Here is a 56,641-nt window from a genome sequence, read left to right as displayed (position 1 = left end):
CCGGCGCTCACGCCGCCGGCCACGCGGAGGCAAAGGGGGCCTGGAGCCCTCGGGACGTGGTGCCACATGCCCCACTCCGGCGGGGTCGGCGGGAGCGTGAGTCCCGGTGACCGTGCCGTTGACCGGGAGCATGTGATGACCAGACAGAAATCGTTCAAGACCCGGGTCCGCACCCGGATGGAGAAGACCGGCGAGAGCTACACCACGGCCCGCCGGCAGCTGATCGATCGGGCCACCGCCCAGACCGCGACGCCCGCCGCCCCGCCGCCCGCCGCCCCGCCGCCCGCCGGACCTGCCGCCGCGCAGACCGAGCGGATCACCGACGACCTGATCACCGCCCGGACCGGCCGCGGCTGGGACGAGTGGTTCGCCCTGCTCGACGCCGTGGGCGCCACCGAGCGGACGCACACCCAGATCGCCCGTCACCTGGTGGTCGAGCACGAGGTGCCGGGTTGGTGGGCACAGACCATCACCGTCGGGTACGAGCAGGCGCGCGGCCTGCGCGCGCCCGGTCAACGACGCGGGGGCGGCTTCGAGGCCAGCGCCAGCCGGACGGTGGCGGTCCCGGCGACGCGGCTGTTCGCTGCCTTCGCCGACGAGACGGTTCGCGCCCGTTGGCTGCCCGACGTCGAGGTACGCGTCCGCACCGCCACCGCGCCGCGCAGCTTCCGGGCCGACTGGGCCGGTGGTCCCACCCGGATCGTGGTCGGCGTCGACGCGGTCGGGGAGTCGAAGGCCCGGGTCGCCGTCCTGCACGAGAAGCTGACCACAGCCGAGCAGGCCGCCGAGCTGAAGGCGTACTGGCGGGAGCGGCTCACCGCGTTGAAGGCACTGCTCGAGTCGAACGGAGACCACCGATGACCATGACGTTCATCAACCTGCCGGTGCGCGACCTGACCACCGCCGCCGAGTTCTACCGGGCGCTCGGCTTCACCAGCGACCAGGCCGACCTGGACGGGGACTCCATGGTCCTCACCATCTCCGACAGCACCCGGCTGGTGCTGCACCTGCGCTCCGGCTTCGAGTCGTACACCGGGGTCGCCGCCACCGACACGGAGACCAGCCGGGAGGTCGTCGTCGGGCTGTCGGCGCAGAGCCGCGAGCAGGTCGACGAGCTGGTCGACAAGGCGGCGGTCGCCGGCGGGCAGCCGCTCGGGCCGGGGATGGCCAACGGGCCGATGTACATGCGCGGTTTCCGGGACCTCGACGGCCACCAGTGGTCGTTCCTGCACCTGGCCGGCTGACCGTGCGGCCCGGCGGCGGCCTCCTCGGGCCGTCGCCGGGCACCTCGTCGATTCGGGGTGATCAGTCCGGCAGGTCGGCTGGAGCCAGTCGCCCACCTGGGCGAGCGGCTCGGCGACCGGCGGCGGGTCAGCAGCACCAGCGCCACCACGAGGTACGCCCCGGCGATCAGCGTGAACGCCACCGCATTGCCGGCCGCCGTGGCGAGCAGACCGTAGACGGCGTACGTCACGATGATCAGCACGTCGGTGGCCATCCCCGCCAGGGAGGTGACGGTGGCGCGGCTGGCCCCGGTGATCCGAGCCTGGAGCCGCGCGTCGGCCAGCACGGTGGCCAACTGCGCGGCACCGAAGGCCACCGCGAGCAGCACGAACCCCGCCGGGTGCCGGAGCAGGGCACCGCCGGCCAGCGCGACGCCGACCAGCCCCAACAGCGCCGCGTACCCTCGGCTGCCCAGCCGCTCCCCCGCCGGGGCGAGCAGCCCGCCGACTGTCACCCCGGCCCAGAGCAGCAGGAGCAGCAGGGGTACGGCCTGCGCCCCGACGCCGGTGTCCAGTGCCAGCAGCGGTGTGTACTCGTCCAGGGCACCCCAGTCAGCGGCGACCACGGCCACCAGCAGCACCGCGGCCCGTACCGGCGGATCGGTGCGTACCTGCGCCACTCCGGCGCGCAGCGTGTCCCACCATCCCAGGTCACGATCGTCGTCCGGGTTCGCGGGTGGGACGGTGTCCGGCTCGTCCGGTCGGAGTGGTGCGGCACCCGCCGACCGAGCGGCCAGCGCCGACTCGGGGCCTGGGACGGGCACGGCGGCCGGCGCGCGGTGCTCCGGGAGTTGGGTGGCGACGAGCGTGGCGAGTAGGCAGGCCAGCACGCTGGCCGCGCCGACCGCCGGGTACCCGCCAGCGGCGAGCACCGGGCCGGCGAGCACTCCGGAGAGCACCACGCCCAGCACGCCCGCCGTCCGCGCGCGACCGAGCACCCGGGCGTACCGGTCGACCGCGCCGAGCCGGTCCAACTCGGTCCACACCAACGCTTCCAGCGCACCGGAGACCAACGCGCCGCCGGCGCCCCAGAGCAGGAACCCGACCGCGAAAGCCGGGTACGACGGCACCAGCACCCAGAGCGCGAAACCGGCGGCGGCCACCAGCGGCGCGAGGCACAGCAGCAGCCGGCGGGACACCACGTCGGCCCACACGCCGGAGGGCACCTCGAACAGGATGCCGGCCGCCGACCAGACGACGAAGAGCGACGAGATCTGCCCCACCGACAGCCCGGTGTCGGCGAAGAACACCACGTACAGCGGGTAGAGCAGCACGAGGTCACTGAGGAACGCGTACCCGTAGAGGGTGGTCGTCAGCCGGCGGACCGCCGGGTCGGGCACGCGTGCGGCGATGTGGATCATTAGGCCTTCCCGTGGGAGTGGAGACGGACACCGGACGTGCGGTGCCCGTGGCGGCCCACGGTTTCGGCCTACTGTGCGGGATCAATGTCGCCAGGTCATGCCGGCGATGCTAGCCGCGTCCCGCCGCGTCGGCGAGCGCTTTCGGCGTGCCGGGCGAGAGACCGCGGGGTGGGGTCGCTTCCGGACCCCACCCCGCTGGCATCGCGGCGAATCAGCGGCGGTTCGGGTCGACCGGCGGGATGACCGTGGTGGTCTCGCTGTCCTCGCCGGCCCGCTGTCCGGGCACCGAGCCGCCGGCACCGGTGCCGACCACCTGGGTGGTGTCGGCGTCGGCACCACCGCGGCTGACCACCTGGGTGGTGTCGGCGTCGGCCCGCGCGGCCGGCAACCGCTCGGCGTCCAGGTCGGCCGGGCGGGTCACGATCTGCGTGGCCTCCGGGTCGGCCGGGCGGGTCACGATCTGCGTGGCCTCCGGGTCAGCCGGGCGGGCCACCACCTGCGGATCGGCCGGCACGGTCACCACCTGGGTGGCCTCCGGATCGCTGACCGCCTGCGCCGGGCGGACCGGGTCGGCGGCGGGGGTCGACCGCCGGGCCAGCTCGGCCTCGGCGTCGCGGCGACCGGCCCGGTAGGCGCGGGTGTGCGAGGCGATCACCTGCGACTCCTGCTCCGCACGGCTCAGCCACCCCTCCCAGCGGCTCTGCATCGGACGGATCAGGCCACCACCGACACCCACGACGAGGATGCCGCCGACGGTGGCCAGCACGGCGATCAGCACGGGCGTGGTGACCGCGGTGGCCACCCCGATCTGGTTCAGCGCGGCGATGACGCCGAGACCGAGAATGAACACCGAGGCGATGTTGGCCAGCACCCGGCCGTACGACAGCCCGCCGAGCGCGCCGCTGATGATGTCCTTGACGGCGTTGGCGATGGCGGCGGCGACCACGACGATGACGATCGCGACGAAGGCTCGGGGCAGCCACGAGATCACCGCGGCGAGCAGGTCGGAGATCGGGTTCGGCCCCCAGATGCCGAAGGCGAGCTGGAGGGTGAACAGCAGTACCGCGTAGTAGACGAGCTTCGCGACGATGTCGCTGGCGTCGTACCGGGAGCGACTCAGCGCCCGACGGATGCCGCCGCGTTCGACGGCGCGGTCGAAGCCCACCCGCTCCAGGACCTTCTCCACGATCTTCAACACAGCCTTGGCGATCAGCCAACCAGCCACCAGGATCGCCAGGAAGGCGACGGCCTTGGGCAGGAAGAGCATCACCGAGCGGAGGGCGTCGCCCACCGCGTCGCCGACGTTGTCACTCATCTGGTCATTCCTCTACGCGCAGCCGGGGATGGTCAATTCCCGACCTACCCTCGACCCGACGTGCGGAAACGCCCGCCGCTCACGGCCCGACCGACTGGATCATGGGCTCCGCCCTCTAGCGCGCGGGCAAGTCCTGGCAATATTCTCCGGAGTGCGTGCGGCCACTGGAGCTACTTTTCATCCCCCGCCGTCGGCCGCAGGAGGAGATGTCATGCACGTCGACCATTCCGAAGTGGACCGCCGGACACTGCTGCGGGCCGGTCTCGGCGCCGCCACGGTCGCCGTCGTCGGGAGCGAACTCGCCTTCCCCACCACGGCACAGGCCGCGCCCGGCACCGACCTGGACTGGATCATCAGCTGTGACGAGTGGGCCGCCCGCCCGCCGAAGGACCCGCTGTCGGTGAGCGCCATCGCCACCAACAAGATCATCGTGCATCACATGGCGTTCCCGAACGTCACGGACTACTCCCGCGAGCAGGCGGTCAAGCTGGCCCACGACTGCCAGGACCTGCACATGGACGGCAACGGCTGGTCGGACACCGGCCAGCACTTCACGGTGAGCCGCGGTGGCTACGTGCTGGAGGGCCGTCGCGGCAGCCTGGAGCGCCTCGAAGCCGGCGACCGGCAGATGGTCTCGGCGCACTGTCCGGGCGAGAACGGCCGGGCCATCGGCATCGAGAACGAGGGCACGTACGTCACCGAGACGCCGCCGAAGGCGCTGACGGACTCGCTGGTCAAACTCTGCGTCGCCGTCTGCCGGCAGTACGGGTTGCACGCGTACGACATCTTCGGCCACTGGGACTTCCGCACCACCGAGTGCCCGGGGGCGGCGTTCTACCGGCAGTTCCCCGAGCTGCGGCGACGCGTCCACGCCGCCCTGGGCACCAAGCTCGGTGACGTGCCGGCGCGCCGCTGGCCGGACCTGTGGCGCTTTGTCAACTCCCCCTCGGTCAGGGTGGTGCAGCACCTGCTCGCACACCGGGGCTACGCGGTGACGGTCAGCGGCACGTTCGACGCCGCGACCGTGGCGGCCGTGCAGGACTGGCAGGCCCGTAACGGCATTGCGGTGGACGTGGACGCCACCCTCACCACGCCGACCTGGGAGACCCTCGCTCCGGAACTCAACCAGCACGCCACCGGCGCGCCGGTCACTGCGGTGCAGGAAATCCTCGCCACCAAGGGGTACGCGGTCACCGCGACCGGGGCGTACGACCACGCCACCCGAGCAGCCGTGCAGGACCTGCAGGCGCTGCACGGCCTGCCCCGCAACGGCAAGCTCAGCACGAGCACGTGGTGCGCGGTCGTCGGCGGGTCGGTCCGCCAGTCGTTCCAGCACCGCTGAGCGGTGGTGGCGGTGCGGGTACTCCCGCACCGCCACCCGCCTGCCACCAGCGCGTTGGTGCGGCCGGGGCGGTTTGGCGCATGGCGTGGCCGGAAAGACTGCCGGTATGAGATGGGCCCGTCGAGCCGTACCCGCCGTCGCCACCGCCGTCGCGGCGCTCGCCGCGCGGGATCTGATCCAGCGCGACCACGCGCTGCTGCGCAACTTTCCGGTGCTCGGCCGCGCCCGTTACCTGTTGGAGGCGATCGGTCCGGAGCTTCGGCAGTACATCGTGGCCGGCAACGACGAGGAGCGCCCGTTCACCCGTGACCAGCGCCGCTGGGTGTACGCGTCGGCGAAGCAGGAGAACAACTACTTCGGCTTCGGCACGGACAACGACATCGAGCACACCCGCGGTTACCCGATCATCAAGCACCGCACGTTCGGCCGGGCGGTGCCGCCGTCCGCCCCGACCGCCGGGCACGACGTGCGGTTGCCCTGCGCGAAGGTGCTCGGCGCGGCCCGGGGGCGAGCCCGCGCCTTCCGCCCGGAGTCGGTGGTCAACATCTCCGGGATGAGCTTCGGCTCGCTCTCCGGCAATGCCATCACCGCGCTGAACAAGGGGGCCGCGCTCGCCGGTTGTCTGCAGAACACCGGCGAGGGTGGGCTATCGCCGTACCACCGCAACGGTGGGGAGTTGGTCTTCCAACTCGGCACGGCGTACTTCGGTTGCCGGGACGAGCACGGCCGGTTCAGCCTGGACCGGCTGAAGGACCTCGTCGCCGGCGCGCCCGTGCGGGCCTTGGAGATCAAGCTGAGCCAGGGTGCCAAGCCGAGCCTCGGTGGGCTGCTGCCCGGGGCGAAGGTGTCCGTGGAGATCGCCGCCACCCGGGGCATCCCGGCTGGTGAGGACTGCGTCAGCCCCTCCCGGCACGCCGAGTTCTCCGACTGTGACAGCCTGCTCGACTGGGTGGAACTGTTGGCCGCCGAGACGGGCCTGCCGGTCGGCATCAAGTCGGCGGTCGGCGACCTCGGCTTCTGGCAGGAGCTGGCCACCCTGATGCGCGACACCGACCGGGGCGTCGATTTCGTGACGATCGACGGCGGCGAGGGCGGCACCGGTGCCGCGCCGCTGATCTTCAGCGACTCCGTGTCGCTCCCGTTCCAGCAGGGCTTCTCCCGGGTCTACAAGGTCTTCGCCGAACACGATCTGCACGAGCGGGTGGTCTTCGTCGGCGCCGGCAAACTCGGCCTGCCGGACAACGCCGTCGTGGCGTTCGCGCTCGGCTGCGACATGGTCAACGTGGGTCGGGAGGCGATGCTGTCGATCGGCTGCATCCAGGCCCAGAAGTGCCACACCGACACCTGCCCCACCGGCGTGGCCACGCAGAACACCTGGCTGGCCCGAGGCCTGGACCCGGCGTTGAAGTCGGTCCGGGCCGCCAACTACCTGCGGACGTTACGCCGCGACCTCACCAGGGTCGCCGAGGCCTGCGGGGTGGAACACCCCGGCCTGATCGGCACGGACGCCGTGGAGATCCTGGACGGCCGCACCGGCTCCACCCCACTGCACGAGGTGTACGGCTACCAGCCGGACTGGGGGATGCCCTCGCCGACCGACCAGGCGGAGATCATTCGGCTGATGGCGCCGGAGGCGCCGCGGGGCGGCAGCGCCCCGCCCTCGGCCACCGCCGTCGGGTGAGCCGCAGCCCTGCCGCGCTGGTCCGAGTGCGGGCCGGTACATGGCCGGCCTGGTCCGCGAGGTGACCCGACCCTGACGTGGCCTCGACGTGACGTCCGGCGCGCGACGTGGGCGACTTGCTGCCCGGCGCAGCACCCAGCCCGACACCCGACCGGCGCACGTCATGGGCGGATCCCGATGCCATGCCCCGACGAGCGATCCCGACACCCGACCAGCGCACGACATGGGCGGATCCCGATGCCATGCCCCGACGAGCGATCCCGACACCCGACCAGCGCACGACATGGGCGGATCCCGAGGCCATGCCCCGACGAGCGATATACCTGTGAGTCATAACTATGACCCACAGGTATATCCCTTCTCCGCGACATGCCTTCCGGCTGCCGTGCGCGGGTCGACGAGGACCAGGTCACCGGCAACGCCCGGCGTCGGCAGCTCGACGACGGCCCGTCACCGGTGATCGTCGGCGATAAACACGTGGAGCCGCCGTCGACGACACCCGTATCGTGGCGCGGTGCTGATCAGACGCGAGACGCCCGCCGACGCCGATGCCATCCGGGCGGTACACGCCGCCGCCTTCGCCAGGGCCACGGGCGACGGCGCGGCGGTCGAGGGAACGCCCGGCCAGGCCACGCCCGGCCAGGCCACGCCCGTCGAGGTAACGCCCGCCCAGGCCACGCCCACCCAGGCCACGCCCGTCGAGGTAATCCTTGTCGACGCGCTGCGCGCCGACGAGGGCTGGCTGCCCGCGTACTCCCTGGTGGCGACCGATTCGGACGGCCGGGTGGTGGGGCACGTGGTGGCCACCCGCGGCCGGGTGGCCGGTGAGCCGGTCGCGTTGGGCCTGGGGCCGCTCGGGGTGCTGCCGGAATGGCAGCGGCGCGGCGTCGGCAGCGCGTTGATGCACGCGGTGCTCGGCGCGGCCGATGCCCGCGACGAACCGCTCGTCGTGCTGCTCGGACACCCCGACTACTATCCGCGCTTCGGGTTCCGGCCAGCCGTCGAGGTGGGCGTCACCCCGCCACAGCCATGGGGGCCGCAGTACTTCATGGCCCGCCCGATGAACGCCTGGCGCGAGTCGATCCGGGGCGAGTTCCGCTACGCGTCCCCGTTCGACGACCTGTGATCCCACCGCGTATCCGCCGGCGGCGTGCCACCGACCTCGACGGCTGCGTCGCGGCGCTCGCCGAAGTCCACCGGGTCGACAGGTATCCGCTGAACTGGCCCACCGACCCACACCGCTGGCTGCGCGAACCACACCCGGCACGCGCCTGGGTCGCCGCCGACGCCGACGCCGCAATTGTCGGGCACGTCGCGGTACACCGGCTGCCCGGCCCGGCGACCGGGCCGCCGGCCCGACCGACGGCCGAGGTCGCACGTCTCTTCGTGCTGCCGGCCGCCCGAGGGCTGGCGCTGGGCAGCGCACTACTGGCGCGGGCACGGCACTGGGCGAGCGCCCGCGGAACCGATCTGGTGCTCGACGTGACCTGCGGCGACGCCGCGGCCACCGCCCTCTACGAGCGCACCGGCTGGCGGTGCACCGGCGTCAGCGTCGCACCGTGGACCGCCCCGGACGGCAGCCCGGTGTCACTACGCCACTACACGCTGCGCTCCGACACCGTCCCGGCCATCGCCGCGAGGCGGCGGGCGAGCAGGCCGGCGGCCTCGCGCAGTTCCGGAGGCTCCAACACCTCCACCTCGTAGTCCAGGCGTGCGAGGTGCGCGGCCAGCCAGTCCAGGCTCTCGCCGCCCACGACCAGCACACACCACCCGTCGCGGTCGTCCTCGACACGCCCCACCTGGGGCGGCACCAACGCCCGCACCCGGTCGGGCTGGGCGTGCACCCGCGCCCGGGCCACGTACCGGTACGGCGCCCCGGTCACCGACTGTTGCACGAAGGTGACCGGATCCGGGTGTTCACGTGCCCGGAACCGCCAGGTCGTCGGCACCGCGGCGCCCATCCGGTCCAGGCGGAACGTACGCCAGTCGTCGCGGTCGACGTCCCAGGCCATCAGATACCAGCGGCGACCTGTCGTGACCATCCGGACCGGCTCGACCGTCCGCTCCTCCTGCCCGCCGTCGCGGGCGGTGTAGCTGAACCGGACCCGCACGGCGTCGCGACAGGCCCGTGCGAGAGTCACCAGCAACTCCGCGTCGATCTCGGCCACCGGACCGACAAGTGTCTCCGTGGCACCGTGTACGGCCCGCACCTCGGCGCGCAGCCGCGACGGCATCACCTGGTCGAGCTTCGCGAGCGCCCGCAACGCCGCCTCGCCCGCACCGGCGACCGTGCCGCCCGAGGCGAGCCGCAGGGAGACCGCTGTCGCGATCGCCTCCTCGTCGTCGAGGAGCAGCGGCGGCAGCCGGGTGCCCGCGCCGAGTTGGTAGCCGCCCCCGACGCCCGCCGCCGCGTACACGGGGTAGCCCAGCACACGCAGACGCTGCACGTCACGGCGCACACAGCGGCTGGTGACCCCCAGTTCGGCGGCGAGCTCGGCGGCCGTCCAGGATGGCCGCCGTTGCAGCAGCGCCAACAGCCGAAGGACCCGCTCGGTGGTCGCCTCGACGCGCATGCGCCGATCGTTGCACGAATAGCGGAACGATCCTGTCCGCTATCCGCGAGAGGCTGCAGATCATGACCGACCCGACCAGGACACAAGGAGCTGACATGGCCCGCGACATACAGATCACGTTCGACTGCGCCGATCCCGCGGGGCTTGCGACATTCTGGGCCGAGGCGCTCCGCTACCAGGTGCAGGCTCCACCCGGAGACTTCGAAACGTGGGACCAGGCGCTGGACGCGATGGGTGTGCCGCCGGAGCACCGCAACGACGCGTCCGCGGTGGTCGACCCCGACGGCTCGGGGCCTCGGCTGTTCTTCCAGAAGGTGCCGGAGCCCAAGCGGGTCAAGAACCGCGTACACGTCGATGTGCGGGCCGCGCCCGGCCTGGCCGGCGACGAGCGGATGGCGGCCCTGGAGGCGGAGGCGGATCGGCTCGTCGCGTACGGCGCCACCCGGCTCGATCGACACGAGCCCGCTCCCCCGCTGGGCGCCGGTCACCTCATCATGGCCGACCCCGAGGGCAACGAGTTCTGCCTGGACTGACCCGGGCGTTCACCCAGCTCACCGCCGTCGCCGCCGGACGCCATGCGAACATGTGTACGTGTCGTCCGGCGCCCACATCCTGCATGCCGACCTGGACGCGTTCTACGCGTCGGTCGAGCAGCGTGACGACCCGCGCCTGCGCGGGCGGCCGGTCATCGTCGGCGGAGGCGTGGTCCTCGCGGCCAGCTACGAGGCGAAGGCGCGGGGCGTACGCAGCGCGATGGGCGGCCAGCAGGCGCGCCGCCTGTGTCCCGACGCGATCGTGGTGCCGCCCCGGATGTCGGCGTACACGGAGGCGAGCCGCGCGGTCTTCGACATCTTCCGACAGACCAGCCCACTGGTGGAGGGGCTCTCCATCGACGAGGCGTTCCTGGACGTGGGTGGCCTGTGGCGGCTGGTCGGGCCACCGGCCGAGATCGCCGAGCGGCTGCGCCAGGAGGTCCGGGCCCGGGTCCGCCTGCCGATCACGGTGGGGGTGGCCCGCACGAAGTTCCTGGCGAAGGTGGCCAGTGGGGTGGCGAAACCGGACGGGCTGCTGGTGGTCGCACCGGAAGCCGAGTTGGCGTTCCTGCACCCGCTGCCGGTCGAACGGTTGTGGGGCGTCGGCCCGGTCACCTCGGCCAAGTTGCGGGAGCACCGGATCCGTACCGTCGGCGAGGTGGCCCGGCTGGGCGAGGCCGCGTTGGTGTCCCTGCTCGGGTCGGGCGCGGGGCGGCACCTGCACGCGTTGGCGCACAACCGCGACCCCCGGTCGGTGCAGGTCGGACGCCGACGCGGTTCGATGGGCGCGCAGCACGCGTTGAGCCGTAGCCCACATGCCCCGGCGGAGTTGGATGCCATCCTCGCCGGCCTGGTCGATCGGGTCTCCCGGCGGATGCGGGCGGCCGGGCGGGCCGGACGCACGGTGACGCTGCGGCTACGTTTCGGCGACTACACCCGGGCGACCCGCTCGCACACCGTGCGCAAGGCGACCGCCGACACGACGCCGCTGCTCGCCGCCGCGCGGACACTGCTACGGGCCGCACTGACCGAGATCGATCGGCGCGGTGTGACATTGATCGGTGTCTCGGTGGGCAATCTGGACGACAGCCCGGTGCAGCCGGAGCTGCCGTTCCACCGCGACCCGGGTGCCGAGCTGGATGCCGCGGTGGACGCAGTCCGCGACCGGTTCGGATCGGCGGCGCTCACCCGCGCGGTCCTGCTCGGCCGGGACCCGGGCGTGGAGATGCCGCTGCTGCCGGATTGACCGATCTGCGTGCCGCGTCCCGGCAGCCGCTGCGACCGGAGACACATCACAGCAGGTCGGCGGTTTAACCCACGGCTGACGGGTGACCCTTGTGGGGTACAGCCTGACAAGGGGGGACCCACAATGTCCGACGACGACACCAGCAACCGACCGAGTCGCCGCGCCGAGCGCCCGCACGACGTGACCGATCCTCTGCTGTGGCAGCTGGCGATCGACGTGCTGAGCGCCCACGAGCCGGACGACGAGGGTCACTGCCGCAACCTCCAGTGCGCCGGGCAGTCCTGGCCGTGCGCGGCCCGCAACGGCGCCGAGCAGTCGCTGCGACTGGCCCGCAGCACCCCGAACGCGGTCGAGATGACCGACGAGGGCGACACGGGCTGGCCCGGGGAGAGCGCCGCACCGGCCCCCCGATGGGGTTGGAATGCCGGCCCGGCCGCGTCGCACCGCGGGTCGAAGGCGTCCGCCTCCGCTGCGTGACCCCAGCACCCAAGGGGTACGACGCTCGGGCTGAGCACACCACACGCACGAACGCTCGGCCGGTGACCCGGCCGAGCGTTCGGCAGTGACAGCGCAGCCACGCCGATCAGCTCTCGTGGCGCAGCCACGCCGATCAGCTCTCGTGGCGCAGCCACGCCGTGATGCGACGCAGCAGCTCCACGTGCCCCGGCGACTCGTACGACCGGGCGTCGTGACCGAGTGCGTCGTAGACGATCCGGCTGCTCCCGGCCGTGCGCGCCCAGACCAGTGGGTGGGTGGCGCCCCCCTCGTCGTGGACGTAGAGAGTCTCGACGTCGACGCCATCGATCAACTCCAGGTCGGTGTAGCGCTCGTCGTGCACCTCGAAGTCCGCGAGACCGGCCGTGATCGGGTGCGCGACGTCGGTGCGGCGGATGAGGCTCGGCCCGATCGGCGGGTGGAAGGTCCGGCCGTGGTCCCAGGCGGCACCGACCGTGGACCGCCAGGTCGCGAGCTGGGGAAACGCGATCGTCGCGCTGTGCTGGGCGAGCAGGCTGCCGCCACCGGCCAGGAAGTCGTCGAGGACCCGGCCGAACTTCTCGTCCTCCGGGATCGGGGCCGTGCGGTCGGCGCTGGCGTTCACCACCAGCAGGCGGGCGCCGTCGAGTGCGGCTGCGAGGTGGTCGACGGTGGTCACGATCGCCACCTGGCCCGCGTCTCCGACGAGGTTGGCGATCGCCGCGCTGGTCTCCGCCAACGGGTGCCAGGGATCGGCGTGCGGGCCCTCCCCGCTGAAGATCACCGTGTCAACCGACATGATCATGCTCCGCTCATCATTTGGATGATTTTCGAAATCACGAAATCAAAGCTAGCATGGCGTCCATGAGAGCCCTCCACCATCCCGATCTCGCCTCGGTCGACCTCGCCACCGTGCTCGGCGCCCTCGCCGACCCGGTGCGCCTGAGTGTCGTACGACAGTTGGCGCAGGCCGGTGGCGTCGTCTGCGGACAATTCGACGCGTTGTCCGAGGTGAGCATCTCCACGCTGTCGCACCACCTGAAGGTGCTGCGGGCAGCCGGCGTCCTCCGCGTCACGCCGAACGGCAGCTTCCGCCGGCACGAACTACGTGCCGACGAGATCAATGACCGGTTTCCCGGGCTCCTCGCCGCGATCATCGCCAACCTCGACGTACCCGAACGAGTGGGAGTCCCCGCATGAGCGACACCGAACCGGCCGGGCGGAGCGGACCGCCAACCCTGGGCCTGTCCGCCGACGAGGTCCTGAGCACGACCCGCGCCGTCCGCAAGCGTCTCGACCTGGGGCGCCCCGTCCCCCGTGACGTGATCGAGGACTGCCTGCGCATCGCGCTGCAGGCACCCAGCGGCCGCAACAGGCAGCGCTGGGACTTCATCTTCGTCGAGGACCCGCAGACCCGGGCCGCCGTCGCCCGACTGTGGCGACTCGGCCTGATGGCGCCGCCACCGGCGTCGGGCGGCACCGGGCCGGCCTTCAGTCGGATGAACTTCGCCTCCGAGCAGTGGGACCGGATCGCCGGCAGCCTGCAACACCTCGCGGACCACCTGCACGAGGTCCCGTTGCTGCTCATCCCCTGTCTGCGGGTCGAGTCCCGCGCCGAGTTGAGCAGCGTGCGCGGGCAGGCCGGGGCCTGGGGTTCGGTCATCCCGGCGTTCTGGAGTTTCATGCTGGCCGCCCGGGAACGAGGGCTCGGCACCGCGTGGACCACGAGCCATCTCAGCTACGAACGGGAGATGGCCGACCTGCTCGGCATCCCCTACGACACCGTCGTGCAGGTTGCGCTCACGCCGGTGGCGTACACCCTGGGCACGGACTTCAAGCCCGGTCCGCGGGCCGACGCGGACGGGTTCGCCCACTGGAACCGCTGGTAGCGGGCCGCCGCCGCGCGCCACCGACAGCGACGACCAACAGGGCCACGGACAGCAACGGAAACCAGTCTCCGGTACGCGAATAGACCGTGCCCCATCCCCTGGTCGGGGCGTCAGCGACCAGCAACTCCGCGTCACCGGCCCGGTCCTCGCCCCACAGCCTGCCAGCGGCGTCGGAGACCGTCAGCCGGCCGGACACGGCAGCACGGACCACGGTGAGCCCGCTCTCCACACCCCGAACCAGGGCGATACGGCTGTGCAGCCAGCCGTCGGAGGTGAAGTCCAGGGCGGGAACGAGCAGCACCGACGCGCCGGCCGCCCGATACCGCCGGACCAGACCGGGGTAGTCGAGGTCCTTGCAGATCGCGACGCCGAACCGGCCCTGCACGATCACCTCGTCGTCACCAGGCGTCAGCCACTCCTCCAGGCCGGGGATCAGGTGCTGTTTGTCGTACGTGGTGATCGCTCCGGACGGGTCCAGCACCAGCGCGACGTTGCTCGCCGTGCCGGCCCGCCGCAGCACCGCGCCGACGATGACCTGAGCCCCGTTCTGCCGCAGCGCGTCCACGAGCAGGGGCAACGTCGTGTCCGTCACCGCGAACACCTTCTCCGGCAGCACGACGACGCGTGCCCCCCGATCGACCAGGCCCGTGACCCGCGCACCGTAGCGGGCGAGCAGGTCCCGGCCGACCGGCTCGTCGATCGGAAGCCCGTCCTCGGGTTGCCGCAGGGCGACCAGGCCGACGGTCAGCGGCGCGGCTCGCTCCGGGGACCGGTGCAGCGACCAGGCCGACCACGTGCCGACGCCGACCAGGAGGGCGAGCAGGCACGCGAGGGCGGGGCGTGGACCGCCGAGCCGGCCGACGCGGGTCGGTCGTGCGCCGCCGAGCAGGGCGGCGAGGGCGATCGGGACGGCGAACAGCAGGTAGGTGACGCCCCAGACGCCGGTGAGGGCGGTCACCTGGATGACCGCACGGACGTCGGCCTGCGTGTAGGCGAGGCTCCACCACGCGCCGTGCGGGAACAGGTGGGACGCGCCGTACTCGCCCAGCACCCAGAGGGACGGCACGGTGAGGACGGCGGTCACGGTCCGCCCGCGCAGCAGCAACTCCCGGGCGAGCAGGACCGTGCCGCCCGCCAGGCCGAGACCAAGGCCGAGCACACCGGCCACCCCGGGGACCGGTAGGCGCAGGGTGTCGAGGTAGTACCCCACCATGCCGAGCTGGCCGATCGACCAGGCGAGGATCGTCGCGCCGAGCGCGGTCCTCGGGCGTACCCGCAGCGAGGCGAGGAGCAACGGAATCGGGGCGAGCCAGGTCAGCGCGGCGACGGGGTGCAGCCCGGTACCACCGAGCCAGAGCAGGCCGCTGAGCAGCGCGGCGACGATCGTCATCATGCGTCGATCGTGCGGCCGGAGCGGCGGGGGCGGATCGCCGTACGGACCGGGTGCGATCTGGTCCCGTGGAGGGAGGCGCGGGAGCGCCGAGCCGGACGATACTGCCGACGTGAAGCGGTACGTCAATCTCGCCGTCACCGTGGCCGCCGTCGCCGCGACCGTGCTGCCCGCGCTGGCCGGCGGACCACGCGCCTGGTGGGTGCTGCCCCTCGCGGTCCTGTCGTCGGTCCCGGTGCTGTGGCGCGACCGCGCGCTGGTTGCCGTCGCCGTCGTCGTGGGCGTCGCCACGACCGTCTCGGCCGCGCTCGGCGCACCCCCGCTGCTGCCGGTCGGCCCGCTCGTCTGCCTCTACACGTTCGCGGCGCGGTCCCCCCTGCCGATCCGCCTGCTCGGCCTCGTGCTCACCGCGGCCGGGCTGGTGGTGTCGCTGCTCCATCCACACCCGGACGTGGAGGTGCTGCGGTACCTGTCGGTCGCCTACGTCTTCTCGTACGCCCTGGGCACCAGCACCCGCGCCCGCCGTACCCAGGCCACCGCCCTCGCCGAACGCGACCGTCGGGTCGCTGGTGAGCGGACGGCGGCCGTGCTGCGCGAACGCGCCCGTATCGCCCACGACCTGCACGACATCCTCACCCACGCGGTCGGTGTCATGATCGTCCAGGCGGAGGCGGGGCCGCTGCTGGTCCGCCCGCACCCGGACCGCGCCGACGCCACGTTCGCCACGATCGCCGCCACCGGCCGGGACGCGGTCGTCCAACTCCGCCGTGCGGTCGGCGGCCTGCGCGAACCCGCCGACCACCCACTCGACCAGCCGGGCCTGGCGCACCTCACCGCCCTCGTCGCACGCGTGCGCGCCACCGGGCTGGACGCCGTCCTCACCGTCGCGTCCGGACCGGCGGAGTCCGTCGGCGGAGCGCGGCCCGAGCCGCCGGCCGGGCAGGCCGGGCAGGCCAGGCAGGCCGGCGTGGTGCTCGTCGAGCCACCGGCGGACGTCGGGGTGGCCGCCTACCGGATCGTGCAGGAGTCCCTGACCAATGTGGTTCGCCATGCCGGGGCAGGATCGGTCCGCGTCCTGCTGGCCTGGAGCGCGCAGGAGTTGACCGTGTCGATCATCGATGATGGCCACGGCGACCGGGCCTCCGGCGCGGACCGGCCGGGCTACGGGATCCTCGGCATGCGCGAGCGCGCCCAGGCCTGCGGCGGGACCCTGCGCGCCGGTCCCGCCGAGGACGGCCACGGTTTCGCCGTCACCGCCACCCTGCCCCTGCGGGCACCGGCAGTGGCCTGATGGAGACAGTCGCCGCCGCCCGGCACCCGACGTCGGGGTCGTGCTGATGCTGCGTGTCGTGCTCGCCGACGATCAGGACCTGTTCCGGGCCGGGTTCGCGACGATCCTCGGGGCCGAGCCGGACATCGAGGTGGTCGCCGAGGCCGCCGACGGCGCGGACGCCGTGCGTGCCGCCCTCGACCACCGACCCGACGTCGTCCTGATGGACATGCGGATGCCCGTCCTCGACGGCGTTGCCGCGACCCGCCAGGTCTGCGCCCGTACGCCGAGCCGGGTCCTCGCCCTGACCATGTTCGACACCGACGACTACCTGTACGCGGCGCTGCGTGCGGGCGCCAGCGGCTTCCTGCTGAAGGACGCTCCCCGAGCCGAACTGGTGAACGCGGTCCGCGTGGTCGCCGCCGGCGAGGCGTTGCTCGCCCCCGGCGTCACCGCTCGGGTGATCGGCGAACTGCACCGGCGCGGTCACCCGGATCCGGCTCGGGCGGCGGCGGTGACCGCCCTGACCGCTCGCGAGACGGACGTCCTGCGCCTGATCGCGGCCGGCCTGTCCAACGCCGAGATCGCCGCTCACCACCACCTGAGCGAGCACACGGTGAAGACGCACGTCGGCAACCTGTTCGCCAAACTGAACCTGCGTGACCGTGCCCAGGCGGTGATGGTCGCCTACGAGTCCGGTCTGGTGATTCCTGGCCACTGACCGGCGGCGAATCGGTCCACGAGGCGATGCGGTGACGCAGGTGGGCAACCGACGCTCAGCGGAACAGCTCGGCGTTCTCAGCCACCCAGTCGTCGACGTCGCGTAGTGGGCGGCCAATGATCTCGTGCACGGCCGGCCGTTGGTCGAGCGTCCACGCGGTGAGTTCAGCGAGCCGCGCCCCGTACTCCTCGAGCGCGTACAGCGTCACGTCGATGCCGCTGTCGGGCCAGCCGCCACGCCGCCACCTCGCGCGGCTTTCGTCGGGCGTCACCTCGACGGCGGCGATGTCGCGGCCGATGGCTCTGGCGATGCTCGCCACCCGCGAACGGCTGCTGATCGGCAGACCGACGGCCTCCAGTACGGCGCCGACGTGGTCGTCGACGCGCAGCGCCGCCGTCGCGACCGCGGCGAGGTCGTCCTCGTGGATGAAGGGGTAGTGGCCGCCGTCCAGGAATGCCTCCCGTACGACACCATCGCCCCGGATCATCTCCGGCCAGTCCGACCCCGTCGCTGGATAGGTGCCCTCGATCATCGCCCCCAGCACCGCCGACGGGCGGATGTGCGTCCACTCCATCCCCGAGCACTCGGCGGCCCGCTCGATGGCCAACCAGAACCACGTCTCCGGCGGATGGATCTCTTCGTACTCCGGCCCGTGCGAGGACAGCACGACGACGCGTCGTACACCGGCATCCCGGGCAACCTCCAGGGCATCCCGCGCCGTCGCCGGGACGGCTCCGGCGAGAAAGACACCGTCGACGCCGTCGAAGACCTCGGCGTACTCAAGCGGGCGGGTGATGGATCCCTCGACGACCTCGACCCCGTCGGGCCAGTCACCGACCTGACCGGGCTCGGCGAGAACCCGCACCCGGTCGCCGACGCCCAGCAGTTGCCGAGCCAGGCTCCGGCCGACGATCCCGGTGGGGCTGCTGCCCGCATCCTTGCGGGCGTTGACCGCAGTCAACAGGCGCAGACGAGCGTGCGATGGAGTCGTCGGTCGATTGTCTGCGAGCATGGCAAGTCTCCCCAGCACGAAAGCGGAGATCTTGCGCCTCCCGTTGGCCGGGAGGGTGCGGACCTTGAGGTCGCCGACGTTACCAGCCTCGGGCGCCAGCCTCGCCGATCATGAAGTTGAGGTACCTGTTCGGCACTGTGACAGGCGCTCTGTCACCCACCACAACTCCATGATCGACGAGGCGAGCCAACCTGGTAGAAGTCTTACAGCGTGCGCGCCAGCCGGTCGGCGAGCGTCCGGGTGAAGCGGGCCGGGTCGGTCAGCTCACCGCCCTCCGCGAGCACCGCCAGGCCGTAGAGGAGTTCGGCGGTCTCGGCCAGGGCGGTGGGATCGGTGCCCTGCTCGTGGGCCTTGCGCAGCCCGGAGACGAGCGGGTGGCCGGGGTTGATCTCCAGGATCCGCTTGGTCGCGGGGATCTCGTGCCCCATCGCCCGGTACATCTTCTCCAGGGTCGGGGTGAGGTCGTGGGCGTCGCCGACGACGCAGGCCGGTGAGGTGGTCAGCCGGGACGACAGGCGGACCTCCCGGACACTGTCGGTCAGGGTGGTGCCCAGCCAGTCGAGCAGCGCGGCGAACTCCTGTCGCTGCTGCTCGCGCTCGGCCTCGGCCTGCTGCTTCTCCTCGTCGGTGTCCAGGTCGATCTCGCCCTTGGCGATCGAGCGCAGCGTTCGGCCGTCGTACGTGCCGACCCGCTCGACCCACACCTCGTCGACCTGGTCGGTGAGCAGCAGCACCTCGTGGCCCTTGGCCCGGAACGCCTCCAGGTGCGGGGAGTTCTCGATGGCGGCCCGCGACTCGCCGGTGGCGTACCAGATGTCGTTCTGGCCGTCCTTCATCCGCGACACGTAGCCGGCCAGGTCGGTGGGCTCGGCCGGGTCGTGGGTGGAGGCCACCGACAGGATGTCCAGCAGCGTGTCCCGGTTGTCGGTGTCGTCGATCAGTCCTTCCTTGACCACCGCGCCGAACTCGGTCCAGAAGGTGCGGTAGCGCTCGGCGTGGTTGGCCTTCAGGTCCTTGACGGTGGCGAGGATCTTCTTGACCAGGCGGCGACGGACGATCTGGATCTGCCGGTCCTGCTGCAGGATCTCCCGGGAGATGTTCAGCGACAGGTCGTGCGCGTCGACCACACCCTTGACGAAGCGCAGGTAGGTGGGGATCAACGCCTCGCAGTCGTCCATGATGAACACGCGCTTGACGTAGAGCTGGACGCCCCGGCGGCCCTGCGGGGAGAACAGGTCGAGCGGGGCGTGGCTGGGCAGGAACAGCAGCGCCTCGTACTCGAAGGTGCCCTCGCCCTTCATGTGCACGACCTCGAGCGGGTCGGCCCAGTCGTGGCTGACGTGCTTGTAGAACTCGTTGTACTCGGCGGCGTCGACCTCGTCGCGGGGTCGCGCCCAGAGCGCCTTCATCGAGTTGAGCGTCTGCTCCTCGCTGGTCGCGGCCTCACCGTCGGCGCCGGGGCGCTCGACGCGCATCCGGATGGGCCAGGCGATGAAGTCGGAGTAGCGCTTGACGATGTCCCGGATGGTCCACTCGGCGGTGTAGTCGTGCAGGTTGTCCTCGGTGTCGACGGGCTTGAGGTGCAGGGTCACCGTGGTGCCCTGCGGCGCCTCGTCGACTCCCTCGATCGAGTAGGTGCCCTCGCCGGTGGACTCCCACCGGGTGCCGCCGGTCTCGCCGGCCTTGCGGGTCAGCAGGGTGACCCGGTCGGCGACCATGAACGCGGCGTAGAAGCCGACGCCGAACTGGCCGATGAGGTCCTGCTTGGCGTGGGCGTCGGCGGACTCGCGCAGCTGGCGCAGCAGCTCGGCGGTGCCGGACTTGGCGATGGTGCCGATCAGCGCGACCACCTCGTCGCGGGTCATCCCGATGCCGTTGTCCCGCACGGTGAGGGTACGGGCGTCCCGGTCGATCTCCAGGGCGACGTGCAGGTCGTCGGTGTCGGCGACGAGGTCCTTGTCGACGAGCGTGGCCAGCCTCAGCTTGTCCAGCGCGTCGGACGCGTTCGAGATGAGTTCCCGCAGGAAGACGTCCTTGTTCGAGTAGATCGAGTGGACCACCAACTGAAGCAGCTGACGCGCCTCGGCTTGGAACTCCAACGTCTCGGCCTGATTGCTCACACCGTCTCCCTTCTCGGCTCGTGTCCAGGTTCGCGGAAAGGATACGAGCCGTCACCGGTCGGGTGGTGACCGCATCCCGGTCGTATTCCCGATCCGGACGGGCCACCGTCGTGAGATAGCTGACTTTGGTAAACAGAAGTCAGGCGGGATAGCGTCACCACCATGAAGATCGCAGGAAGCACCGCCCTCGTCACCGGCGCCAACCGTGGCTTCGGCCGGCACCTGGCCGCCGAACTGCTCGCCCGGGGCGCCACCGTCTACGCCGGCGCCCGCAACCCGGACACCGTCGACCTCCCCGGCGTGACGCCGGTGCGCCTCGACATCACCGACCCCACCTCGGTCGCCGCCGCCGCCAAGCTGGCCGGCGACGTGCAGCTCCTGATCAACAACGCCGGCATCGAGACCGGCACCGACCTGCTCGACGGCGACCTGGACATCGTCCGGCTGGAGCTTGAGACCCACTACTTCGGCAACCTGTCGATGATCCGGGCGTTCGCTCCGATCATCGCGGGCAACGGCGGTGGGACGATTCTCAACGTGCTCTCCGCGCTGTCCTGGGTGAACTTTCCCGGCGTCGGGGCGTACGGCGCCGCGAAGGCGGCCGAGTGGGCGATGACGAACGCGCTGCGCGTCCAGCTCGCCGAGCGGGGTGTGCGGGTCGCCGGCCTGCACGTCGGCTACATGGACACCGACATGGCCGCCGGGGTTGACGCCCCGAAGTCCGACCCGGCCGTGATCGCCCGGATCGGGGTGGACGGCATCGAGGCCGACGCGTACGAGATCGTCACCGACGAGACGAGCCGCCAGGTGCAGGCCGGGCTGGCCGGCGGCGTCGCCGCGCTCTACCCGCAGCTCCCCTGACCCACGACGCGACGGGCCGCCACCGGAGACAACCGGTGGCGGCCCCTTTTCGGGTACGCGGTCAGCTCGCCTGCAACGTCACGTCGTCGATGACGAAGGTGGTCTGCAACGACGAGTCCTCGGTGCCGGTGAACCGCAGCGTCACCGTCTGCCCGGCGAACCCGGCCACGTTGAGGCTGCGCTGTACGTAACCGGTCGCGGCGTTGAGATTCGAGTACGTCGCCAGCGTGGTCGAACCCACCTGCACGGTGAGCCGGTCGTACGCCGTGGAGCCGGTGGTCTCGGCGGTGTCGATGTGCAGCCAGAACGACAGCGTGTACGTGGCGCAGCCGGCCGGCAGGGTCACCGACTGGTACAGGCTCTCGGTGCGGGTGCTGCCGTACCCGTTGAGCCACGCCTTGTACGACCCGGTCCGGGCCGGCTGACCGCTGGCGTTGGTGATCACGCCGGAGGACGCGGTCCACGGCGAGCTGCCGCTCTCGAAGCCGCCGTTGCCGACCACCTGACCGCCGGTGCAGGTCGGGGTGCCGCCGCTCACGGCGAGCTGCCACAGCGCGTACGCGACGCCGTCGGCCGCCCGGTTCAGCACGGTGGCGCTGACGTTGGCGGTGGTGTCGCAGGACCGGTGGTAGCACGGGTCGTACGCGGAGTTGGCGGTGCCGCCCCACTTGGCCGCCTGCGCGCTGGTCTTGCGCGCGCTGGCGCCGGCGGCATAGCCCGAGGTGGGGATGCCGGCCTGCTGGAAGTAGTAGTCGTCGGAGCGGCCCTGACCCTCGACGTTCTCCTCCGGCTGAAGACCCAACGAGTCCCAGTACGCCTTCAGCGGCGCCGCCGTGGTCGAGCTGACCCGGTTGATGAAGTAGCCGCCGTTGACCGAGCCGACCATGTCGAAGTTGTAGTAGCCCTTGAGGTAGCCGCGCTGGGTGGCGCTGAGCGAGTTGACGTAGAACCGGGAGCCGTTGAGCCCCTGCTCCTCGTCGGTCCACCAGGCGAACCGGACCCGCTTGGTCATGGTCGGGTTCTGCGCGGCCAGGACCAGCGCGTTCTCCAACAGGGTCGCCGAGCCGGTCGCGTTGTCGTTGATGCCCGGACCGGCCGAGACGCCGTCCAGGTGCGCGCCGAACATGACCACCTGGTCGGCCGGGCCGCCGGGCCACTCCGCGATCAGGTTGTTCGAGGGGTACCGGCAGCTGGAGCAGTACTGCTCGGTGACGGTGTAGCCGGCCGACTGGAGCCTGGTCTTGACGTAGGTGAGCGAGGCGGTGTAACCGGCCGAGCCGGCCCGCCGGTTGCCACCGTTGCTGGTGGCGATGGTGTTGAACTGGGTCAGGTGCGCCTGGACGTTGGTGATGGAGATGTCCGGTGCGGCCAACGCGGCGGCGGCCGCGGCGATCGGCCGGGTCACTGTCGCGGTCGAAGGTGACGCGGTCGCCGGCTGGGTGGCCAGCGTCACCGTCATCCCGGCGAACACGGCGAGCGCGACACCCGCGCTCAGCGTTCTGCCTCTCATGGGGGCTCCTCGGGGTTGGAGAGATACCCGAGACACTTACAGATGTCGATGCAACAGGCATCGGTCGTTCGTGCCGAACCGCCACCGCTTCGACGGTAGGTACCGGCGTCGGCACAGGTGAGTAGAGGTGCCAGGATGGGTAGGTAACGCCAGCAGGGGTCGTCGGGCCCGGAACGGGGGCTTGCGATGGGGCCGGATCAAGCGTGACAGGACCCGACACCGACCTGTTCACCGGCGGTGGTGACACCGGCCGGCTGATGGCGGAGCTGAACTGGGCCCGCACCCCACTCGGCCCGGTGACCAGCTGGCCGCAGAGCCTGCGCGCCGCGGTCCGGACGGTGCTCTCGTCCCGGTACCCCATGCTGCTGCTCTGGGGAGAGGACTTCTCCCAGCTCTACAACGACGCGTACTCCGCGCTGATCGGCGACAAACACCCCGCGGCGCTCGGCGACGACGTCCGGGTGACCCTGGCCGAGGGCTGGGACGTCCTCGGCCCGCTCATCGACCAGGCCACGGCCACCGGAGTGGCCAGCTGGGTCCCCGCCCTGCGGCTGCTGCTGGAGCGGGCCGGCTACCGCGAGGAGGCGTACTTCAGCGTCTCGCACGCCCCGGTCCGCGACGACGACGGCCGCACCGTCGGCGTCCTCACCGTGTGCAGCGAAGTCACCGAGCAGGTGGTCGGCGAGCGTCGGCTGCGGCTGCTGCGCGACCTGTCCGTTCTCGGCGACGGACGCACCGTCGACGCGCACGCCACCAGCGCCCGGCTGACCGACGCGATCCAGGGCCACCCGCTGGACGTACCGTTCACCGCCATCTACCTGCGCGACGGCACGATCCTGCGGCGGGTCGCCTGCACCGGCGGCGACCAGGGGTACGCGCGGGCACTCCCGGACACCGTCGAGCTGGCCGACCCCGACCCGGCCGCGAACGCCTGGGGGCTGGCGGACGCCGCGCAGGGCCGACCGACCGCGGTGCCCGACGTCGCCGACCGGCTGCCCCTGCCCGGCGGCCCGTGGGGCGACCCGGTCCGGACCGCGCTGGCACTGCCACTGCCCTCGGGCGGCGAGGATCAACCACTCGGCGTCCTGCTGGCCGGGGTCAGCCCCAGCCGGGGGCTGGACGAGGCGTACCGGTCCTTCTACCAGCTCCTGGCCCAGCAGATCGCCGTGGCGCTGCGCAACGCCCAGGAGTACGAGCAGGAGCGACGCCGGGTCGAGGCGCTCGCCGAACTGGACCGGGTCAAGACCGACTTCTTCGCCAACGTCAGCCACGAGTTCCGCACTCCCCTGACCCTGATCCTCGGCCCGCTCGCCGACGCCCTCACCGACGCCGCCGCGCCGTTGCCCCTGGTGCAGCGGGAGCGGGTGGAAACCTCCTGGCGTAACGCCACCCGACTGTTGACGCTTGTCAACAGCCTGCTCACCTTCTCCAGCCTGGAGGCCGGGCGGGCCCGCAGCGACGCCCGCGTGGTCGACCTGTCGGCGCTCACCGCCGAGCTGGCCGGCGTGTTCCGGGCCGCCGTCGAGCGGGCCGGGCTCACTCTCGAGGTGGTCTGTCCGCCGCTGCCCCGGCCGGTCACCGTCGACCCGGTCAACTGGGAACGCATCGTCACGAACCTGCTGTCCAACGCCCTGAAGTACACGTTCATCGGCCGGATCCGGGTGGCCCTGGAAGCCGACGACGAGGAGGTCCGCCTCACCGTCGCGGACACCGGCATCGGCATCGCCGAAGCGGACCTGCCGAAACTCTTCGAACGCTTCCACCGGGTCCGGGGTGCCCGCGCCCGCAGCCACGAGGGCACCGGCATCGGCCTGGCGCTGGCGTCCGAGCTGGCCCGGCTGGAGGGCGGCGCGGTCCGGGTGACGAGCAGCGTGGGTGTCGGCAGCACGTTCACCGTGGCGCTGCCCTGGTCGACGGCAGGCCGCACGGCGGGGACCGGGCCGTCGCCGGTCGGACGGGGCGACGCGGCCCGGGCCACCGTCGAGGAGGCGATGGGCTGGCTGAGTGGGTCGGGCGGCGATCCGACCGAGCCCGGCAACGTCTCCGGTCCGGCGGTGGACGAGTTGGCCGGCGCACGGATCCTCATCGCCGACGACAACGCCGACATGCGGGCGTACCTCAGCCGGCTGCTCACCGGGCAGGGCTGGCGGGTGCGGGCCGTCACCGACGGCCGGCAGGCCCTCGACGAGGTCCACCGCGAACCGCCGGACCTGGTCCTCACCGACGTGATGATGCCGGTGCTGGACGGCTTCGACCTGGTCCGGCGGCTCCGCGCGGACCCGGCGACCCGGTCCCTGCCGGTGCTGGTGCTCTCCGCCCGGGCCGGCGGGCGGGCCAGCGTGGAGGGCCTCAACCTGGGCGCCGACGACTACCTGGTGAAGCCGTTCGCCGCGGCTGAGCTGATCGCCCGGGTCCGGGCCGGGATCCGGCGGGCCCGCAGCCACCCGACCGGCGACGCCACCGCACCCACCGTCGACGCGGCGCCGGCGCGGCCCGACCCGGTCACCGCCGTCGCGCCACCCCGTACTGTCGCCGCCGGGCCGGACGCGCCAGGGCTGGCGCAGGGCCCGACCGACCCGAGCGGGCTGGGCGACACCCTGGATGTCGGGTGGACCTACCCGTCCGCGCCCACCTCGGCCGCGGCCATGCGTCGCGACGTCCGGCTGGCGCTTGACGACCTCGACGTCGACCCGGACGTGTTGGAGGATCTCCTGCTCGCCGCGTCCGAGGCGATGAACAACGCGGTCGAGCACGCGCAGCGGCCCAGCCGTCCGGAGGTGCGGGTCCGACTCCAGGTGGGCGGCGGGCTGGTCCGGATCTCGGTGCGGGACTTCGGCACCTGGCGGGACCGCCGCCCGGCGATGGACCGGGGACGCGGCGCGTTGCTGATGAACGCCTATGGCGACGTGCGGCTGGTCTCCACCGCCGACGGGACGACGGTGACGATCGAGCGCCGGCTGGGCGACCCGGCCTGAGCAGTCTCGTTTACCGGTCCGGCCGGCCGGCTCGTCAGAGTCGGCGGCCGGTGGCGTCCCGGGCGATGATGCCGTCGAGCCGATCCCCCGGGGTCAGCACGGCCGGCTCGAACCAGAAGATCACCACCTGCTTGTCGAGACTCCAGCGGGCCAGTCGGGCGTGGACCTGCCGGCCGTCCACGGTGCCGGTGATCTGCTGGGCGGGGCCGACGAAGTAACCGAAGGTCGGCACCGGCGCGGTCGACGAGCTCTCGTCGTAGCCGATCTGGTGGAACCCGGCCCTGCGGTCGGCCCCCTCGACGTCGTTGACCAGGAGGTCCGTGGTCAGTGAGCCGTCCGGGGACTGGCGACCGGCGGCCAGCCCGATGGTCACCTTGGGCGCAGCGGGTAGGGACACCGGGACGAAGTAGTAGATCCGCCGGTCGGCGCCGTGCCGTACCCCGCTGTCCACGAACTGGCCGAGGGGCTTCGGTGGCGGCTCGTCGCGGCCCGCCGTCGGCGGTGGCGTGGAGCCCGGCGACTTCTCCGCCCACGGCGAGGCACCGACCGACGGTGGAGCGACAGCGACCGGCGGCGGGTGCTCGGTCGGCGCCAGATCGCGCGGCCCGGACGTACCGACCGCCACCACGACCACGGCGGCCAGGCCGGTCGCGAGCGTCGCCGCCCCGGCTCCGGCGACGCGCCGGCGGGTGCGCAACCGACGTCCCTGGCGCAGCACGGTGTCCAGATCGAGCACGGCGTCGGGACGCTCGGTCGCCCGCATGGCCTGGCGGAGCCGTTCCAGCTCGCTCATCGGCGCGCCCTCTCGTCGGCTGTGCGGGGCGCGGCGGTACGCAGCTTCTCCAGGGCTCGCGAGCTGGTGCTCTTGACCGTGCCCACGGATACGGCGAGTTCCCGAGCCACCTGCGCCTCTGGAAGGTCGAAGTAGTAGCGCAGCACGACGATGGCCCGCTCACGAGGGCTGAGCGCGCCGAGGATGGTGATCAACCAGCGCCGGGTGGCCACGTCGTCGGCCACGTCGTCGCGCCGCTGCTCCGGCACCTCGTCGGTCGGATACTCCCGCATCGGTCGTCGCCACCCGTCGACCAGGTGGTTGACCAGGGTGCGTCGGGCGTACCCGTAGGCGTCGTCGTCGTGGACCCGCGACCAGGACGCATAGGTGCGGACCAGGGCGGTCTGTGCGGCGTCCTCGGCCTGGTGGTGGTCGCCGGTCATGAGGAACGCCGCATGCACCAGTCGTGCGGACGCCGCTTTCGCGAACTCGACGAACTCCGCGTCACCCCGCGCCACCCCGAACCCTCCCCCGTGCCACACCGCTAGGGACGGGCGAGGCCGGAAAAAGGTTGAGTCCACGTCACAGCAACTTTTCCCAGTGGTCGCCCGTCTTCTCCTCCGCGCCGCCGCTCGGCGCGCGAGGGGAGAGACATGTCGACGAAGGTTACCCGCCCATGGCGTACCGCCTCAGCGGCGTTACTGCTGGTGGTGGCGCTGCTCACCGGGTGCGGGCTGCCGGCCGCCGGGCAAGCCGGCACCGGTCCCGTCGCCGCTGAGCCGCGGCCCAGCGGGCCGGCCACGGTCACCGCCTCCGGTCGGCCGACCGGAGTCGCCGGCGTCTCGCCCAGTTCCGCGCCGACCGTCGACGTCACCTACCCCGCCACCGGCGGCAACCGCTGGACGACGGCATCCGCCGAGGCGGCACCCACGGGAGCGACCGGCGGTCGGTTGCTGCGCTACCGGATCGTCGTGGAACGCGACATCCGGGGCCTGCCGGTGGGCGACGTCGCGACGGCCATCTCCACGACGCTGAACGACCCCCGCGGGTGGACGGCCGGCGGGACGTGGCGGCTGCGCCGGGTGGGTGCCGGCGGGACGGCCGACTTCACCATCTACCTGGCGACCCCCGGCACCCGCGACACGCTCTGCCAGGACGTGCCCGACGCCTACACCTCCTGCCGCAACGGTGGTCGGGTGGTGCTCAACGTGGCGCGCTGGGTCAAGGGGGTACCCGGCTACGGTGCGAGTCTGACCACCTACCGGGAGTACATGGTCAACCACGAGGTGGGGCACAAACTCGGGTTCGGTCACGAGCGGTGCCCCCGGCGGGGCCGGCCGGCGCCGGTCATGCAGCAGCAGACGTTGGGCCTGCACGGCTGCACCGCGAACGCCTGGCCGTACCCGACCGGCCCGGACCGCTACCACGGGCCGGTCGGGGCGTACGACGACGACATCCCGCGGCGCGAGGGCGCGTACCCGGCAGCCTGAGACCGACGGTGGGCGCGGGGCGCGCCCTCAGGTTCGCGGGCGGCGCTCCTGTTCGAGTCGCTCATCCTGCCGGCCCATCTCGTAGATGGCGGTGAGGCTGGTCGGCAACCTGCTGACGTTCTCCGGCATCGAGCCGGGATCCGGTGCCGGATCGGCACCCGGTACCGGACCGGGATCAGGTGCGGCGGCGGGGACCGGGGACCGGCGGCGCAGGAACAGCACCGCCAGCACCGCGAGGGCCACCACGACCAGCAGGTACGACATGGGTGGCCAGGCACTCCGGGTGGGGTTGGCGAGGGCCGGCGGGTCGGTCGGTGCGGGGGTGTCGCCGTCACGCCGGGGCACGGCGGCCCCGCGGGTGGCGGTGCCCTCGCCGGCGGTGCGGCGATCGGGGGCGACGGGTGCGGGGCGACCGCCCGCCGAGCGGGTGGGCACCGGGATCGCGCTGGACTCCACCGGGCTGGGCTGACCGGCGACCGGTGTCGGACTCGGCGTGGGCGCCCGGGTGGGGGTGACGCCCGGCGGCGGAGGGGCCGTCGGCGTGTTGCCGCCGAGCAGGTCGTCGACGATCTGGCCGACGCCACCGACGATGTCGCCGAGCGGGTCCGAGGTCGCCGACGGGGACGGCGCGGGCGAGAGGGCGAGGGTCAGCGCGAGGACGACGACGGTAGGCATGACGCCACCTCCGATGTGCCGAATATGCCAGGCACCGTATCGCATCGTGGGATGGCGTGGGTGGCACCGGCACACGGGGGCGGGGGCGCGTCTGGCGCTCGCCCCCGCCCGCGATGTCGCTGATGGTCAGACGGGCAGGCCACCGACCTGGGTGGAGATCCACGAGCGGATCGACGGCAGGTCGACGTAGATGGAGGGGCCGGTGGCGCAGGTGGAGTTGTTGTTGCCGGCCCGACTCGTCGCGCCGATCAGGTTCCACACTCCGCCGACCCGGCGCACCTGCGGCCCACCCGAGTCGCCGTAGCAGGCGCCGGAGTTGCCGTTGGTGTTGTTGGTGCAGATCTCGTACGCGCCGTTGATGCCGGAGCACCGGCTGTCGGCCACGATGGACGTGTCGAGTTCGTTGGCCACGGTCGGAGCCGATCCGCAGCCCCGCGGGGCGCAGGTCTGGCCCCAGCCGATGATCCGGGTGGCGGTGCCGACCGCGCCGGAGGTGCTCGGGATCGGGGCCGGCGCGTACGTGACCGAGCTGGCCAGTTGCAGCAGCTTGACGTCGACGCTCGGGTGGTTCACCGCACGGGTCACCCGCACCACGGTCCCGCCGCTGGTGCGGTTGGTGCTGCCCACCCGCACGGAGGACGGGGTCGAACAGTGCTTGGCGGTGACCGCCCAGTTGCCCTTGATCAGGGTGCCGGTGCAGCCGGAGACGTACACCATGAAGGGGTAGTTCTCGGTGGCCGGTCGGCCGCCGACCACCAACGGCTCGACGTCGGATGCGCCGTTCCAGGTGTATGCCGTACTGGCCGGCGCGGCCAGCGTGCCGGCGAACAGCGAGTTCACCCGGCTCGCCTCGGCCGCGCTGGGGTTGGCGTTGCGGCAGGAGACGGGTGCGCTGCTGCCGGACATCAGGTCGGAGCAGAGGCCGGTGCGCCGGTCCGGCAGGCCCAGGATGTGGCCGACCTCGTGGGTGGCGATGCGGGTGCGGTCGTAGCCTTGGTTGACGGCCGTGCGGCCCATCCAGATCCGGCCCGAGCCGAGGCCGGTCGACTGCGCGCGGGGCCAGCCGTCGTCGACGTAGATGGTGATACTGGCCGGGGTGCCGGCCAGGAGTCGGACGGTACTGACCCGACTGTTCCAGATCTGCGCCGCCTGGTCGAAGTTGGTGCGGAACTCACCGGTCCGGCTCGCGTCGTAGTAGACGGTCCGGACGGCGGCGGCCGGCGTGCCGGTGGCGAGCTGCATCCCGGCCGCCGCCAGGATCGCCACCAGCATGGCCAGCGCCGCGCGTCTCAGTTGTCCTCGGAACATCGGGCACTCCCCTGCGCTCGTCGGCGGCCACCGGCCGCCGGTTCATCGATACACGTAGATGTTAATGTGACGGCGATCGATGATGGGCATAGCGGAAGCGTCATACCGGCGACACGACTGCCACGACCGGGTGGCGTTCGAGTTCGCCGGCCCGGCGAGCCGGTTCGGTCAGACGTGCAGGGTGGGCGGTAGACGAGCTCCTTGGACGAGGTCGACCAGACCGGCGTTCATGATGTGCTCCGTTCAGGGGTGAGCGCGGTACGACGGACCCACAGGTGGGACCGCTCGGTGTCGTTGGTGGCCAGTTCCATGGCCTGGTCGTAGGCGGCTCGGGCCTCCTCATGCCGGCCGAGCCGGACCAGCAGCTCCGCGCGGGTGGCCGGCAGCCGGTGGTAGCCCGGGAGGTCGAGTTCCGCCAGCCCGGCGAGGGCCTGCGCCGGTCCGTGCACCTCGGCGACGGCAACCGCACGGTTGAGCGCGACGACCGGGCTCGGCCGGAGCGCGAGAAGCTGGTCGTACAGTGCCAGGACCTGCGGCCAGTCGGTGGCGGCGCCGTCGGTGTGCACCGCGCCGATCGCGGCCTGGATCTGGTACGGGCCGGGCTGGTTGCGCCGCAGGCAACGCCGGACCAGGTCGTGCCCCTCGGTGATGAGCGCCCGGTTCCACAGTGACCGGTCCTGGTCGGCCAGCAGCACCAGCTCGCCGGACGGGTCGAGCCGGGCCGGACGGCGCGCCTCGGTCAGCAGCAGCAGGGCGAGCAGGCCCAGCACCTCGGGCTCGTCGGGCATCAAGGCGGCAAGCTCGCGGGCGAGCCGGATCGCCTCGGCGCACAGGTCCGTTCTGATCAACGGTCCGGCGGTGGACGCGTAGCCCTCGTTGAACATCAGGTAGAGCACGGTGAGCACGTACGGCAGTCGGTCCGGCAGCTCGTGTTCGGCGGGCACCCGGTAGGGGATGCCGGCGTCCCGGATCTTCTTCTTCGCGCGCACGATGCGCTGCGCGACCGTCGACTCCTGGATCAGGTAGGCGCGGGCGATCTCGGGTACGTCGAGACCGCCGAGCAGGCGCAGCGTGAGGGCGGTCCGCGCGTCCGGACCGAGCGCCGGGTGGCAGCAGGTGAAGATGAGGCGCAGCTGGTCGTCTCTCACCGGTCCCACCTCTCGGGGCTCGTCCTGGTGGTGCAGCAGCAGAGCCTGGGCGTGCCGCGCCTCGCGCGTCGACTCCCGGCGGAGCCGGTCCACCGCCCGGTTGCGGGCGGTGGTCACGATCCAGGCACCCGGGTTCGGCGGCGGGGTCTGCCACTTCTGCAGCGCCGTGGTGAAGGCGTCCTGGACCGCCTCCTCGGCGAGGTTGAGGTCACCGAGGATGCGGGCCAGGGTGGCGACGCAGCGGCCGTACTCCGCGCGGTAGATGCTCCCCAGGTCCATGTCGGGCGGCCGGCTCCCGGTCAGGCCTGGGACAGGTCGTCGAAGGGGCGCACCTCGACCGGGCCGCAGGCCGCCGCGCACTTCTCGGCCCAGGCCAGCGCCTGGTCCAGGTCCGCGCACCTGAGGACCCAGAAGCCGGCGATGTGCTCCTTCGTCTCGACGAACGGCCCGTCGCTCATGGTGGTGGCGCCGTTCTCGATCCGTACGACGGTGGCGCTGTCCGGCGACCGGAGCCCTCCGCCGAAGACCCAGGCGCCCGCGGCCTGCATCTCGTCGTTGATCCGGCCGGTCTCCCGGAACATGGTCTGCGTCTCCTCGTCGGAGGGGTCCGGCTCCCCCTCGACGGCGTGCACGGACAGCAGGTACTGCTTCATGACGATCCTCCAACCGTTCGATGGTGAGATGGCGACAGGTCAGGCGGCGAGGCGGCGCGCGACAGCGGGGATGACGATCGCGGCCGCGACCAGGTGTGTGACCATCAGCAACGCCTTGGTGGCCGCCCCCGCGTCGACGATCACGTCCGGCACCAGCGACAGGACCGTCAACACCACAGTGGTACGGACGAACGCGCGCCGGGGACGCCTGGCGAAACGGGACAGCACCGCGGCGAGGATCACCCCGACCAGCGAGAATACGGCGGTCAGCACACCGAAGCCCGTCACCGGAATCGGCGCGTCGGCCACGTCGAGGCTGATCCCCGCCGCGCGGCCGACGGCGGCGACGGCCATGGTGGCGGCGCTCGCGGCGAGCGTGGCGGCGACACCGGTCCGGATCAGCGCACCCACGGTCGAGGTGGCGGCAGGGGTGGTGGTCGCTGTGGTGGTCATCGTGCCCTCCGGTGGGTGGATGGCCCGCCGCGGTGGCGGGCTCTCACCAGGGCTACGAATCGCACCGGTCCCAATCGACAGGCACGCCCACATTCTTGTCGACGACTTTTGCGGACCTCAGAGCGTGCGCTGGTATTCCTCCCAGGTTCGCTTCGGGCTGACCGCTGGGCCATCATCGACGCCCCGGTTGGCCAGGCCGTTGCGACCAAGGTAGTAGTCGCCGGCCTGGTTCTGCGCGCCCGTCGACTGGTCGGTGTCGGAGAGCGCGATCGCGTGGATGTGGTAGCCCCAGTCCCCCTGGGCCGGGGTCCGTAGCCACGCGGCAAAGCCCACCGCGCGCAGGCGACGCAGCACGTCGGTCCGGACCGACGAGGAGAGACCGCTGACCGAGAGGTCGAGCGCGCCGCCGCCGTCGTGCGTGCCGGCGGAGGCGCCCACACCGCTGCTGTACGAGCCCTGCGTGATGCCGAGCTGGCGGCCGAGTAGGCGTTCGGCCTCGATCAGCATCGACCTGGTGCGCGTGTTGACCTGCACACCGCGCAGGGTCACCACGCTGCCGGGTGAGATCGCCCGGACCACGGTGTACCGTCCCTCGCCGAGCGACCGCAGCGACGACGGGCCGGGCAGACCTGTCGCGTCGAGACACCCCGTTGGGGCCTACGAACCTCCACGGGATTGCCGCCCGCCGGTGGGTGGGGCGATGGGCGCAGCGGGCGGCCGGCGGTGACCGTCAGTCACCGCCGTGGGGGGCGGATGCGGTGGGGAGCGGTATACCTCAGAGTCATATTCATACCTCTGAGGTATACCGCTCAACAGCACATCGACATGGGCGGGCAGCCGCAGCGGATGGCCAATGCCCTTCGCCACGACCCCAGCCCCGGCCTGAAGCGCGGACTTACTCGTCTAGTTGCCAGAGCCCCGCTGGGTGGGGTCGGGTGCCTGCGCGACCGCCTCGTCGGCCAGGTGCCAGATCTCGCGCATCGGCGCCCACCAGTCTCCCGAGCCGGGCTCGGCGATCGACTCCTGGCACGGGTCGGTCAGCTTCCACCACTCCTGCGTCTGCGGGTCCGCGGCGATGAACCGCAGGTCGGCCTCGTAGTCGTCACCGACGTACTCGTAGTAGCCGAAGAGCAGGTCGTCGTGCAGGAAGATGGTGTAGTTGCGGAAGTTCGCCTCGCGCAGCGTCTTCTCGACGCTCGGCCAGACCTCGGCGTGCAACCGCAGGTAGGTTTCCCGCTGCTCGGGGCGGAGTCGGATCACGCAGCCATGACGTTTCACGTCGTGCCCTTTCGTGTGAGCTGGTTCAGGGGTGCCGAAAGCACCTGACCGTAGCGGTTGCGGGGTGCCGGGCAGGGGCCGGCCGCCGGCGATGTCGACCGGTGGTCCTCCCGCAGGGCTACCGACCACCGGGTTCACCTGCCGGACGCCCGCCGGAAACGCAATCGTTTCGTGAACTCGGTGCGACGCAACTCACGAAACCCTGCACCTTCACCGATCCGGAACTAGTGTGAGTACGACATCGTTTCGCAGGAGGTTGGGATGCTGGGTGGTCAGCAGGTGGGCGCGGGCGCCGGGGTGCCGGCCGCCCGGGTTCCCCGGTGCACCGACAGCGACCTGTTCGGTGTGGTCATCGACCTGCTGCGCGAGGTCGGCTTCGACCGGATGACCATCGACGCCGTCGCCGCCCGCGCCCACGTCAGCAAGGCCACCATCTACCGGCGGTGGGACGGCAAGGCCGAGCTGGTCGTCGCCGCCCTGCGCGACCGGCACGTCGGTGTGCACAACCCGCCCGACACCGGCAGCCTGCGCGGTGACCTGATCGAGCTGCTGCGGGCCACGGCAGCGATCTGCGTGGCCGACTGCGACCTGATGCAGGCGCTGACCTTCGCCATGCGGACCAACCCCGAGCTGGAACGCCTGGTGCGCCACCAGGTTCTGCCGGCCGGGCGGGTGGCCAGCACCGCCATCCTGGTCCGGGCCGCCGCCCGGGGGGAGATCCCGCCCGAGGCCGGCGAACGGGAGCTGTTCCACGATCTCGCGCCCGCGCTCACCCTGTCCCGCATCGTCGCGCACGGCCTGCCGGCCGACGACGCGTTCCTCATCCAGGTCGTCGACCAGGTGCTGATCCCGGTCCTCCGCTACCAGCCCGACCGCCCGTCACCGGCCTGACCCACCGACATCCGCAACACGGAAGGCTTCACCATGTCCGGAACCACCTCGACCGCACCTGGCGCACCCGGCGCCGGGGCGTCGACAAGCGCGCCGCACCCGCGGCGCTGGATCGCGCTGGCGGTCATCGCGGTCTCGCAGCTGATGGTCGTCCTGGACGCCACCATCGTGAACATCGCGCTGCCGAAGGCCCAGTCCGACCTGGGGATCACCGACGCGAACCGGCAGTGGGTGGTCACCGCCTACACGCTGGCCTTCGGTGGACTGCTGCTGCTCGGCGGTCGCATCGCCGACTACTGGGGGCGCAAGCGCACCTTCCTGGTCGGCATGACCGGTTTCGCCCTCGCCTCCGCCCTGGGCGGTCTGGCCACCACCGGCGGGATGCTCTTCGCCGCCCGCGCGTTGCAGGGCGCCTTCGGTGCGCTGCTCGCCCCGGCCGCGTTGGCGCTGCTCACCGTGCTGTTCACCGAGGCCACCGAGCGGGCCAAGGCCTTCGCGGTGTACGGCGCGATCGCCGGCGGTGGATCTGCGGTCGGCCTGCTGCTCGGCGGGGTGCTCACCGAGTACGCCAACTGGCGCTGGTGCCTGCTGGTCAACATCCCGGTCGCCGCGATCGCCATCGCCTTCGCGCTCCCGCTGGTGCCGGAGAGCCGGGCCAAGGGCAACACCCGCTACGACGTACCCGGCGCGGTCGTGGTGACCGCCGGCCTGGTCTCCCTGGTGTACGGCTTCACCAAGGCCGCCGAGGACGGCTGGGACGCCACCGCGACGCTCGGCTTCATCGCCGCGGGCGTGGTGCTGCTCGCCGCCTTCGTGGTGATCGAGCTGCGCTCCAGCCACCCGCTGCTGCCGCTGCGGATCGTGCTGGACCGCAACCGGGGCGGGGCGTTCCTCACCTCGACGCTGATCGGCGCCGGCCTGTTCGGGGCGTTCCTCTTCCTGACCTTCTACTTCCAGGTGGTGCTGCAGTACAAGCCCCTGGAGGCGGGTCTCGCATCGCTGCCGGTCACCGCCGGTGTGCTGATCGCCGCGGGTGGCGCCAGCCAGCTGATGCCGCGACTGGGCGCCAAGCCGCTGATGGTCGCCGGTGCCGTGCTCGCCGCACTGGGCATGCTGGTGCTGACCCAGATCGACGCGGACACCTCGTTCCTCACCCACCTGCTGCCCGCGCAGGTCATCCTGGGCCTGGGGCTGGGCTTCACCTTCGTCCCGCTGTCCAGCCTCGCCCTGGTCGGGGTGCCGGAGCACGACGCCGGCGCGGCCAGCGCGACGCTCAACGCCACCCAGCAGATCGGTGGCTCGCTCGGCACCGCCCTGCTGAACACCTTCTACACCAGCGCGGTCGCCGCCTACCTGGTGGGCCGGGCGCCGAACCCGGTCAACCAGGTCGAGGCGCTGGTGCACGGCTACCGGGTGGCCTTCGCCTGGGGCGCGGCGCTGATCGTGCTCGCGGGCCTGGCCACCCTGGTCCTGGTGAAGGTGCGCAAGGAGGACGTGCCCACCGGCACCACCGTTCACATGGGCTGAGCCGACCGACGTGGCCGCCGGCCGGAGCGCCCCGAGCGTGGGGTGGGCCGGCCGGCGGCCACGTCCGGTAACGTCCCGACCATCGTCGAAAATCCGTTTGAGGAGATCCATGTCGACCCCTGCTGACCAGATCATCACAGCTCTGCGCGCGGGCCACGAGGAGCTCGCCACGCTCGTGCGGGACCTCAAGGAGGACGACCTGCTCCGGCCGTCGGGGGCCAGCGAGTGGCAGGTCTCCCAGGTGCTGAGCCACCTGGGCAGCGGCGCCGAGATCAACCTGGCGACACTGGACGCCGCCCGCACCGGCGCACCCGGCCCGGACGGGGACTTCAACCGCGGCGTCTGGGCACGCTGGGACGCGATGGCCCCGGCCGAGCACGCCGCCGGGTTCCTCGCCACCAACGAGCGGCTGGTCGAGGCGTACGAGGCGCTGGACGCCGAGACCCGCTCCTCGATGCGGATCGACCTCGGCTTCCTGCCGGAGCCGGTCGACGTGGCCACCGCGGCCCGGTTCCGGCTCAGCGAGTTCGCCCTGCACCAGTGGGACACCGAGGTGGCGTTCAACCCGTTCGCGGCGGTGACGCCGGGCGCGGTGGCGCTGCTGCTGGACCAGATCGGCGGCATGCTGGCCTGGACCAGCCGACCGCAGGAGCTGGCCGGGCGGGAGGCCACGCTGCTGGTCCGGGTGCACGCGCCCGAGCGGACGTTCGGGCTGCGGCTGGGCGAGAAGGTCGAGGTCGTCGACGCGCCGGAGCGTCCCGACGGCGAGCTGGAGGCCCCGGCCGAGGCGTGGCTGCGGCTGGCCACCGGACGGCTGGGCACCCAGCACACCCCGGACGGGGTGCGGGCGACCGGCTCGGTGACCCTCGACGACCTGCGCCGGGTCTTCGTCGGCTTCTGACCAGCGGCCGTGCGGGCCGGTCAACCCGGCCCGCACGGCACGTCAGCCCTTCACGCAGACCACCTGCTTGAGGTGCGCGACCACCTCGACCAGGTCCTCCTGCTGGGCCATCACCTCGGTGATGTCCTTGTACGCGCCCGGGATCTCGTCGACCACCCCGGCGTCCTTGCGGCACTCCACCCCGGCGGTCTGCGCGGCCAGGTCCTCGGTGCTGAACGTCCGCTTGGCCTGCGCCCGCGACATCCGACGCCCGGCCCCGTGCGACGCCGAGCAGTACGCGTCCGGGTTACCCCGGCCCCGCACGATGTACGACCCGGTGCCCATCGACCCGGGGATGATGCCCAGGTCACCCCGGCCGGCCCGGATGGCGCCCTTGCGGGTCACCAGCACGTCCACCCCGTCGTAGCTCTCCTCGGACACGTAGTTGTGGTGGCAGCTGATCGACTCGTCGTAGGTGACCTGCGGGAACTGCTCCCGCACCACACCGCAGAGCAGGGCCAGCATGACCGCCCGGTTGCGCCGCGCGTACTCCTGCGCCCACCACAGATCCCGCCGGTACGCGTCCATCTCCGGCGTCCCGGTGAGGAACACGGCCAGATCCCGGTCCGGCAGGTCGGCGTTGTGCGGCAGCCCCCGGGCCACCCCGATGTGCCGCTCGGCCAACTCCTTGCCGATGTTGCGGGACCCGGAGTGCAACATCAGCCAGACCCGCCCCTCGTCGGCGCCGCCCTGCTCCAGGCAGACCTCGATGAAGTGGTTGCCCCCGCCGAGGGTGCCGAGCTGCCGCCGTGCCCGCGTCTCCAACTGCGCCACCCGCCGGTCCAGGCCGGCGAACCGGCCCCAGAAGTCGTCCCAGCCGGCCTGCTCCAGACCCCGGATCCGACGCGTGTCGACCGAGTCCTCGCGCTGGGTGAAGCCGACCGGGATGGTGGCCTCGATCGCGGAGCGCAGCCCGGCCAGGTCGTCGGGCAGGTCGGCGGCGGTCAGCGAGGTGCGCACCGCCGACATCCCGCAGCCGATGTCGACGCCGACCGCGGCCGGCGAGACGGCCTGCCGCATCGCGATCACCGAGCCGACCGTGGCGCCCTTGCCGAAGTGCACGTCGGGCATGACGGCGACACCCTGCACCCAGGGCAACGCGCCGATGTTGCGCAGCTGCCTGGCGGCCTGCGGTTCGATCGCGTAGGGGTCGGTCCAGACCCGGACGGGTGCCCGGGTACCGGCGAGAGGGGTGAATCCCATCGTGGTCTCCTCGTGTCGTGCGCTGCCCGTTAACGATCAGGTGTGAGCGCGGCGGCGGTGTGCGGATACGAAACGGCCGCCCGATCCCGGTGGGATGGGCGGCCGGCGGACGCGTCAGCGTCGCGTCAGTCGCGCCACCCCGACTCGTTGCGCCGCAGCGCCGGATACGCACAGGTTCTGGTGGTGCCGAGCAGAGTCAGGTCGGCAGGGAGCAGCAGCCGGGCGGCATCGGTGCGGATGCGTCGTGGCACGGCGTACTCCCTTCGGGGTGTGCTCGGTCGACCTTGCACCGACGAGACTAGGAGGGCTGCCGGGCGTCCGCAATGGATATCGCCGTTACCGGCCGCCGACCCGGCGGGCGACCGCCAGCAGATACCCCTTGCGATCCAGCGGATCGTTGTCCCAGCGGGGCCGGGTGGGGCTGGGACCGGGCACCGGGCGGTAGCTGTCGAACTCGGTCTCCAACACGCCCTCGCCCCGGGTCAGCGCGGGCAGACGACGCTCCAGCGCGTGCACCCGGCCCGCCGGGATCTCGCCCCGCACCAGGTACGACGTGCCCCTCCCGATGGTGTCGGTCGGCACCGCGTCCAGTCGGGTGAGCGCGGGCAGCAGCGTGCCGAGGACGTCACCGGGCACCTCCAACCGGAAACGGTGCACCGGCTCGTGGACCCGCGTACGGGCACGGGTGAGCGCGGCCATCAGCACCAACGGGGTGAGATTGCGGAAGTCCCCGGCGGTGCTGGACATGCTCTTGTCGAAGCTGCCGTGGGAGTGGCTCTGCCGCGCCCAGTAGCCGGCGTGGGTCATCGTCACCTCGCAGTCGGGGACCTCCCAGCCGTGCAGACCCTGGCGCAGGGTCCGGCGCACGGACTCCTCCACGGCGGCGAAGAAGGCCGGTGGCATCGAACCCAGCTCGACGCCGAGGTGGAACCTCACACCGGCCCCGGTCGGCGCCGGGCCGATCCGCAGCCCGACGGTGGCCAGGAAGGGATTGGGCGCCACCGCGATCACCTCGACCGCCTCGCCGACGCCGCACATTCGCTCCACGTGCACCACGCTGGTCTCCCGGAACGTCACCCGCACGCCGAAGTCGTCGGCCAGGGTGGCCTGGATGACCTCCTTCTGCACCTCGCCGTAGAGCGACACACTGATCTCCTGCCGCCGGTCGTCCTGCCGCAGGTTGATCAGCGGGTCCTGTTCGGCGAGTTGGCTCAGCGCCGCGTGGAGCGCGACCCGGTCGGCGGGGCGCTCCGGCACCACCACCGTCTCCAGCGTGGGTGGCGCGAAGTGGCGGTCCGCGCCGGCACGTTCCGGGGGTACGCCGACCGGGTCGCCGATCCGCGCCTCGGTCACGCCCCACAGTCGGGCGATGTGGCCGGCGCCGACCGACGACGCCACCACGTCGGCCCCCTGGCTGGCGATACGTATCGCCGTGACCAGCGCGGCGTCGGCCGTACCGACCCGGAGCCGGTCACGGACCCGGATCGTGCCGGCGAAGAGCCGGACCAGGGCGATCCTCTCCCCCGCCGGTCCCCGCTCGATGGCGAACACGGTGCCGGAGACCGGGGCGTCCAGGTCACCCTGACCGGTCGGCAGCAGTTCGGTGATGCCGGCGATCAGCGCGTCCACGCCGGCGCCGGTGATCGCCGAGCCGGCGTACACGGGGTGCACCAGCGCCCGGCGGGTCCGCGCCGCCAACACTCGGCGCAGTCGTGGGTAGGGCACCGCCGAGGGGTCCGCGACCCAGTCGGCGAGCAGCCTGTCGTCCTGCCCCGCGAGCACGTCGAGCAGCTGGTCGGTGAACGCCAGGTCGGCCGGCCCATACGGCGAGCAGTGCGCGCCACGAGTGCCCGGCGCCGCCACCGAGCCCATCGCCACCACTGTCGGAGTGAGCTTCTCCGCGACGGCCCGCACGACCCGCTCGGGGTCCGCCCCGGCCCGGTCGACCTTGTTGACAAAGATCAGTGTCGGGATGCGCAGCCGGCGCAGGGTCCGCATCAGCACCCGGGTCTGCGGTTGGATCCCCTCCACCGCGGAGATCACCAGCACCGCGCCGTCGAGCACGCCGAGCACCCGCTCGACCTCGGCGATGAAGTCCGGGTGACCGGGCGTGTCGATCAGGTTGACGGTCACGTCGTCCAGCACGAAGGAGACGACGGCCGAGCGGATGGTGATCCCGCGTTGCCGTTCGAGGGCCAGGGAGTCCGTACGGGTGCTGCCCGCGTCGACACTGCCGAGCTGGTCGGTCACGCCAACGTCGTGCAACAGCCGCTCGGTCAGGCTGGTCTTACCGGCATCGACGTGAGCCAGGATGCCGAGGTTCAGGGTTTTCACGCAGCGTCAGGTCCTTCAGGTAGGCGACAGATCCCCTCTGGTCGGACATCGACGCAGCGCGCATGGTGGCTCCCTGGCTGTTGGTGGCGGTTTCGGGTAGTTCAGCAGGCCGTCGCGGCTCGGACAACCGATTTAGCCGGCGCTCCCGTTCACGTACCGTCCGGCTCCGCGACGCCGCGTGCTCACCTGATGCGGCTAGGTTCGCGCGGCACTGTCCGCCCCTGTTCCGGGAGAACCACCATCACCGCCACCTGGCCGTCGCCCCACGGCGGCACTGTCGCCACCGCACCGGACCTGCCGTCGGCGGCTGCGGATCGGGACCCGCGCGGCACACCGTCCGGCTGGACGGTGGCGAGTGGGGTGCCTCCCGCGCTCGTCGCGCTGGTGCTGGGCTGGTGGCGGCTGACCGGTCCGGCCCTCTGGGCCGACGAGTTGGCCACCTGGGGGGCGGTCCGGTTGAGCTGGTCGCAACTGTGGCAACTCGCTGGTTCGGTGGACGCCTGCCGGCCCCACGCCCCCCGGACGTGCTGCGCGTCGCCCCGCAGCGCAGCGACGGCAGGTTCCTGGCGACGGAGTGCCCGGCCGCCACCTGCCTCGGCACACCACCGCGCATCTGGGTCGTCGGGGCCGATCCCTCGGCCGACCCGCTGGGGGACATGGCACCCGGCAAACGGGATCGAATCAGCGCCGGCTACCGGGAGGCACAGCGCTGGCGCTACCCGCTGTTGAGCATCACCCTCCTGGTCCGCACGGCCTGAAGGACCCCGCAGCGGTGGGCGACCGGGGGCGATCGCGGAAGGAGAGCTTCCGCGATGCCTGGCAGACTCGCGGGCATGGTGGAGACCTCGGTGCGGCTGCTGCGGCTGCTGACCCTCCTGCAGGTTCGCCGGGAGTGGTCCGGCCCGGAGCTGGCCGAACGGCTGGCGGTCAGCACCCGCACCGTACGCACCGACGTGGAACGCCTGCGGGTGCTGGGCTACCAGATCGAGTCCCACCCGGGGGTCGCCGGAGGCTACCGGCTCGGCGCCGGCTCGGCCCTGCCGCCGCTGCTGCTCGACGACGACGAGGCCGTGGCGGTGGCCGTCGGGCTGCGGGCGGCCGCCGGCGGTTCGGTGACCGGAATCGAGGAGACGTCGCTGCGGGCGCTGGCGAAGCTGGAGCAGTCGCTGCCGTCGCGGTTGCGGCACCGGGTGGATGCCCTGCGGGCCGCGACGGTCTCCGCCGCGGGCGGCGGCCCGACCGTGGACGCCGACACGCTCACCGCCGTCTCGACGGCGGTGCACCGGGCGGAGCGCCTGCGCTTCGACTACGCCGGGCATGACGGTACGGCCACCGTGCGCGACGTCGAGCCGTACCGACTGGTCTACACCGGTCGGCGCTGGTACCTGCTGGGCTGGGACACCGACCGGGCCGACTGGCGCACCTTCCGCGCCGACCGGATCCGGCCCCGGGTGCCGACCGGTCCGCGCTTCACCCCCCGGGAGCCGCCCGGCGGCGACGCGGTCGCGCACGTGCTGCGCGGCGTCGGCTCCACCGCCTGGCCGCACCCCGCCCGGGTACGCCTGCACGCGTCGGCCGACCAGGTGGCCCAGCGGATCCCCACCACGGCCGGCCTGCTGGAGGCGATTGACGAGCAAACCTGCCTGCTGCACACCGGTGGGGAGTCGCTGAGCAACCTGGCCGCCTTCCTCAGCACCATCGAGGTCGACTTCGACGTGCTCGACCCGCCGGAGTTGCGCGCCGTGGTGCGTGCCGTCGCCGCCCGGTTCGGTCGGGCCGCTCAGGATTCGTAGCGGCCCTGCCGTCGCCGGTAGTAGGCGTAGGCGACCGCGGCGAGCAGTGGTCCCCACAGCAGCAGCGGGAGGTAGCAGGCATAGAAGATCCGGGCTTCCCACACGCCGCCCTGGGTGGGAAAGTCCGGCGGGAGCGGCGTACCTCCCATGGTCACTCCGACGGGTATCCGGATGAAGGCGCTGGTCCACAGGACGGTCAGGACCGTCGCGCCGAGCGTCGCGGGGATGAGGGCGGCCGGCGTCGGCACCCGCCGGCCACCCAGCCAGGGAATCCAGCGCGGGAACCGCTCTCCCCAGGCGGCGATGAGCCCGACGGCGGTGAACGCGATCAACTCCGCCCCGATCGAGAGGCAGATGAGGTACGCCCACCCGCCGAACCCGGTGCCGTCGCGTAACCCGGTCGGAAGCCGCCAGAGGCCCGACGGCAGCACGGTGAACGGGATGAGGTAGGCGGCGACTCGCGCCCAGCGGGGCACTCCCGCCACCGGGGCGTGGGCTTTGCGCCACGCCCCGGCCAGCCGATCACTTGTCGTCATGCCGCTCACGCTAGGAAACGAGCGTGCGCGGCACCTCCCTCCGGCGAGGGAGTGCGTTCCCCCGGGTCAGGGCTGCGGCACCAACCGGAACGACTGCGCGGCGGTGCCGTTGCAGGCGTACTGGATGAGTTGGACGCTGTCCGCCGTGGACGCTCCCGGCACGTCGAGGCACTTGCCGCTGAGCCGGTTGACCAGACGGTAGTAGCCGCCGCCCTCCGATTCGGCACGCCACTGCTGGTTGTTGCCGCCGCTGTAGGACCAGAGCTGGATCGGCGCCGAGTCGGCGGTCGACCGGTCGGTCACGTCGAGCACCTGGGCGGCGTTGGTGCGGTTGTTGACCCGCAGGTAGCCGCCGCTGGTCGGCGCGAACTGGTACTGCTGCGCCGCGCTGCTGTTGCAGGCGTACTGCTGGATGGCCGTGCCGTTCGCGCTGGCGGCGGCGCGCGCGTCCACGCACTTGCCGTTGCCCCGGTTGACCACCGTGTGCCAGGCGGTCGGTGAGATCGCGCCGTCGGTCGGCGCAGGCGTGGTCGGGGTGGTGGTGCCGGCGCCGGCGAGCCAGTGCAGTCCATCGATGAGCAGCTGGTTCTGCTGCGCGCTGTCGAACGTCGACGACAGCCCGGTGTTGGTGCTGTAGTTCATGGCGTTGTGCCCGAAGTTGGCGTAGAGCATCTTGTACTGCCGGTTGCTCCACACCAGCGGGTAGTACCCGCCGTACCAGGACTGGTTGGGGTCGGTGCCGACCGGGAAGCTGGACGCGTCGACCGAGGCGAGGATGTCGATGTTCGGGTTCTGCCGCAGGTCGTTGCTCCAGGAGTACCACTCGCTGATCGACGACGGGAAGGTCGCCGGGAGGTTCCGGGTGGCCGGGTGGGTGCGGTTGTCGGCGCGCATGGTGACCCGGGTGGGTCCCCAGGTGTTCGTCTGGAACGAGCCGGTGCCGAGGAAGGTGTTGTAGTACCAGCTCCAGCTCGACGGGTTGGTGGTGAACGCGCTGACGTGGAAGCCGAACCACGCCCCGCCGTTCTGCATGTACTGCTGGAACGCGGCCCGCTGCGCGGTGGGCGGCGCGTCGTCCAGGAACATGACGACCTTGTACTGGGCCAGGTTCGCGGTGTTCAGCAGGCCCCAGTTGTTGGTGGCCTCCCAGGAGAAGCCGTGCTGGGCGGCGGCCTGCGGGAACCAGGCCCGAGCGTCCCTGACGAAGTCGATGTGCGCCGCGTCCCAGGTGCCGTTGTAGAAGGCCAGGACCTTGAACGTCGGCGCGGCCTGCGCGGACCGCGAGGCGTTGACCGCGAGGCCGGCGCTCAGCGCGACCAGCAGAGCGACGAACAGCGACAAGATTCGTCTGGTACGGGAGGAGAGTTCTGCGATCACCTGATCGTCCCTTCGGTGGGGACGCGCGCCGCCGCGTCGACCTGCATTTGTTCACAAGGTTTACAGATAGACGAAAGGTTATGCGGTGGCACCGGCGGCGTCAATCATGGGTCGGCTGATCGGGTGGGATTCCGTTGCCAGCGGGTACTCCGGCCCGATGACCAGCCCGGACGCCGTCGACGTCGACACGCCCCTCGCCGTCGACGGGCCCGCCGCGCCGCACGACGCCAGCGGCGAGTGGGTGCCGACCCGTGACCTCGCCGGGCTCGCACCCGCGGCCCGGCCGGCCCACCGCTGGACTCCGCGCCGGGTGGTGGCCACCCCGGCCGCGCTGGAGCACCCGCACGGCCAGCGGATCGTCGAGCTGGTGCAGGCACAGGGCATCGAGGTGGAACACCTGCGAGCCAACCGACTCACCGGGGTACGCGGACAGACCGACCGGGAGACGTACGCGCGGGCCAAGGCCACCATGGCGATCGTGGTCAGCCCACCCTCGCGGCGCACCCTGCAACCCATCGCGCCCAGCGCCGACTGGCGGGTCGACCTGGCCGAGGGCTGCCCTGCGCACTGCCAGTACTGCTACCTCGCCGGTTCGCTGTCCGGCCCGCCGGTGACCCGGGTGTACGCGGATCTCGACGACATCCTGGACGGGTTGGCCGCGTACGCCGGGCGGGGAACGGTGACCAGCCGCAACGCGCGACGCGCCGACGAGGGGACCACCTTCGAGGCGTCCTGCTACACCGACCCGCTCGCGTTGGAGCACCTGACCGGCAGTTGGCGGCGGGCGGTGCAGCACTTCGCCGCCTGGGACGCGCCCGTGCAACTGCGCTGGACCACCAAGTACGCCGACGTGGACACCTTCGTCGGGCTGCCGCACGCCGGCCGTACCCGGGTCCGGTTCAGCGTCAACTGCGCGCCGGTGAGCGAACGGTTCGAGGGCGGCACCGCCCGGGTGCCGGAGCGGCTGGCCGCGCTGCGCCGGCTCGCGCTCGACGGCTACCCGGTCGGGCTGACCATCGCCCCGATCATCGCGCTGCCCGACTGGCGGGAGAGCTACGGCGAGTTGCTCGACCAGGTCCGCGCGGCGGTCGACGGGGTGCCGGAGCTGGACCTGACCGCCGAGCTGATCACCCACCGGTTCACGCCGGGCAGCAAGGAGGTGCTGCTGGGCTGGTACCCACGCACCCGGCTGGAGATGGACGAGGAGTCGCGCAGCCGCAAACACGGCAGGTTCGGCGCGATGAAGTACGTCTACCCGCGCGACACCATGGCCGAGCTGCGCGGCTGGTTCACCGCCGAGCTCGCCTCGCGGGTGCCGGCCTGCCGGATCCTCTACTGGACCTGAGCCGGTCCCGGCATGTTTCGGAAAACTTTCGCGAACCTCGCCGTCGTCGCTTGACGGCGACCGCCTCATCCACCAAAGTCGATGCGGGTGTATGTGGCGTGCCGTCGGGAGCCCGGCCGCCAGCGGGGCAGTGAGCGATGAGGTGTCGGGTGCGATGGGCAGCACCTGTTAGCGCTCACACTGTGCCGCACCGCTGTCCTGGCCACGGTGGCGGCGTGGCCCGACAGCGATCTGTCATGCAACGCGGCACTTCGCGTGTTCACGCCCCCGATCATCAGGAGAATGGTCCATGAGAAGACCCAGAGTCATCCGGGCCGCCGCGGTGTCCGCCGGCGCGGTGCTTGTGGCATCGACGGCGATCGCCGCGGCGATGCCGGCCGGGGCAGCGGCCGCTGGCTGTTCGGTGGATTACAGCGTGTCGTCGCAGTGGCAGGGCGGGTTCGGCGCCAACGTCGCCATCACCAATCTCGGTGATCCGGTCAGCAGCTGGACGTTGGCCTGGTCCTACAGCGCCGGTCAGACCGTCACGCAGGCGTGGAACACGACACTGACCCAGAGCGGTGCGGCGGTCACCGCCAGGAACGTCAGTTACAACGGGGCGATCGCCACCAACGGCACCGTCTCGTTCGGCTTCAACGGCGCGTGGACCGGCAGCAATCCCGCTCCGGCCAGCTTCACGCTCAACGGAGTGGCCTGCACCGGCGAACCGGCACCGACCACGCCACCGCCGACCAGCCCACCGCCGACGACTCCGCCACCAACCACCCCACCGCCAACCACTCCGCCCCCGAACGGGCCGGCGGACATCACGGTGAACAGCGCGACCAGATACCAGACGGTCGACGGGTTCGGGGCCGCGCAGTCGATCTGGGGTAGCGCCTGGTCGACGACGGACACCCAGACGCTCGTCGGGCTGGGCGCCAACCAGTTGGGGCTGTCCATCGTGCGGACCGGTCTGTCGCCGGTGTCCAGCGAGTGGGCGACGCACGTGGACTCGCTGAAGACGGCGGAGTCGTACGGGTCGAACGTGAAGATCCTCGCCTCGCCGTGGACCGCGCCGGCGGCCTGGAAGACGAACAACAGCCGGGTCAACGGCGGCAAGCTGAGGACCGACTACTACGACGACTACGCGAACCATCTGAACAGCTACGTGCAGTACATGCGTGGCCAGGGTGTGAACATCGACGTCACCTCGGTGCAGAACGAGCCGGACTGGCACCCCGATTACGACTCGATGGACTGGAGCGGCACCGAGCTGCGCAATTTCGTCCGGGACCAGGGCACGAAGGTGCAGAACACCAAGCTGATGGTCGCCGAGGCGGTCAACCTCAACTACAACTTCACCGATCCCACCCTGAACGACACCACCGCCCGCAACAACATCGGCTACCTCGGCGGGCACCTGTACGGCACCGAGGAGTCCGGTCGACTCAAGCCGTATCCCCTGGCCGCGCAGTACAACAAGCCGGTGTGGATGACCGAGTGGAACCTGCACGCCGCCGACGGTGGCGGCTCCAACATCTGGGGCAACCCCGCCAACGGCACGGTCTGGAACGAGACGCTCGACGACATCATGCGCACCGTGCACCGGTCGATGGAGGCGAACTGGAGCGCCTACATCTGGTGGTACGGCAAGCGCTACTACTCCTTCATCGGCGACGGTGAGTCGGCGTTCGGCACCGTCGCGGGCGCTCCGCTCAAGCGCGGCTACGCGTTCTCGCAGTACGCCAAGTACGTCCGCCCCGGCTACCAGCGGGTCGCCCTGACCAAGAGCTCCAAGGCCTCGCCGCTGGAGGTGACCGCCTACCAGGGCGACGGCAAGGTCACCCTGGTGATCCTCAACCGCTCGAACAGCGCGGTCACCAACGCCGTGGTCCAGGCGCCGCAGAACGTCACCCGGGCCGAGCACTATCTCACCTCGCAGAACGCCAACGCGGCCAGCCAACCGACAAGCGTCAACGGCGGTCAGGCCACCATCAACGTGGCCGCCCGCAGCATCTCCACGCTCGTGTTCACCCTCTGAGGGCCGCGCCGCCCAGGCGGGCGTGTGGGTGTTGGATCGCGCATCCGCACCCACACGCCCCACCGGCCGCCTCCGTCGGGGCGGACGCGGTATCGACCGGCCGGGTCAGCCAACGCGCCTGCTGGAGGGCAGCGCGTCAGCCGACCGACGAACGGGCGACCGGCGCGGCGAAGAAGGTGTCCGGGTACGGCTCGTCGCGCAGGCTGTAGTGCCACCACTCACGGTCGTAGTTGACGAAGCCGGCGTCGGTCATCAGCCGCTGCAACAACCGCCGGTTGTCTCGCGCCGTCCCGGTGACGCGGGGGTCGGCGGTGTGCGCCCGGGAGTCGAAACAGTCGAATCCCGTACCCATGTCGATGCTGTTGTCCGCGAAGCGCCGCCCCGGGGGCGCGGTGCAGGCGACGAGCGGCTGCCCACGCCGGTACGCGGGCTGGCCGGCGGCGGGATCGTCCACGAGCGTCAGGTCCATGGTGCTGCCACGGCTGTGCGCGGTGGGCGCCCCGACGTAGCCCTCGGCGAAGAGCCGGTCCTTGGCCAGGTCCGGGTAGAACTCGGCCTTGGTCTGCTGCTCGCCGGGGCGCTTCGACCAGGCGACGAAGTCGTCCACCGCCGGCTGCGGGCGGTAGCAGTCGTACACCTTGAGGCTGTGCCCGCTGGCCAGGGCGGCGTCCTGCACCTGGCGCAGCGCCTCGGCAGCCTGCCGGGTGAGCAGGCACAGCGGCTCCGGGTAGCCGGTGATCGGGCGGCCCACGAAGTTGTGCGCCGTGGCGTAGCGGATGTCGGCGTGGATGCGCGGGTCGACGTCGCTCAGGTCCACGAATCCGGGCAGCCGGCCCACGGCGGAGCTGGACGTCGCCGGGGTGGGTGTCGCGGGGGTCGGCCGCGGGGTGGGACTCACCGGTGTCGACGGGGGCGCGGCCGGCGTGGGGCGGAACTCCGGCCCCGAGCAACCGGCGAGCAGCGCGGCGAACACGAGCGCGACGGCGATCCGGTGACCCACCTCTCCTGTCTATCAGCCGGACCGGCGGCGCGGGCCGGATGCACCCGTTCCGGGTCGGCCCCGCTCGGCACGTGACCCGGTCAACCCTCGGTCAGGTGTGCGCGCAGGAAGACCAGCGCCGACTCGTCGTCGTCGATCCCGCCGGCCTCGTGGCCGTTGTAGCGCCACACCGCCAACTCGCTCGGCCCGGCGTGGGCGTTGACCGCCGCGTAGACCGTCGACGGCGGGACGATCTCGTCCATCAACGCCACCGAGTACCGCGCCGGGCGGCGGCAGCGGCGGGCGAAGTTGACCCCGTCGACGTACGCGAGGGTGGTCAGCACCTGCTCCTCGGCGTTCCGGTGGATCGCCAGGTAGTCGCGGATCTCCCGGTAGGGGCGGGCGGCGGTGGTCACCACCGCGCGCGGGATGTCGCAGAGGAACGGTACGAACGCGACCACCGCCCGCACCCCGGGTGCCAACGCGCCGGCCGCGAGCGCCAGTCCTCCGCCCTGACTGTGCCCGAGCACCGCCACCCGGGTCGGGTCGACGATCGGCAGGGTCCGGACGGCGTCCACCGCCCGGACGGCGTCGGTGATCAGCCGCCGGTAGTAGTAGGTCTTCGGGTCGGCGATGCCCCGGGTGGCGACGCCGGGCGCCTCCGGCCCGGCCGCGCCGAGGTCCGGGGTGTCGCCTCGGCTCCAGCCCGAGCCCTGCCCCCGGGTGTCCATCTGCAGGTGCGCGAACCCGGCGGCGGCCCAGAGCAGGTTCTCCAGCGGGTGCCCGCGCCCGCCGCCGTAGCCGGCGAACTGGACCACCGTCGGCAACGCCGTGTCGGCGCCGCGCGGCACCCGCAGCCAGGCCCGCACGGACTGGCCGGCGAAACCCGCGAAGGTCACGTCGAACACGTCGATGCTGTCCAACCCGGTCGCGACCGGCTCGGCCCGCACCGGCCAGCCGGCACGCCGGGCCTCGGTCAGGGTGTCGGCCCAGAAATCGTCGAAGTCCGCGGGGTCCTGGACGACGCCGCGGTAGTCGCGCAGCTGTTCCTCAGGTAGATCGGTGTACATGCCGTCCTCGGTCGACGAAGTTCCGGAAAGATTCCGTAACTTCGCCGAACGCTAGAACCGACCTGGCATGTCGTCAACCCCCGTCGGTGAGGCAAGATGGCGCGTGGAACGGGCACACCGTTCCGGGATCCTCGGTTGACGACGTCTCGTGGTCGTTCTTCCGGCTCGGTGAAGGAGACGCGGGTGGGCGCGGACGACGGACGCAGGGTGACCATCACCGCGATCGCACGGGAGGCCGGGGTGTCGGTGCCGACCGTGTCACGGGTGCTCAACGGTCGCTCCGATGTCGCCCCGGACACCCGGGAGCGGGTCGAGGAGTTGCTGCGCCACCACGGTTACCGGCGACGCACCAGCCGCAGCGTTCGCCGCGCCGGCCTCGTCGACCTGGTCTTCAACGACCTGGACAGCCCCTGGGCCGTGGAGATCATCCGGGGCGTGGAGGATGTCGGGCACGGCGCGGGTGTCGGCACGGTGGTCTCCGCGATCCACCGGCAGCCCACCGCGGCCCGGCAGTGGCTGCAGAACCTGCGCACCCGGGCCACCGACGGCGTCATCTTCGTGACCTCGCACCTGAGCCCGCCGCTGCACGCGCAACTGCGCCGCCTCAACGTGCCGGTGGTGGTCGTCGACCCGTCCGGCGTGCCGGCCATGGACGTCCCGACGATCGGCGCCACCAACTGGGCCGGCGGGCTCGCCGCTACCGAACACCTGCTCGCGATCGGGCACCGGCGCATCGGCCTGGTGGCGGGGCCGACGCACCTGCTGTGCAGCCGGGCGCGCCTCGACGGTTACCGGGCCGGGTTGGAGGGCGCCGGGGTGCCGGTGGACGACGCGCTCGTCTATCCGGGCGACTTCTACCACGCCTCCGGGTTCGCCGGCGCGACCGCGCTGCTCGACCTCGCCGACCCGCCGACCGGCATCTTCGCCGCGAGTGACCAGATGGCCTTCGGCGTCTACGAGGCCATCCGGCGCCGTGGGCTGCGGGTGCCGGACGACGTGAGCGTCGTCGGCTTCGACGACCTGCCGGAGGCGCGCTGGGCATCGCCACCGCTGACCACGGTGCGGCAGCCGTTGGTCGAGATGGGACGGTTGGCGGCTCGGACCGTGCTGCGCCTGGCCCAGGGCGAGGGCATCGACTCGCCACGTGTGGAACTCGCCACGGAACTTGTCGTCCGCGACAGCACCGCCCCACCGTCCGGGTCGCCCAGCCCGTCGTGAGGCCCGACCTGGGACGGTAACCGGTTGGACCAGTTCCGATCCGCTCCCGAGAATTTCGGTTGCCGGGCTGACCGGCTGGCGCTTCCGCTGGCGCGGTGAGCGGCCGAGAGCCGCCCACCGCGCCGCGTGCTCAGTGGTGGTGGTGCGCGCGGACGGCCTTGCGAATGGTCACCGGCAGCGCGGGCGCGCCATCGACCGGCGCCGGATCCTCGGCGGTCGGTGCCACTCCCCCGGCGGCGATCCGGTCCAGGGTGGCCAGCCCGGCCGCATCGACCTCACCGAAGATCGTGTAGTTGGGGCGCAGCGCCGAGTTCGCGTAGACCAGGAAGAACTGGCTGCCGTTGGTGTCCGGCCCCGCGTTGGCCATGGCCAGCACGCCCCGGGCGTACACCCGGCGTTCCCCGGTCGGGTCGGTGGGCGCCGGCGGCAGGTCGGTCGGCAGTTCGTCGCGGTACCGGTAGCCCGGGCCGCCCTCGCCGGTGCCCGACGGGTCACCGCACTGCAGCACGCTCAGCGTCGGGTACGCGGTGAGCCGGTGGCACGGGGTGCGGTCGTAGAAACGCTTGCCGACCAGGTGCAGGAAGCTCTGTACGGTGCACGGTGCGGCGGCCCGGTCCAGCGTCAACCCGATCGGTCCGTGGTTGGTCGTCAGGGTCACCCGGACGCTGCCCCGGGCCGGGGTGCGCCGTGGGTCGGGCGGCAGCGGCACCGGCCGGGCCGCGGGTTCGTCGGGTGTCTCGGCGTACGCACACGGGCCGTGGGTGGTGCGCGGCGGTCGGGTGGCGGCGTCAGCAGCGGCGGAAGCACCCTCGGGGGCGGCGGGCGCGGCGACCGCGCTCGGGGACGCCCCGACGACGAGCGCCCCGGCGAGCACGGTCACCCCCGCGAGGCGGGACAGGACGTGCACCGGCCGGCGGGGTGCCGCCACGCCGCGGTGCGGTTCGAGTTCACTCGACACGGTGATCCTCCTGGACTCGTGGTGCCAGAAAGACCGGAGTCTATGGATGCCAGCGCCTGGTGTCGATCCGTCCGGCAAGTCAGCGGCTCAGGGCAGCCGACGGCGACGCCGCCACAGCAGCCCGCCCAACAGCGCCAGCACCCCCGCGCCACTCAGCGCGGTCACCGACCACAACCACCCCGAGCCGGTACGCGCGGGTCCGCTGGCCGCCGCCGGCCGGGGCGCACCGGGCGCGGCCAGCGCGGACGGCGTCGCCGACGCGGTGGCGGTCAACTCCCCCGCTTCGACCAGCCGACCCACGGAGGCGTCCCGGGGCAGCGTGAAGCCCCAGTCCAGCAGTGCCGCGCCCTGCTCCCAGCCGCGCAGCGGCGCCGGTTCGGCACCCAACAGGGTCACCACCAGCCGCCGCCCGCCGCGTTCCGCCGCGCCCACGTAGGTGTGCCGGGCCAGATCGGTGAAGCCGGTCTTGCCGCCGAGCGCGCCCGGATACCGGTAGATGAGCTGGTTCTCGTTCTGGATCTGGAAACCCTTGGTGCGCTGCGCCGGCTGGGTGGGAATCTGCGCCTGCTCGGTCAGCGCGTACCGGCGGAAGGTCGGGTCGGCGAAGCAGGCCCGGGCGATCAGCGCCAGGTCGTACGCGCTGGTGAACTGCCCCTTGCCGTCCAGCCCCGACGGGGTGACCGCGTGTGTCTGCAGCGCGCCCAGGTGGTGGGCCTGCTCGTTCATGGCGCGTACGCCGGCGGCGCTGTCCGTCCCGCTGCCGAGCCGGGCCAGCGCGTTGGCGGCCTCGTTGCCGGAGTTGAGCAGCAGCCCGAGCCAGATGGTCTCGATGGTGTACCGACCGCCCGCGACGAGTCCCACGGCGGAGGAGCCGGGCTCGATGCGCATGTCGTCCTCGGTGACGGTGACCGTCTGCTTCGGGTCCAACCGAGGCAGCATCGTGGCCGCCAACAGGAGCTTCTGCACGCTGGCCGGGGTGCCGTACTCGTGTGGTCCGCACCCGCCGAGCACCTGGCCGCTGTCCAGGTCGGCGACCAGCCACGACGTGGCGGTGATCGCCGGTGGCGCGGGGGCGTCGGCCGGCACGACCAGGCCGGTCGTGTCCAGGGCCGCCCCGCCGACCACCCGCTGCGCGGGAACCGTGGGCGGGGGTGCGGGTCGGGGCGGGCGGGACACCGCCGGGGCCGGCGCCCGCGGGCACCGCACGGTTGCCCCGGCGGACGCTCCCGCGGCGGCGACCGGCGCGGGAGCGAGCAGGATGGCGGACGCCGTGGCCGCCAGCAGCGCAGCTCTCATGTGCCCGACCCTAGCCAACAAGATCGCTCGGCGGGACGGGATGACCCGGTCGGTCAACCGCCTCGCCGCCACCGCGCAGGTAGTCGTGCAGGGCGGCAGTGCCCCGCAGCCGGCGCAGGCTGCGGATGTGCAGGTCCTGCTCGCGGCGGGCCAGCTCGGCGCGGACGCGCTGGGGGCTGCCGGTGGTCCGCAGCTCCTCCAGCACCGCCTCGATGATCTCGAACGGGTACGCGCCCCGGCGCAGCAGCGCGATGACCTGCGCGGCACGTAGTTCCACCTCGTCGTACACCCGGTAGTTGGTGCCCGGGGCGCGGCCCGGCCGCAGCAGCTCACGCTGCTCCCAGAGCCGAAGCTGGGAGGTTCGGACCCCGACCAGGGCGGCGACCTCGCCGATGCGGGCGGCGCGGCGTGGTGCGGGCCGCGCCAACGGTGGGCTGGCCAGCACGGTCACGAAGGCGCCGAGCACCCGGCGGATCTCGGCGCGTTCCCGGTCCAGCTCGGCGTGACCACCGTCGAGCGCGGCCAGGGCAGCCGGCAGGTCACCCCGATGCACCGCCGCCATGATCTCCCGCGCGCGGCTCCAGCCGTGCCCCTCGGCCAGCCGCCGCGCGACGCTCAGCGCCCTGGCGTGCGCGGTCGTGAAGATCCGGTAGCCGCTCGGGGTCCGCCGCGCCGGGGGCAGCACACCCTGCTCGACGTAGTTGCGCACCTGCTGCACCGAGATCCCGACGGTGGCCGCCAGGTCCACGGCCCGGAGCCGATCCTTCGGGGAGACGTCCACGCGAGCCACCGTACCGCTTACGACATGATTTGAGACTTTCCCGGACGTGCTGTTGCCCTCCGCGCTCGGTTGTCGACGAAAGTCTCTACATGATGATGAATGAGACAATGGAATCCGCCAGCATCGGTGGGGCACAGTCCCGCCACGACTCCGTGAAGGGTTCGCATGTCGCAGCCAGCATGGTCCGCCGCCGACAGCCACGACATGATCGAGGTACGCGGGGCGCGGGAGAACAATCTCGCCGACGTCTCGGTCGACATCCCCAAACGCCGGCTGACCGTCTTCACCGGCGTCTCGGGTTCGGGCAAGTCGTCGCTGGTCTTCGGCACCATCGCCGCCGAGTCCCAGCGCATGATCAACGAGACCTACAGCGCGTTCCTCCAGTCGTTCATGCCGAACCTCAACCGGCCGGACGTCGACTCGCTGCGCAACCTCAGCGCGGCCATCGTCGTCGACCAGGAGCGGATGGGCGTCAACTCCCGCTCCACCGTCGGCACCGCCACCGACGCGTACGCCATGCTGCGGATCCTCTTCAGCAGGCTCGGCCAGCCATCCATCGGCGGCGCCGGGGCGTTCAGCTTCAACCTGCCCGAGGGCATGTGCCCCACCTGCGAGGGGCTGGGCCGCGTCTCCGACCTCGACATCAACGAGTTGGTGGACGTCGAGCGCTCCCTCAACGACGGCGCCATCACCGTGCCGAACTTCGCCGTCGACTCCTGGTACTGGCAGACGATGGTCGGCTCCGGCCTGTTCGACCCGGACGTCAAACTCCAGGACTTCACCCCGCAACAGTGGGAGGACTTCCTCCACAAGCCGTCCACGAAGATCAAGATGGGCAGCAACAACTGGACGTACGAGGGCCTGGTGGTCAAGGTCAAGCGGCTCTACCTGGCCAAGGACCGCGAGTCGATGCAACCGCACATCCGCGCCTTCGTCGACCGGGCGGTCACCTTCACCACCTGCGGCGACTGCGGCGGCACCCGACTCAACGCGGCGGCCCTGTCGTCGCGAATCGCCGGACGCACCATCGCCGACTGCTCGGCGATGCAGATCAGCGACCTGGCGACGGTCGTGCGCGGCATCGACGACCCGGGGGTCGCACCACTGATCGCCAACCTGCGCGACCTGCTGGAGTCCCTGGTCGAGATCGGACTGGGCTACCTCAGCCTGGACCGGGAGTCGGCCACCCTCTCCGGCGGTGAGGCGCAGCGGGTCAAGATGGTCCGGCACCTCGGCTCCAGCCTCTCCGACGTCACGTACGTCTTCGACGAACCCACCGTCGGCCTGCACCCGCACGACATCGCCCGGATGAACGACCTGCTGCTACGACTGCGCGACAAGGGCAACACGGTGCTGGTGGTCGAGCACAAGCCGGAGACCATCGCCATCGCCGACCACGTCGTCGACCTCGGGCCCGGGGCCGGCACCGACGGCGGCCGCATCTGCTTCACCGGCGACGTGCCCGCGCTGCGCCGCTCCGACACCCTCACCGGCCGGCACCTGGACCACCGGGTGACCCTGCGCGAGCAGGTACGCCAACCCGCCGGGCAGCTCGCCATCCGCCAGGCCGACCTGCACAACCTGCGCGACGTGGACGTGGACCTCCCGCTCGGCGTGCTCACCGTGGTCACCGGCGTGGCCGGCTCCGGCAAGAGTTCGCTGATCCACGGGTCGCTGCGCGGCCGGTCCGGGGTGGTGATCGTGGACCAGTCCCCCATCCGCGGGTCCCGACGCAGCAACCCGGCCACCTACAGCGGGCTGCTCGACCCGATCCGTACCGCCTTCGCCAAGGCCAACGGCGTCAAGGCGGCCCTGTTCAGCGCCAACTCCGAGGGCGCCTGCCCGGCCTGCAAGGGAATCGGGCTGATCTACACGGACCTGGCGATGATGGCCGGTGTCGCCAGCGTCTGCGAACGGTGCGAGGGTCGACGCTTCACCGACGAGGTGCTCACGTACACGCTGCGCGGCAAGAACATCAGCGAGGTGCTGGCCATGTCGGTCACCGAGGCGTACGGGTTCTTCCCCGGTGGTCCGGCGCACCTCATCCTCGGCCGGCTGGTCGACGTCGGGCTGGGCTACCTCAGCCTCGGCCAACCGTTGACCACCCTGTCCGGCGGGGAACGGCAACGACTCAAGCTCGCCATCCACCTGGCGGAGAAGACCACCACCTACGTGCTGGACGAACCCACCACCGGCCTGCACCTGGCCGACGTGGACCAACTGCTCGCCCTGCTCGATCGGATGGTCGACGCCGGCAACACGGTGATCGTCATCGAGCACCACCAGGCCGTCATGGCCCACGCGGACTGGCTCATCGACCTGGGGCCGGGCGCCGGCCACGACGGCGGTCGGATCGTCTTCACCGGCACGCCTGCCGACCTGGTCGCCCGTGGTGACACGCTGACCGCCACCCACCTGCGCGAGTACGTCAACGAACCGGCGGTGACCCGACAGGGGTAGGCGGCCAGCGGCGGGCGGCGCAGGTCAGGCCACGCGGCGCAGCCAGCGCCGCTGCCAGGGCGTCTCCACCGCCTTGGGGTGGTAACCCTCCCGGACCCACGACACCGCCCGATCGGCCGGCAGGCCGTCGAGAATCGCCAACGCGGCCAACGCGGTACCGGTACGCCCCACCCCACCCCGACAGGCCACCTCGACGCGCGCGCCGTCGTGGGCGCGCCGCAACGCCGCCCGCAGCGCGTCGAGGGCATCCGCCCGATCGGTCGGCACCCAGAAATCGGGCCACCGGATCCGCCGGTACGGCCAGGCCGGGGCCGGGCCGGGCGCCAACAGCAGGGCGAAGTCGGCGGGCGACGTCACCGCGGCGACGCGACGCCCGCGTACCGTCACCCCGCTGGGGAGTACGAGCAAACCAGACTGCTCGGGCCAGGGCTGAGATCCAGTCACCCGAGCGATTATGCCGCTCCCGGACCGACAGGTGGGCACAGACAGCGCCGCCCCCGGCCTTGTGGACCGGGGGCGGCGCTGGTGTCGGTGTGCAGGTCGCCTCTCGGCGAGTGGCGCGACGCGGCTCCAGCCG

The 56,641-nt window shown here is 72.0% G+C and carries 52 protein-coding genes and 1 pseudogene; 25 read left to right on the top strand and 28 right to left on the bottom strand.

From position 1 onward, the window contains the following. Nucleotides 1-135: 135 nt before the first annotated feature. Both AB0C25_RS18505 and AB0C25_RS18500 read left to right on the top strand, forming a co-directional pair. Nucleotides 136-861 carry a hypothetical protein gene (locus AB0C25_RS18505; RefSeq protein WP_357374603.1) on the top strand — a complete coding sequence of 242 codons (726 nt, stop codon included), beginning with the start codon at nt 136-138 and terminating at the stop codon, nt 859-861. Further along, on the top strand, nt 858-1,244 hold the full coding sequence (locus AB0C25_RS18500) for a VOC family protein (RefSeq protein ID WP_357374601.1): 387 nt from the start codon (nt 858-860) through the stop codon (nt 1,242-1,244). Before AB0C25_RS18505 ends, AB0C25_RS18500 begins: the two co-directional genes overlap by 4 nt. A gap of 131 nt (nt 1,245-1,375) precedes the next feature. Here the strand turns inward: AB0C25_RS18500 and AB0C25_RS18495 are convergent. Together AB0C25_RS18495 and AB0C25_RS18490 are read right to left on the bottom strand one after the other, a co-directional pair. Next, a pseudogene (locus AB0C25_RS18495) lies at nt 1,376-2,644 on the bottom strand (MFS transporter); the annotation flags it as partial. Between the two features lie 211 nt (nt 2,645-2,855). Then, on the bottom strand, nt 2,856-3,959 hold the full coding sequence (locus AB0C25_RS18490) for a hypothetical protein (RefSeq protein WP_357374599.1): 1,104 nt from the start codon (nt 3,957-3,959) through the stop codon (nt 2,856-2,858). 211 nt (nt 3,960-4,170) lie between these two features. On the opposite strand from AB0C25_RS18490, the gene AB0C25_RS18485 reads away from it, so the two are divergent. The 4 genes from AB0C25_RS18485 to AB0C25_RS18470 all read left to right on the top strand — a co-directional run bounded on the left by AB0C25_RS18485 (nt 4,171) and on the right by AB0C25_RS18470 (nt 8,686). Further along, nucleotides 4,171-5,301, top strand: a complete 1,131-nt coding sequence (locus AB0C25_RS18485) for an N-acetylmuramoyl-L-alanine amidase (RefSeq protein WP_357374597.1) — start codon at nt 4,171-4,173, stop codon at nt 5,299-5,301. A gap of 106 nt (nt 5,302-5,407) precedes the next feature. After that, entirely contained in the window at nt 5,408-6,982 is a 1,575-nt protein-coding gene (locus AB0C25_RS18480) for an FMN-binding glutamate synthase family protein (protein ID WP_357374595.1), read from the top strand. Between the two features lie 514 nt (nt 6,983-7,496). Continuing rightward, nucleotides 7,497-8,108 (top strand): N-acetyltransferase, encoded by a 612-nt coding sequence (locus AB0C25_RS18475; RefSeq protein WP_357374593.1) that lies wholly within the window; start codon nt 7,497-7,499, stop codon nt 8,106-8,108. Then, complete coding sequence (locus AB0C25_RS18470) at nt 8,105-8,686, top strand: GNAT family N-acetyltransferase (protein WP_357374591.1); 582 nt, start codon at nt 8,105-8,107, stop codon at nt 8,684-8,686. The genes AB0C25_RS18475 and AB0C25_RS18470 overlap by 4 nt, the downstream gene beginning before the upstream one ends. On the opposite strand, the gene AB0C25_RS18465 is transcribed toward AB0C25_RS18470, so the two are convergent. Then, nucleotides 8,581-9,555, bottom strand: a complete 975-nt coding sequence (locus AB0C25_RS18465; protein WP_357374588.1) for a YafY family protein — start codon at nt 9,553-9,555, stop codon at nt 8,581-8,583. The genes AB0C25_RS18470 and AB0C25_RS18465 overlap by 106 nt on opposite strands. A gap of 95 nt (nt 9,556-9,650) precedes the next feature. Here AB0C25_RS18465 and AB0C25_RS18460 point away from each other — a divergent pair, with 95 nt between their 5' ends. From AB0C25_RS18460 to AB0C25_RS18450, 3 genes are all read left to right on the top strand, one after another. Continuing rightward, nucleotides 9,651-10,088, top strand: coding sequence for a VOC family protein (locus AB0C25_RS18460; RefSeq protein WP_357374586.1), 438 nt, complete (start codon nt 9,651-9,653; stop codon nt 10,086-10,088). Nucleotides 10,089-10,146: 58 nt separating this feature from the next. Beyond that, nucleotides 10,147-11,334 (top strand): DNA polymerase IV, encoded by a 1,188-nt coding sequence (dinB, locus tag AB0C25_RS18455; RefSeq protein ID WP_357374583.1) that lies wholly within the window; start codon nt 10,147-10,149, stop codon nt 11,332-11,334. Nucleotides 11,335-11,457: 123 nt separating this feature from the next. Then, nucleotides 11,458-11,811, top strand: coding sequence for a hypothetical protein (locus tag AB0C25_RS18450; protein ID WP_357374581.1), 354 nt, complete (start codon nt 11,458-11,460; stop codon nt 11,809-11,811). A 133-nt stretch (nt 11,812-11,944) separates the two neighbouring features. Here the strand turns inward: AB0C25_RS18450 and AB0C25_RS18445 are convergent, their stop codons facing one another. Beyond that, on the bottom strand, nt 11,945-12,607 hold the full coding sequence (locus AB0C25_RS18445) for a ThuA domain-containing protein (protein WP_357374579.1): 663 nt from the start codon (nt 12,605-12,607) through the stop codon (nt 11,945-11,947). A 65-nt stretch (nt 12,608-12,672) separates the two neighbouring features. Between AB0C25_RS18445 and AB0C25_RS18440 the strand changes: the two genes are divergently transcribed. Beyond that, nucleotides 12,673-13,008 carry a helix-turn-helix domain-containing protein gene (locus AB0C25_RS18440; protein ID WP_357374576.1) on the top strand — a complete coding sequence of 112 codons (336 nt, stop codon included), beginning with the start codon at nt 12,673-12,675 and terminating at the stop codon, nt 13,006-13,008. Beyond that, nucleotides 13,005-13,697, top strand: coding sequence for a nitroreductase family protein (locus tag AB0C25_RS18435; protein ID WP_357374574.1), 693 nt, complete (start codon nt 13,005-13,007; stop codon nt 13,695-13,697). Before AB0C25_RS18440 ends, AB0C25_RS18435 begins: the two co-directional genes overlap by 4 nt. Here AB0C25_RS18435 and AB0C25_RS18430 read toward each other — a convergent pair. Further along, entirely contained in the window at nt 13,642-15,090 is a 1,449-nt protein-coding gene (locus tag AB0C25_RS18430) for a nitrilase-related carbon-nitrogen hydrolase (RefSeq protein ID WP_357374572.1), read from the bottom strand. The genes AB0C25_RS18435 and AB0C25_RS18430 overlap by 56 nt on opposite strands. Before the next feature lie 109 nt (nt 15,091-15,199). Between AB0C25_RS18430 and AB0C25_RS18425 the strand changes: the two genes are divergently transcribed. Continuing rightward, nucleotides 15,200-16,378, top strand: a complete 1,179-nt coding sequence (locus AB0C25_RS18425) for a histidine kinase (protein ID WP_357374569.1) — start codon at nt 15,200-15,202, stop codon at nt 16,376-16,378. Nucleotides 16,379-16,424: 46 nt separating this feature from the next. Then, nucleotides 16,425-17,078 carry a response regulator transcription factor gene (locus AB0C25_RS18420; protein WP_357374567.1) on the top strand — a complete coding sequence of 218 codons (654 nt, stop codon included), beginning with the start codon at nt 16,425-16,427 and terminating at the stop codon, nt 17,076-17,078. Between the two features lie 55 nt (nt 17,079-17,133). On the opposite strand, the gene AB0C25_RS18415 is transcribed toward AB0C25_RS18420, so the two are convergent. Next, on the bottom strand, nt 17,134-18,090 hold the full coding sequence (locus AB0C25_RS18415) for an NAD(P)H-binding protein (protein WP_357374565.1): 957 nt from the start codon (nt 18,088-18,090) through the stop codon (nt 17,134-17,136). A gap of 203 nt (nt 18,091-18,293) precedes the next feature. After that, the gene (htpG, locus tag AB0C25_RS18410; protein WP_357374562.1) at nt 18,294-20,210 is read right to left on the bottom strand and encodes a molecular chaperone HtpG; all 1,917 of its coding nucleotides are present in this window, start codon (nt 20,208-20,210) and stop codon (nt 18,294-18,296) included. A gap of 162 nt (nt 20,211-20,372) precedes the next feature. Here htpG and AB0C25_RS18405 point away from each other — a divergent pair, with 162 nt between their 5' ends. After that, complete coding sequence (locus AB0C25_RS18405) at nt 20,373-21,071, top strand: SDR family oxidoreductase (RefSeq protein WP_357374560.1); 699 nt, start codon at nt 20,373-20,375, stop codon at nt 21,069-21,071. Nucleotides 21,072-21,132: 61 nt separating this feature from the next. On the opposite strand, the gene AB0C25_RS18400 is transcribed toward AB0C25_RS18405, so the two are convergent. Beyond that, nucleotides 21,133-22,581, bottom strand: coding sequence for a M28 family peptidase (locus AB0C25_RS18400; RefSeq protein WP_357374558.1), 1,449 nt, complete (start codon nt 22,579-22,581; stop codon nt 21,133-21,135). 203 nt (nt 22,582-22,784) lie between these two features. Here AB0C25_RS18400 and AB0C25_RS18395 point away from each other — a divergent pair, with 203 nt between their 5' ends. After that, nucleotides 22,785-25,556 (top strand): ATP-binding protein, encoded by a 2,772-nt coding sequence (locus AB0C25_RS18395; protein WP_357374556.1) that lies wholly within the window; start codon nt 22,785-22,787, stop codon nt 25,554-25,556. Nucleotides 25,557-25,590: 34 nt separating this feature from the next. Here AB0C25_RS18395 and AB0C25_RS18390 read toward each other — a convergent pair whose 3' ends face one another. Both AB0C25_RS18390 and AB0C25_RS18385 read right to left on the bottom strand, forming a co-directional pair. Further along, complete coding sequence (locus AB0C25_RS18390; RefSeq protein WP_357374554.1) at nt 25,591-26,349, bottom strand: hypothetical protein; 759 nt, start codon at nt 26,347-26,349, stop codon at nt 25,591-25,593. Beyond that, nucleotides 26,346-26,846: a SigE family RNA polymerase sigma factor gene (locus tag AB0C25_RS18385; protein WP_357374551.1), complete on the bottom strand. Its 501-nt coding sequence runs from the start codon at nt 26,844-26,846 to the stop codon at nt 26,346-26,348. The genes AB0C25_RS18390 and AB0C25_RS18385 overlap by 4 nt, the downstream gene beginning before the upstream one ends. Nucleotides 26,847-26,981: 135 nt before the next feature. Between AB0C25_RS18385 and AB0C25_RS18380 the strand changes: the two genes are divergently transcribed. Further along, complete coding sequence (locus tag AB0C25_RS18380) at nt 26,982-27,818, top strand: DUF3152 domain-containing protein (RefSeq protein WP_357374549.1); 837 nt, start codon at nt 26,982-26,984, stop codon at nt 27,816-27,818. 27 nt (nt 27,819-27,845) lie between these two features. Here AB0C25_RS18380 and AB0C25_RS18375 read toward each other — a convergent pair whose 3' ends face one another. The 7 genes from AB0C25_RS18375 to AB0C25_RS18345 form a co-directional block, all read right to left on the bottom strand. After that, complete coding sequence (locus AB0C25_RS18375; protein WP_357374547.1) at nt 27,846-28,493, bottom strand: hypothetical protein; 648 nt, start codon at nt 28,491-28,493, stop codon at nt 27,846-27,848. Between the two features lie 126 nt (nt 28,494-28,619). Beyond that, the gene (locus AB0C25_RS18370; RefSeq protein ID WP_357374545.1) at nt 28,620-29,801 is read right to left on the bottom strand and encodes a snapalysin family zinc-dependent metalloprotease; all 1,182 of its coding nucleotides are present in this window, start codon (nt 29,799-29,801) and stop codon (nt 28,620-28,622) included. A 227-nt stretch (nt 29,802-30,028) separates the two neighbouring features. After that, nucleotides 30,029-31,228, bottom strand: a complete 1,200-nt coding sequence (locus AB0C25_RS18365) for an RNA polymerase sigma factor (protein ID WP_357374543.1) — start codon at nt 31,226-31,228, stop codon at nt 30,029-30,031. A 20-nt stretch (nt 31,229-31,248) separates the two neighbouring features. Then, complete coding sequence (locus AB0C25_RS18360) at nt 31,249-31,602, bottom strand: YciI family protein (RefSeq protein WP_357374541.1); 354 nt, start codon at nt 31,600-31,602, stop codon at nt 31,249-31,251. 39 nt (nt 31,603-31,641) lie between these two features. Then, on the bottom strand, nt 31,642-32,055 hold the full coding sequence (locus AB0C25_RS18355) for a DUF6069 family protein (RefSeq protein WP_357374539.1): 414 nt from the start codon (nt 32,053-32,055) through the stop codon (nt 31,642-31,644). A 117-nt stretch (nt 32,056-32,172) separates the two neighbouring features. After that, nucleotides 32,173-32,634: a hypothetical protein gene (locus AB0C25_RS18350; protein WP_357374537.1), complete on the bottom strand. Its 462-nt coding sequence runs from the start codon at nt 32,632-32,634 to the stop codon at nt 32,173-32,175. A 324-nt stretch (nt 32,635-32,958) separates the two neighbouring features. Beyond that, a complete protein-coding gene (locus AB0C25_RS18345; RefSeq protein WP_357374535.1) occupies nt 32,959-33,315 on the bottom strand; it encodes an L-rhamnose mutarotase in 357 nt (118 codons plus the stop codon). Nucleotides 33,316-33,594: 279 nt separating this feature from the next. Here AB0C25_RS18345 and AB0C25_RS18340 point away from each other — a divergent pair, with 279 nt between their 5' ends. From AB0C25_RS18340 to AB0C25_RS18330, 3 genes are all read left to right on the top strand, one after another. Further along, complete coding sequence (locus tag AB0C25_RS18340) at nt 33,595-34,224, top strand: TetR/AcrR family transcriptional regulator (RefSeq protein ID WP_357239414.1); 630 nt, start codon at nt 33,595-33,597, stop codon at nt 34,222-34,224. A gap of 33 nt (nt 34,225-34,257) precedes the next feature. Then, nucleotides 34,258-35,751 (top strand): MFS transporter, encoded by a 1,494-nt coding sequence (locus tag AB0C25_RS18335; protein ID WP_357374533.1) that lies wholly within the window; start codon nt 34,258-34,260, stop codon nt 35,749-35,751. 109 nt (nt 35,752-35,860) lie between these two features. Beyond that, nucleotides 35,861-36,652, top strand: coding sequence for a maleylpyruvate isomerase family mycothiol-dependent enzyme (locus AB0C25_RS18330; RefSeq protein WP_357374531.1), 792 nt, complete (start codon nt 35,861-35,863; stop codon nt 36,650-36,652). A gap of 42 nt (nt 36,653-36,694) precedes the next feature. On the opposite strand, the gene AB0C25_RS18325 is transcribed toward AB0C25_RS18330, so the two are convergent. The 3 genes from AB0C25_RS18325 to AB0C25_RS18315 all read right to left on the bottom strand — a co-directional run bounded on the left by AB0C25_RS18325 (nt 36,695) and on the right by AB0C25_RS18315 (nt 40,228). Then, on the bottom strand, nt 36,695-37,894 hold the full coding sequence (locus tag AB0C25_RS18325; protein ID WP_357374529.1) for an RtcB family protein: 1,200 nt from the start codon (nt 37,892-37,894) through the stop codon (nt 36,695-36,697). A gap of 125 nt (nt 37,895-38,019) precedes the next feature. After that, the gene (locus AB0C25_RS18320; RefSeq protein ID WP_357374527.1) at nt 38,020-38,145 is read right to left on the bottom strand and encodes a hypothetical protein; all 126 of its coding nucleotides are present in this window, start codon (nt 38,143-38,145) and stop codon (nt 38,020-38,022) included. An 85-nt stretch (nt 38,146-38,230) separates the two neighbouring features. Then, nucleotides 38,231-40,228 (bottom strand): translation factor GTPase family protein, encoded by a 1,998-nt coding sequence (locus AB0C25_RS18315; protein WP_357374525.1) that lies wholly within the window; start codon nt 40,226-40,228, stop codon nt 38,231-38,233. Between the two features lie 473 nt (nt 40,229-40,701). Between AB0C25_RS18315 and AB0C25_RS18310 the strand changes: the two genes are divergently transcribed. Both AB0C25_RS18310 and AB0C25_RS18305 read left to right on the top strand, forming a co-directional pair. Next, nucleotides 40,702-40,986 (top strand): hypothetical protein, encoded by a 285-nt coding sequence (locus tag AB0C25_RS18310; RefSeq protein ID WP_357374523.1) that lies wholly within the window; start codon nt 40,702-40,704, stop codon nt 40,984-40,986. Nucleotides 40,987-41,061: 75 nt separating this feature from the next. Beyond that, complete coding sequence (locus AB0C25_RS18305; protein ID WP_357375026.1) at nt 41,062-42,021, top strand: YafY family protein; 960 nt, start codon at nt 41,062-41,064, stop codon at nt 42,019-42,021. Here the strand turns inward: AB0C25_RS18305 and AB0C25_RS18300 are convergent. Both AB0C25_RS18300 and AB0C25_RS18295 read right to left on the bottom strand, forming a co-directional pair. Beyond that, the gene (locus tag AB0C25_RS18300; RefSeq protein ID WP_357374521.1) at nt 42,009-42,557 is read right to left on the bottom strand and encodes a hypothetical protein; all 549 of its coding nucleotides are present in this window, start codon (nt 42,555-42,557) and stop codon (nt 42,009-42,011) included. The genes AB0C25_RS18305 and AB0C25_RS18300 overlap by 13 nt on opposite strands. A gap of 66 nt (nt 42,558-42,623) precedes the next feature. Further along, a complete protein-coding gene (locus tag AB0C25_RS18295; RefSeq protein ID WP_357374518.1) occupies nt 42,624-43,934 on the bottom strand; it encodes an RICIN domain-containing protein in 1,311 nt (436 codons plus the stop codon). Between the two features lie 157 nt (nt 43,935-44,091). Here AB0C25_RS18295 and AB0C25_RS18290 point away from each other — a divergent pair, with 157 nt between their 5' ends. Together AB0C25_RS18290 and AB0C25_RS18285 are read left to right on the top strand one after the other, a co-directional pair. Further along, complete coding sequence (locus AB0C25_RS18290) at nt 44,092-45,279, top strand: spore photoproduct lyase family protein (protein ID WP_357374516.1); 1,188 nt, start codon at nt 44,092-44,094, stop codon at nt 45,277-45,279. 289 nt (nt 45,280-45,568) lie between these two features. Then, the gene (locus AB0C25_RS18285) at nt 45,569-47,302 is read left to right on the top strand and encodes a cellulose binding domain-containing protein (protein WP_357374513.1); all 1,734 of its coding nucleotides are present in this window, start codon (nt 45,569-45,571) and stop codon (nt 47,300-47,302) included. Between the two features lie 136 nt (nt 47,303-47,438). Here AB0C25_RS18285 and AB0C25_RS18280 read toward each other — a convergent pair whose 3' ends face one another. Together AB0C25_RS18280 and AB0C25_RS18275 are read right to left on the bottom strand one after the other, a co-directional pair. Further along, nucleotides 47,439-48,302, bottom strand: a complete 864-nt coding sequence (locus tag AB0C25_RS18280; protein ID WP_357374511.1) for a M15 family metallopeptidase — start codon at nt 48,300-48,302, stop codon at nt 47,439-47,441. 80 nt (nt 48,303-48,382) lie between these two features. Beyond that, on the bottom strand, nt 48,383-49,351 hold the full coding sequence (locus tag AB0C25_RS18275) for an acetylxylan esterase (RefSeq protein ID WP_357374509.1): 969 nt from the start codon (nt 49,349-49,351) through the stop codon (nt 48,383-48,385). A gap of 183 nt (nt 49,352-49,534) precedes the next feature. On the opposite strand from AB0C25_RS18275, the gene AB0C25_RS18270 reads away from it, so the two are divergent. Then, entirely contained in the window at nt 49,535-50,569 is a 1,035-nt protein-coding gene (locus AB0C25_RS18270; RefSeq protein WP_357374506.1) for a LacI family DNA-binding transcriptional regulator, read from the top strand. 130 nt (nt 50,570-50,699) lie between these two features. Here the strand turns inward: AB0C25_RS18270 and AB0C25_RS18265 are convergent, their stop codons facing one another. The 3 genes from AB0C25_RS18265 to AB0C25_RS18255 form a co-directional block, all read right to left on the bottom strand. Further along, entirely contained in the window at nt 50,700-51,527 is an 828-nt protein-coding gene (locus AB0C25_RS18265; RefSeq protein WP_357374504.1) for a peptidylprolyl isomerase, read from the bottom strand. Nucleotides 51,528-51,614: 87 nt separating this feature from the next. After that, nucleotides 51,615-52,823, bottom strand: a complete 1,209-nt coding sequence (locus AB0C25_RS18260) for a D-alanyl-D-alanine carboxypeptidase (RefSeq protein WP_357374502.1) — start codon at nt 52,821-52,823, stop codon at nt 51,615-51,617. A 10-nt stretch (nt 52,824-52,833) separates the two neighbouring features. Beyond that, nucleotides 52,834-53,604 (bottom strand): MerR family transcriptional regulator, encoded by a 771-nt coding sequence (locus tag AB0C25_RS18255; protein ID WP_357374500.1) that lies wholly within the window; start codon nt 53,602-53,604, stop codon nt 52,834-52,836. 165 nt (nt 53,605-53,769) lie between these two features. Here AB0C25_RS18255 and AB0C25_RS18250 point away from each other — a divergent pair, with 165 nt between their 5' ends. After that, nucleotides 53,770-56,064 carry an excinuclease ABC subunit UvrA gene (locus tag AB0C25_RS18250; protein ID WP_357374498.1) on the top strand — a complete coding sequence of 765 codons (2,295 nt, stop codon included), beginning with the start codon at nt 53,770-53,772 and terminating at the stop codon, nt 56,062-56,064. A gap of 24 nt (nt 56,065-56,088) precedes the next feature. Here AB0C25_RS18250 and AB0C25_RS18245 read toward each other — a convergent pair whose 3' ends face one another. Then, the gene (locus AB0C25_RS18245) at nt 56,089-56,508 is read right to left on the bottom strand and encodes a protein-tyrosine phosphatase family protein (protein ID WP_357374495.1); all 420 of its coding nucleotides are present in this window, start codon (nt 56,506-56,508) and stop codon (nt 56,089-56,091) included. Between the last annotated feature and the right edge of the window lie 133 nt (nt 56,509-56,641).

This window comes from Micromonospora sp. NPDC048839, from assembly GCF_040649915.1.
Taxonomy (GTDB): Bacteria; Actinomycetota; Actinomycetes; order Mycobacteriales; family Micromonosporaceae; genus Micromonospora.
This window is presented reverse-complemented; position numbering and strand designations above follow the sequence as displayed.

Bases quoted from the DNA above. Each gene is read 5' to 3' on its own strand.
- AB0C25_RS18505 (WP_357374603.1), top strand. From the start codon at position 136: ATGACCAGACAGAAATCGTTCAAGACCCGGGTCCGCACCCGGATGGAG.
- AB0C25_RS18500 (WP_357374601.1), top strand. From the start codon at position 858: ATGACCATGACGTTCATCAACCTGCCGGTGCGCGACCTGACCACCGCC.
- AB0C25_RS18490 (WP_357374599.1), bottom strand. From the start codon at position 3,959: ATGAGTGACAACGTCGGCGACGCGGTGGGCGACGCCCTCCGCTCGGTG.
- AB0C25_RS18485 (WP_357374597.1), top strand. From the start codon at position 4,171: ATGCACGTCGACCATTCCGAAGTGGACCGCCGGACACTGCTGCGGGCC.
- AB0C25_RS18480 (WP_357374595.1), top strand. From the start codon at position 5,408: ATGAGATGGGCCCGTCGAGCCGTACCCGCCGTCGCCACCGCCGTCGCG.
- AB0C25_RS18465 (WP_357374588.1), bottom strand. From the start codon at position 9,555: ATGCGCGTCGAGGCGACCACCGAGCGGGTCCTTCGGCTGTTGGCGCTG.
- AB0C25_RS18460 (WP_357374586.1), top strand. From the start codon at position 9,651: ATGGCCCGCGACATACAGATCACGTTCGACTGCGCCGATCCCGCGGGG.
- AB0C25_RS18450 (WP_357374581.1), top strand. From the start codon at position 11,458: ATGTCCGACGACGACACCAGCAACCGACCGAGTCGCCGCGCCGAGCGC.
- AB0C25_RS18445 (WP_357374579.1), bottom strand. From the start codon at position 12,607: ATGTCGGTTGACACGGTGATCTTCAGCGGGGAGGGCCCGCACGCCGAT.
- AB0C25_RS18440 (WP_357374576.1), top strand. From the start codon at position 12,673: ATGAGAGCCCTCCACCATCCCGATCTCGCCTCGGTCGACCTCGCCACC.
- AB0C25_RS18435 (WP_357374574.1), top strand. From the start codon at position 13,005: ATGAGCGACACCGAACCGGCCGGGCGGAGCGGACCGCCAACCCTGGGC.
- AB0C25_RS18430 (WP_357374572.1), bottom strand. From the start codon at position 15,090: ATGATGACGATCGTCGCCGCGCTGCTCAGCGGCCTGCTCTGGCTCGGT.
- AB0C25_RS18420 (WP_357374567.1), top strand. From the start codon at position 16,425: ATGCTGCGTGTCGTGCTCGCCGACGATCAGGACCTGTTCCGGGCCGGG.
- AB0C25_RS18415 (WP_357374565.1), bottom strand. From the start codon at position 18,090: ATGCTCGCAGACAATCGACCGACGACTCCATCGCACGCTCGTCTGCGC.
- AB0C25_RS18405 (WP_357374560.1), top strand. From the start codon at position 20,373: ATGAAGATCGCAGGAAGCACCGCCCTCGTCACCGGCGCCAACCGTGGC.
- AB0C25_RS18400 (WP_357374558.1), bottom strand. From the start codon at position 22,581: ATGAGAGGCAGAACGCTGAGCGCGGGTGTCGCGCTCGCCGTGTTCGCC.
- AB0C25_RS18390 (WP_357374554.1), bottom strand. From the start codon at position 26,349: ATGAGCGAGCTGGAACGGCTCCGCCAGGCCATGCGGGCGACCGAGCGT.
- AB0C25_RS18380 (WP_357374549.1), top strand. From the start codon at position 26,982: ATGTCGACGAAGGTTACCCGCCCATGGCGTACCGCCTCAGCGGCGTTA.
- AB0C25_RS18375 (WP_357374547.1), bottom strand. From the start codon at position 28,493: ATGCCTACCGTCGTCGTCCTCGCGCTGACCCTCGCCCTCTCGCCCGCG.
- AB0C25_RS18370 (WP_357374545.1), bottom strand. From the start codon at position 29,801: ATGTTCCGAGGACAACTGAGACGCGCGGCGCTGGCCATGCTGGTGGCG.
- AB0C25_RS18365 (WP_357374543.1), bottom strand. From the start codon at position 31,228: ATGGACCTGGGGAGCATCTACCGCGCGGAGTACGGCCGCTGCGTCGCC.
- AB0C25_RS18360 (WP_357374541.1), bottom strand. From the start codon at position 31,602: ATGAAGCAGTACCTGCTGTCCGTGCACGCCGTCGAGGGGGAGCCGGAC.
- AB0C25_RS18355 (WP_357374539.1), bottom strand. From the start codon at position 32,055: ATGACCACCACAGCGACCACCACCCCTGCCGCCACCTCGACCGTGGGT.
- AB0C25_RS18340 (WP_357239414.1), top strand. From the start codon at position 33,595: ATGCTGGGTGGTCAGCAGGTGGGCGCGGGCGCCGGGGTGCCGGCCGCC.
- AB0C25_RS18335 (WP_357374533.1), top strand. From the start codon at position 34,258: ATGTCCGGAACCACCTCGACCGCACCTGGCGCACCCGGCGCCGGGGCG.
- AB0C25_RS18330 (WP_357374531.1), top strand. From the start codon at position 35,861: ATGTCGACCCCTGCTGACCAGATCATCACAGCTCTGCGCGCGGGCCAC.
- AB0C25_RS18325 (WP_357374529.1), bottom strand. From the start codon at position 37,894: ATGGGATTCACCCCTCTCGCCGGTACCCGGGCACCCGTCCGGGTCTGG.
- AB0C25_RS18305 (WP_357375026.1), top strand. From the start codon at position 41,062: ATGGTGGAGACCTCGGTGCGGCTGCTGCGGCTGCTGACCCTCCTGCAG.
- AB0C25_RS18300 (WP_357374521.1), bottom strand. From the start codon at position 42,557: ATGACGACAAGTGATCGGCTGGCCGGGGCGTGGCGCAAAGCCCACGCC.
- AB0C25_RS18290 (WP_357374516.1), top strand. From the start codon at position 44,092: ATGACCAGCCCGGACGCCGTCGACGTCGACACGCCCCTCGCCGTCGAC.
- AB0C25_RS18285 (WP_357374513.1), top strand. From the start codon at position 45,569: ATGAGAAGACCCAGAGTCATCCGGGCCGCCGCGGTGTCCGCCGGCGCG.
- AB0C25_RS18275 (WP_357374509.1), bottom strand. From the start codon at position 49,351: ATGTACACCGATCTACCTGAGGAACAGCTGCGCGACTACCGCGGCGTC.
- AB0C25_RS18260 (WP_357374502.1), bottom strand. From the start codon at position 52,823: ATGAGAGCTGCGCTGCTGGCGGCCACGGCGTCCGCCATCCTGCTCGCT.
- AB0C25_RS18250 (WP_357374498.1), top strand. From the start codon at position 53,770: ATGTCGCAGCCAGCATGGTCCGCCGCCGACAGCCACGACATGATCGAG.